55 protein-coding genes (2 of these 55 only partly in view) are annotated in these 55309 nt (G+C 63.0%); 26 read left to right on the top strand and 29 right to left on the bottom strand.

Annotated features, from left to right (window positions below; genetic code table 11):
• On the top strand, positions 1-1445 hold the 3' portion of the coding sequence (gene oadA, locus RR51_RS00775) for a sodium-extruding oxaloacetate decarboxylase subunit alpha (RefSeq protein ID WP_013974836.1). The gene continues 364 nt to the left of window position 1, outside the view; 1445 of the gene's 1809 nt are visible here — the last part of the coding sequence; the start codon falls outside the window, past its left edge; it ends in the stop codon at positions 1443-1445.
• Between the two features lie 179 nt (positions 1446-1624).
• Here oadA and RR51_RS00770 read toward each other — a convergent pair whose 3' ends face one another.
• Genes RR51_RS00770 through RR51_RS00760 form a run of 3 tightly spaced genes read right to left on the bottom strand, consistent with a single transcriptional unit; the run spans position 1625 to position 3392 of the window.
• A complete protein-coding gene (locus RR51_RS00770) occupies positions 1625-2296 on the bottom strand; it encodes a GNAT family N-acetyltransferase (protein ID WP_039612356.1) in 672 nt (223 codons plus the stop codon).
• Between the two features lie 8 nt (positions 2297-2304).
• Positions 2305-2751, bottom strand: coding sequence for a GNAT family N-acetyltransferase (locus RR51_RS00765; protein ID WP_039612355.1), 447 nt, complete (start codon positions 2749-2751; stop codon positions 2305-2307).
• An 11-nt stretch (positions 2752-2762) separates the two neighbouring features.
• Positions 2763-3392, bottom strand: a complete 630-nt coding sequence (locus RR51_RS00760; protein ID WP_039612354.1) for an FMN-binding negative transcriptional regulator — start codon at positions 3390-3392, stop codon at positions 2763-2765.
• A gap of 90 nt (positions 3393-3482) precedes the next feature.
• Between RR51_RS00760 and pdxR the strand changes: the two genes are divergently transcribed.
• Positions 3483-5027 carry a MocR-like pyridoxine biosynthesis transcription factor PdxR gene (gene pdxR, locus RR51_RS00755; RefSeq protein ID WP_039612353.1) on the top strand — a complete coding sequence of 515 codons (1545 nt, stop codon included), beginning with the start codon at positions 3483-3485 and terminating at the stop codon, positions 5025-5027.
• A 30-nt stretch (positions 5028-5057) separates the two neighbouring features.
• On the opposite strand, the gene RR51_RS00750 is transcribed toward pdxR, so the two are convergent.
• The 4 genes from RR51_RS00750 to aspA all read right to left on the bottom strand — a co-directional run bounded on the left by RR51_RS00750 (position 5058) and on the right by aspA (position 10037).
• Positions 5058-6161, bottom strand: coding sequence for a polyamine ABC transporter substrate-binding protein (locus tag RR51_RS00750; RefSeq protein ID WP_039612352.1), 1104 nt, complete (start codon positions 6159-6161; stop codon positions 5058-5060).
• The gene (locus RR51_RS00745) at positions 6161-7204 is read right to left on the bottom strand and encodes a histone deacetylase family protein (protein WP_039612351.1); all 1044 of its coding nucleotides are present in this window, start codon (positions 7202-7204) and stop codon (positions 6161-6163) included. Before RR51_RS00745 ends, RR51_RS00750 begins: the two co-directional genes overlap by 1 nt.
• Positions 7205-7435: 231 nt before the next feature.
• Positions 7436-8428 (bottom strand): AraC family transcriptional regulator, encoded by a 993-nt coding sequence (locus RR51_RS00740; RefSeq protein WP_013974830.1) that lies wholly within the window; start codon positions 8426-8428, stop codon positions 7436-7438.
• 184 nt (positions 8429-8612) lie between these two features.
• Positions 8613-10037: an aspartate ammonia-lyase gene (gene aspA, locus RR51_RS00735; RefSeq protein ID WP_003260072.1), complete on the bottom strand. Its 1425-nt coding sequence runs from the start codon at positions 10035-10037 to the stop codon at positions 8613-8615.
• Between the two features lie 182 nt (positions 10038-10219).
• On the opposite strand from aspA, the gene RR51_RS00730 reads away from it, so the two are divergent.
• The gene (locus RR51_RS00730) at positions 10220-11137 is read left to right on the top strand and encodes a LysR substrate-binding domain-containing protein (RefSeq protein WP_013974829.1); all 918 of its coding nucleotides are present in this window, start codon (positions 10220-10222) and stop codon (positions 11135-11137) included.
• On the opposite strand, the gene RR51_RS00725 is transcribed toward RR51_RS00730, so the two are convergent.
• Positions 11129-11755, bottom strand: a complete 627-nt coding sequence (locus RR51_RS00725) for a hypothetical protein (protein ID WP_039612350.1) — start codon at positions 11753-11755, stop codon at positions 11129-11131. The genes RR51_RS00730 and RR51_RS00725 overlap by 9 nt on opposite strands.
• 270 nt (positions 11756-12025) lie before the next feature.
• Between RR51_RS00725 and purE the strand changes: the two genes are divergently transcribed.
• The 4 genes from purE to RR51_RS00705 all read left to right on the top strand — a co-directional run bounded on the left by purE (position 12026) and on the right by RR51_RS00705 (position 14534).
• Positions 12026-12517: a 5-(carboxyamino)imidazole ribonucleotide mutase gene (gene purE, locus RR51_RS00720; protein ID WP_003253304.1), complete on the top strand. Its 492-nt coding sequence runs from the start codon at positions 12026-12028 to the stop codon at positions 12515-12517.
• 10 nt (positions 12518-12527) lie between these two features.
• On the top strand, positions 12528-13610 hold the full coding sequence (locus RR51_RS00715; RefSeq protein ID WP_013974827.1) for a 5-(carboxyamino)imidazole ribonucleotide synthase: 1083 nt from the start codon (positions 12528-12530) through the stop codon (positions 13608-13610).
• Between the two features lie 96 nt (positions 13611-13706).
• Complete coding sequence (locus RR51_RS00710) at positions 13707-13952, top strand: GlsB/YeaQ/YmgE family stress response membrane protein (protein WP_039612349.1); 246 nt, start codon at positions 13707-13709, stop codon at positions 13950-13952.
• 48 nt (positions 13953-14000) lie between these two features.
• Entirely contained in the window at positions 14001-14534 is a 534-nt protein-coding gene (locus tag RR51_RS00705; RefSeq protein ID WP_371033897.1) for a DUF3299 domain-containing protein, read from the top strand.
• Between the two features lie 62 nt (positions 14535-14596).
• Here the strand turns inward: RR51_RS00705 and RR51_RS00700 are convergent, their stop codons facing one another.
• Entirely contained in the window at positions 14597-15493 is an 897-nt protein-coding gene (locus tag RR51_RS00700; RefSeq protein ID WP_039612348.1) for a D-hexose-6-phosphate mutarotase, read from the bottom strand.
• A gap of 71 nt (positions 15494-15564) precedes the next feature.
• A complete protein-coding gene (locus RR51_RS00695; protein ID WP_003253317.1) occupies positions 15565-15963 on the bottom strand; it encodes an acyl-CoA thioesterase in 399 nt (132 codons plus the stop codon).
• A gap of 361 nt (positions 15964-16324) precedes the next feature.
• On the opposite strand from RR51_RS00695, the gene RR51_RS00690 reads away from it, so the two are divergent.
• The 8 genes from RR51_RS00690 (at position 16325) to RR51_RS00655 (ending at position 26896) form a co-directional block, all read left to right on the top strand.
• Positions 16325-17614 carry an MFS transporter gene (locus RR51_RS00690; protein ID WP_003258167.1) on the top strand — a complete coding sequence of 430 codons (1290 nt, stop codon included), beginning with the start codon at positions 16325-16327 and terminating at the stop codon, positions 17612-17614.
• Between the two features lie 224 nt (positions 17615-17838).
• Entirely contained in the window at positions 17839-18837 is a 999-nt protein-coding gene (locus RR51_RS00685) for a phosphate ABC transporter substrate-binding protein PstS (protein WP_003258169.1), read from the top strand.
• A 139-nt stretch (positions 18838-18976) separates the two neighbouring features.
• Positions 18977-21265 (top strand): ABC transporter permease subunit, encoded by a 2289-nt coding sequence (locus RR51_RS00680; protein ID WP_039612347.1) that lies wholly within the window; start codon positions 18977-18979, stop codon positions 21263-21265.
• Between the two features lie 71 nt (positions 21266-21336).
• Complete coding sequence (pstA, locus tag RR51_RS00675; RefSeq protein WP_170977512.1) at positions 21337-22953, top strand: phosphate ABC transporter permease PstA; 1617 nt, start codon at positions 21337-21339, stop codon at positions 22951-22953.
• A 72-nt stretch (positions 22954-23025) separates the two neighbouring features.
• Positions 23026-23859, top strand: a complete 834-nt coding sequence (gene pstB, locus RR51_RS00670) for a phosphate ABC transporter ATP-binding protein PstB (protein ID WP_003258171.1) — start codon at positions 23026-23028, stop codon at positions 23857-23859.
• A gap of 63 nt (positions 23860-23922) precedes the next feature.
• Positions 23923-24693, top strand: coding sequence for a phosphate signaling complex protein PhoU (phoU, locus tag RR51_RS00665; RefSeq protein ID WP_013974818.1), 771 nt, complete (start codon positions 23923-23925; stop codon positions 24691-24693).
• 164 nt (positions 24694-24857) lie between these two features.
• On the top strand, positions 24858-25760 hold the full coding sequence (locus tag RR51_RS00660; RefSeq protein WP_039612345.1) for a response regulator: 903 nt from the start codon (positions 24858-24860) through the stop codon (positions 25758-25760).
• A 239-nt stretch (positions 25761-25999) separates the two neighbouring features.
• Positions 26000-26896 carry a M23 family metallopeptidase gene (locus tag RR51_RS00655; RefSeq protein ID WP_013974816.1) on the top strand — a complete coding sequence of 299 codons (897 nt, stop codon included), beginning with the start codon at positions 26000-26002 and terminating at the stop codon, positions 26894-26896.
• A 33-nt stretch (positions 26897-26929) separates the two neighbouring features.
• Here the strand turns inward: RR51_RS00655 and RR51_RS00650 are convergent, their stop codons facing one another.
• The 3 genes from RR51_RS00650 to phoB form a co-directional block, all read right to left on the bottom strand.
• A complete protein-coding gene (locus RR51_RS00650) occupies positions 26930-28270 on the bottom strand; it encodes a hemolysin family protein (protein WP_013974815.1) in 1341 nt (446 codons plus the stop codon).
• Between the two features lie 173 nt (positions 28271-28443).
• Positions 28444-29751, bottom strand: a complete 1308-nt coding sequence (phoR, locus tag RR51_RS00645; protein ID WP_023661986.1) for a phosphate regulon sensor histidine kinase PhoR — start codon at positions 29749-29751, stop codon at positions 28444-28446.
• Between the two features lie 48 nt (positions 29752-29799).
• Positions 29800-30489 (bottom strand): phosphate regulon transcriptional regulator PhoB, encoded by a 690-nt coding sequence (phoB, locus tag RR51_RS00640; RefSeq protein ID WP_003253341.1) that lies wholly within the window; start codon positions 30487-30489, stop codon positions 29800-29802.
• Between the two features lie 172 nt (positions 30490-30661).
• On the opposite strand from phoB, the gene RR51_RS00635 reads away from it, so the two are divergent.
• Positions 30662-31033 carry a COG4315 family predicted lipoprotein gene (locus RR51_RS00635; protein ID WP_039612344.1) on the top strand — a complete coding sequence of 124 codons (372 nt, stop codon included), beginning with the start codon at positions 30662-30664 and terminating at the stop codon, positions 31031-31033.
• A gap of 120 nt (positions 31034-31153) precedes the next feature.
• On the opposite strand, the gene ubiA is transcribed toward RR51_RS00635, so the two are convergent.
• Both ubiA and RR51_RS00625 read right to left on the bottom strand, forming a co-directional pair.
• On the bottom strand, positions 31154-32044 hold the full coding sequence (ubiA, locus tag RR51_RS00630) for a 4-hydroxybenzoate octaprenyltransferase (RefSeq protein ID WP_013974811.1): 891 nt from the start codon (positions 32042-32044) through the stop codon (positions 31154-31156).
• Positions 32044-32601, bottom strand: a complete 558-nt coding sequence (locus RR51_RS00625; protein ID WP_015272344.1) for a chorismate--pyruvate lyase family protein — start codon at positions 32599-32601, stop codon at positions 32044-32046. Before RR51_RS00625 ends, ubiA begins: the two co-directional genes overlap by 1 nt.
• A gap of 227 nt (positions 32602-32828) precedes the next feature.
• Between RR51_RS00625 and RR51_RS00620 the strand changes: the two genes are divergently transcribed.
• The 4 genes from RR51_RS00620 (at position 32829) to RR51_RS00605 (ending at position 35170) form a co-directional block, all read left to right on the top strand.
• Positions 32829-32996, top strand: coding sequence for a rubredoxin (locus tag RR51_RS00620; protein WP_003253349.1), 168 nt, complete (start codon positions 32829-32831; stop codon positions 32994-32996).
• Between the two features lie 16 nt (positions 32997-33012).
• A complete protein-coding gene (locus RR51_RS00615; protein WP_039612343.1) occupies positions 33013-34161 on the top strand; it encodes an NAD(P)/FAD-dependent oxidoreductase in 1149 nt (382 codons plus the stop codon).
• 186 nt (positions 34162-34347) lie between these two features.
• On the top strand, positions 34348-34647 hold the full coding sequence (locus RR51_RS00610; RefSeq protein ID WP_003258182.1) for an HU family DNA-binding protein: 300 nt from the start codon (positions 34348-34350) through the stop codon (positions 34645-34647).
• 148 nt (positions 34648-34795) lie between these two features.
• Positions 34796-35170 carry a helicase gene (locus tag RR51_RS00605; protein ID WP_003258183.1) on the top strand — a complete coding sequence of 125 codons (375 nt, stop codon included), beginning with the start codon at positions 34796-34798 and terminating at the stop codon, positions 35168-35170.
• Between the two features lie 126 nt (positions 35171-35296).
• Here the strand turns inward: RR51_RS00605 and RR51_RS00600 are convergent, their stop codons facing one another.
• The 6 genes from RR51_RS00600 to exbB all read right to left on the bottom strand — a co-directional run bounded on the left by RR51_RS00600 (position 35297) and on the right by exbB (position 42016).
• Positions 35297-36700, bottom strand: coding sequence for an aminoacyl-tRNA deacylase and HDOD domain-containing protein (locus tag RR51_RS00600; RefSeq protein ID WP_039612342.1), 1404 nt, complete (start codon positions 36698-36700; stop codon positions 35297-35299).
• A 78-nt stretch (positions 36701-36778) separates the two neighbouring features.
• Positions 36779-38857 carry an ATP-dependent DNA helicase RecG gene (recG, locus tag RR51_RS00595; protein ID WP_039612341.1) on the bottom strand — a complete coding sequence of 693 codons (2079 nt, stop codon included), beginning with the start codon at positions 38855-38857 and terminating at the stop codon, positions 36779-36781.
• A 3-nt stretch (positions 38858-38860) separates the two neighbouring features.
• Positions 38861-39787, bottom strand: coding sequence for a hydrogen peroxide-inducible genes activator (locus RR51_RS00590; RefSeq protein WP_013974805.1), 927 nt, complete (start codon positions 39785-39787; stop codon positions 38861-38863).
• Positions 39788-39881: 94 nt separating this feature from the next.
• Entirely contained in the window at positions 39882-40613 is a 732-nt protein-coding gene (locus tag RR51_RS00585) for an energy transducer TonB (RefSeq protein WP_015272339.1), read from the bottom strand.
• Entirely contained in the window at positions 40610-41038 is a 429-nt protein-coding gene (exbD, locus tag RR51_RS00580) for a TonB system transport protein ExbD (RefSeq protein ID WP_013974803.1), read from the bottom strand. Before exbD ends, RR51_RS00585 begins: the two co-directional genes overlap by 4 nt.
• Before the next feature lie 3 nt (positions 41039-41041).
• On the bottom strand, positions 41042-42016 hold the full coding sequence (exbB, locus tag RR51_RS00575) for a tonB-system energizer ExbB (protein ID WP_013974802.1): 975 nt from the start codon (positions 42014-42016) through the stop codon (positions 41042-41044).
• A gap of 190 nt (positions 42017-42206) precedes the next feature.
• Between exbB and RR51_RS00570 the strand changes: the two genes are divergently transcribed.
• Positions 42207-43064 carry an SDR family oxidoreductase gene (locus RR51_RS00570; RefSeq protein WP_023663581.1) on the top strand — a complete coding sequence of 286 codons (858 nt, stop codon included), beginning with the start codon at positions 42207-42209 and terminating at the stop codon, positions 43062-43064.
• Between the two features lie 130 nt (positions 43065-43194).
• On the opposite strand, the gene RR51_RS00565 is transcribed toward RR51_RS00570, so the two are convergent.
• The 5 genes from RR51_RS00565 to RR51_RS00545 form a co-directional block, all read right to left on the bottom strand.
• Positions 43195-43920, bottom strand: coding sequence for a hypothetical protein (locus RR51_RS00565; RefSeq protein WP_039612340.1), 726 nt, complete (start codon positions 43918-43920; stop codon positions 43195-43197).
• A 59-nt stretch (positions 43921-43979) separates the two neighbouring features.
• Positions 43980-44360 (bottom strand): RidA family protein, encoded by a 381-nt coding sequence (locus RR51_RS00560; protein ID WP_009684531.1) that lies wholly within the window; start codon positions 44358-44360, stop codon positions 43980-43982.
• A 23-nt stretch (positions 44361-44383) separates the two neighbouring features.
• On the bottom strand, positions 44384-46492 hold the full coding sequence (spoT, locus tag RR51_RS00555) for a bifunctional GTP diphosphokinase/guanosine-3',5'-bis pyrophosphate 3'-pyrophosphohydrolase (RefSeq protein WP_013974799.1): 2109 nt from the start codon (positions 46490-46492) through the stop codon (positions 44384-44386).
• A gap of 59 nt (positions 46493-46551) precedes the next feature.
• A complete protein-coding gene (gene rpoZ / locus RR51_RS00550) occupies positions 46552-46815 on the bottom strand; it encodes a DNA-directed RNA polymerase subunit omega (protein ID WP_003253383.1) in 264 nt (87 codons plus the stop codon).
• Between the two features lie 261 nt (positions 46816-47076).
• Positions 47077-47949: a LysR family transcriptional regulator gene (locus RR51_RS00545; RefSeq protein ID WP_013974798.1), complete on the bottom strand. Its 873-nt coding sequence runs from the start codon at positions 47947-47949 to the stop codon at positions 47077-47079.
• A 207-nt stretch (positions 47950-48156) separates the two neighbouring features.
• On the opposite strand from RR51_RS00545, the gene RR51_RS00540 reads away from it, so the two are divergent.
• The 3 genes from RR51_RS00540 to RR51_RS00530 all read left to right on the top strand — a co-directional run bounded on the left by RR51_RS00540 (position 48157) and on the right by RR51_RS00530 (position 51972).
• Complete coding sequence (locus RR51_RS00540; protein WP_015272334.1) at positions 48157-49539, top strand: glutamine synthetase family protein; 1383 nt, start codon at positions 48157-48159, stop codon at positions 49537-49539.
• Positions 49540-49543: 4 nt separating this feature from the next.
• A complete protein-coding gene (locus tag RR51_RS00535) occupies positions 49544-50317 on the top strand; it encodes a gamma-glutamyl-gamma-aminobutyrate hydrolase family protein (RefSeq protein WP_015272333.1) in 774 nt (257 codons plus the stop codon).
• Positions 50318-50430: 113 nt separating this feature from the next.
• On the top strand, positions 50431-51972 hold the full coding sequence (locus tag RR51_RS00530) for an APC family permease (RefSeq protein WP_039612339.1): 1542 nt from the start codon (positions 50431-50433) through the stop codon (positions 51970-51972).
• A gap of 124 nt (positions 51973-52096) precedes the next feature.
• Here RR51_RS00530 and gmk read toward each other — a convergent pair whose 3' ends face one another.
• The gene (gene gmk, locus RR51_RS00525; protein WP_039612338.1) at positions 52097-52717 is read right to left on the bottom strand and encodes a guanylate kinase; all 621 of its coding nucleotides are present in this window, start codon (positions 52715-52717) and stop codon (positions 52097-52099) included.
• 13 nt (positions 52718-52730) lie between these two features.
• The gene (locus RR51_RS00520) at positions 52731-53594 is read right to left on the bottom strand and encodes a YicC/YloC family endoribonuclease (RefSeq protein WP_039612337.1); all 864 of its coding nucleotides are present in this window, start codon (positions 53592-53594) and stop codon (positions 52731-52733) included.
• Between the two features lie 228 nt (positions 53595-53822).
• Between RR51_RS00520 and rph the strand changes: the two genes are divergently transcribed.
• Entirely contained in the window at positions 53823-54545 is a 723-nt protein-coding gene (rph, locus tag RR51_RS00515) for a ribonuclease PH (protein ID WP_039612336.1), read from the top strand.
• Positions 54546-54568: 23 nt separating this feature from the next.
• A complete protein-coding gene (locus RR51_RS00510) occupies positions 54569-54937 on the top strand; it encodes a DUF4870 domain-containing protein (RefSeq protein WP_003258195.1) in 369 nt (122 codons plus the stop codon).
• Between the two features lie 115 nt (positions 54938-55052).
• On the opposite strand, the gene RR51_RS00505 is transcribed toward RR51_RS00510, so the two are convergent.
• Positions 55053-55309, bottom strand: the 3' end of a protein-coding gene (locus tag RR51_RS00505) for an exodeoxyribonuclease III (protein WP_003253401.1). It continues 523 nt past the right edge of the window; only the last 257 of its 780 coding nucleotides appear in the window; its start codon lies beyond the right edge, outside the window — the gene reads right to left on this strand; its stop codon occupies positions 55053-55055.

The following is a 55309-nucleotide window of genomic DNA, read 5'->3' as shown; positions in this document are numbered from 1 at the left end:
ACGTGCGTAACCTGCGCGTGGCCATTGAAGCGGTCAAGGCTGCCGGCAAGCATGCTCAGGGCACCATCGCCTACACCACCAGCCCGGTGCACACCATCGAAGCCTTCGTGAACCAGGCCAAGCAGATGGAAGCCATGGGTTGCGACTCGATCGCGATCAAGGACATGGCCGGCCTGCTGACCCCGTTCGCCACCGGCGAACTGGTCAAGGCGCTGAAAGCCGAGCAGTCGCTGCCGGTGTTCATCCACTCCCACGACACTGCCGGCCTGGCCGCAATGTGCCAGCTGAAGGCTGTGGAAAACGGCGCCGATCACATCGACACCGCCATCTCCAGCTTCGCTTGGGGCACTAGCCACCCGGGTACCGAGTCGATGGTTGCCGCGCTCAAGGGCAGCGAATTCGATACTGGCCTGGACTTGGAACTGCTGCAGGAAATCGGCCTGTACTTCTATGCCGTGCGCAAGAAGTACCACCAGTTCGAAAGCGAGTTCACCGCCGTGGACACCCGCGTACAGGTCAACCAGGTACCGGGCGGCATGATTTCCAACCTGGCCAACCAGCTCAAGGAACAGGGCGCCCTCAACCGCATGAACGAAGTGCTGGCTGAGATCCCGCGCGTGCGTGAAGACCTTGGCTTCCCACCGCTGGTGACCCCGACCTCGCAGATCGTCGGTACCCAGGCGTTCTTCAACGTGCTGGCCGGCGAGCGCTACAAGACCATCACCAACGAGGTGAAGCTGTACCTGCAAGGCGGTTACGGCAAGGCTCCGGGCGTGGTCAACGAGCAGCTGCGCCGTCAGGCGATCGGCAGTGAAGAAGTGATCGACGTGCGCCCGGCCGACCTGCTGAAGCCGGAAATGGCCAAGCTGCGTGCCGATATCGGCGCCCTGGCCCGTTGCGAAGAAGACGTGCTGACTTTCGCCATGTTCCCTGACATTGGCCGCAAGTTCCTCGAAGAACGCGAAGCCGGCACCCTGACCCCTGAAGTCCTGCTGCCAATTCCTGAAGCGGGCGCAGTGGCGTCCCATAGCGGTGAAGGCGTACCGACCGAGTTCGTCATCGACGTGCACGGCGAAACCTACCGCGTCGACATCACCGGTGTGGGCGTGAAGGCCGAAGGCAAGCGCCACTTCTACCTGTCGATCGACGGCATGCCGGAAGAAGTGGTGTTCGAGCCGCTCAACGAATTCGTCGGCGGCGGCAGCAGCAAGCGCAAGCAGGCCAGTGCCCCGGGCCACGTCAGCACCACCATGCCAGGCAACATCGTCGATGTGCTGGTCAAGGAAGGCGACATGGTCAAGACCGGCCAGGCCGTGCTGATCACCGAAGCCATGAAGATGGAGACCGAAGTGCAGGCGGGTATCGCTGGCAAGGTCGTGGCCATCCACGTGGCCAAGGGCGACCGTGTGACTCCGGGCGAGATCCTGATCGAGATCGAGGGCTGAGATAAGCCCTCATCTACAGGCGGTTTACCTCTGGGGAGCGGATGCTCCCCTTTTTTTTGCGTTGAATCTGCCGGCCTCTTCGCAGCACAAGGCTGCTCCTACAGGCCCCGCAAGCCTGAGGTCAGTACCTGTGGGAGCGGGTTTACCCGCGAAGAAGGCCGGCTGATCCAACACAACTCTCAACCGTTACGGCATGCCTCAAGTGTTTCTACCTGACCTCCAGGTTGTTGGTTGGTATCGCTCAACCAACGCTCGAACCCAGCAGCCACCGCTGGCCACTCATCATCGGTAATCGAATACCACGCCGTATCCCGATTGTGGTCCTTCACCACCAGGTGCTTGCGGAACACTCCTTCATAGACAAAGCCAAACCGCTCCGCCGCGCGCTTGGAGCGGGCGTTGGCGTTGTTGCACTTCCACTCCAGCCGGCGGTTGCCCAGCTCGAAGCCCAGCTTGCCCAGCAGGTACACCGCCTCGGTGCCCTTGGGTGTACGCTGCATGGCGGCGCCGAAGGCGATGTGGCCAATTTCGATGCGACCGTGGTCGGGCACGATCGACATCAGGCTGAGGATGCCCTGGGCCTGGCCGCTGGTGCGGTCGATGACGGTGTAGAACAGCGGGTCGCGGCCGGCGGCGTTGCCTTCCAGCCAACGGTCGAAGGCGGCACGCTCGGCAAATGGGCCATAGGGCAAGTAGTCCCACAGTACCGGATCGGCAGCCGGGCCTTGCAACACCTCCCAGAGGTCGTCGCCATGTCGCGCCGGGTCAAGCTTTTCGAGGCGGATGAAACGGCCGTCGATAGGGTCGGCCTGTGGGACTGCGGCGGGTTTCCAGTTCAATGCGTCGGTCATGTTCGGCCTTAGAACTCTTTGCGGAATTGGATGAAGCCCGAGCGCTCGGCAACCTGTTGGTACAGGCTGATGGCGGTGGCGTTGGTCTCATGGGTCACCCAGTACACCTTGATGCAGTTGTCGGTCTTGGCTTGGGCGTAGACGTGCTCGATCAGCTGGCGGCCGATGCCCAGGCCGCGCTGCCCGCTGTCCACGTACAGGTCCTGCAGGTAGCAGGCGTTGCCAATGCTCCAGTTGGAACGATGGTAGATGAAGTTGACCATGCCCACCGCCTTGCCATCGACCCAGGCCAAGGCTGAATGGGTCGGTTCGTTTGGGTCGAGCAGGCGTTGCCAGGTGCTGAGGCTGACCTCATCGGCCAATTCGGATTCATAGAAGTGCAAGTAGGCCTGCCACAGGGCGAGCCAGGCAGCATGGTCTTGGGTGGTGACAGGACGCAGGGTGACGCTGGACATGGGCTATTCCTTCAGAGTTGGCGCATATGCGCCGCGAGTTGGTTATCCAGGTAATCGGGGCTGGCGCTAAGGCCTTCACGCACGCCGGCAATGTCTTGCTCAGAGCGGTTCTGGCTTAGCTTGCGCGCGCCTTGCAGGCGGGTGATGGGCAAGCGAACACCGACGATGGCGCGGAGCATGCCATCGAGGTAATCACGCGGGGTGTCGGTGACTTTCCACGGTTCGCCGCGGCCTTGTTCGTGGCGCTCGGTCAGTCGGCTGACAATGGCCAGCAAGGGTTCGGCTTCGTGGATCACTTCGGCTGGGCCATAGGCGTGCACGGCCAGGTAGTTCCAGGTTGGCACCACCTTGGGGTTGTCGGCTTTGCTCGGGTAGTAACCGGGGCTGACATAGGCATCGGCGCCGGGGAACACCAGCAGGGCTTCGCCACCTTGCCTCAGGTCGTGCCATTGGGGGTTGGCCCGCGCCAGGTGGGCATAGACGGTGCCGAATTCGCCTTCGGCAATATCGACCAGCACTGGCAGGTGCGTGGCCAGCAGGCCTTGTTCGCCCTGGCTGACCAGGATGGCCAGACGGGTGTCGAGCATGTGCTGGTGCAGGCGCCCGAGGTCGTGTTCCTGATGGGGTTTGCTGTTGTACATGCTCGGTTTCCTTGTGCGATGGCTCCATCCTAGGCAGGCTATTGGTTCATAGTAAGAGCCATTAACAGCTGTTTTTATAGGTCCAATGCCATGAACGAGCGCCCCCTCGTGTTGCCTTTCGACCCTGCCGGGATCGACCTCGATCGCCGCCGCGGGCTCAGCCAGCAGCTGTACCAGGCGCTACGTGCGCGGGTGCTGGACGGGCGCCTGAGCAGTGGCACACGGCTACCGGCCACTCGTGATCTGGCCGCCATGCTGGCGCTGTCACGCAACAGTGTGGTGCGGGCCTATGACCAGCTATATGCCGAGGGCTACATCGAAAGCCGGGTAGGCGACGGCACCTATGTGAGCCAGTTACCGAAGCTCTCAAGTGCAAAACTATCCACAAAAGTATCCACAGGGTTATCCCGTGTGTTATCAACAGACTTATCCACAAATCCCTCGAAAAATACTGAGGATTTATCCAGCAAGCGCCGTTCCAGCGAGCCTTTGCAGCGCCTGAAAAGTAACCATCTGCCGCCCCCAAGAAGCGGTGCACCGCGTGCTTTTCGCGTCGGTATTCCGGCGTTCGACCTGTTCCCCTTCGACGTCTGGGCCAAGCTGCAGGCGGGTTTCTGGCGCAACCCGGCTCCGGCGCAGTTGGGTTATGGTGACCCGGCAGGCGAGCCGCTGCTGCGCGAACTGATCGCGGCCTACCTACGTCGCTCGCGTGGACTGAGTTGTACCGCTGAACAAATTGTGATCACCAGTGGTGCGCAGCAGGCTATCAGCCTTTGTGCACAGTTGCTGCTGCAGCCCGGCGACGGTGTGGCTGTGGAAAACCCGGGTTACCGCGCAGCCGGGCATGCCTTTGCGCTGGCCGGTGGCAGGCTGTGTGGCGTGCCGGTGGACGAGGACGGCATGGACTGTCGCCGGCTCGGGCAACTGACGGATTGCCGGCTGGCCTATGTCACGCCAGCCCACCAGTACCCGACCGGGGTGACCATGAGCCTGGCGCGACGCCTGGAACTGCTGGCCTGGGCCGAGCGCAGCGAAGGCTGGATCATCGAAGACGACTACGACGGCGAGTACCGGTACAGCGGTGCGCCCTTGGCCCCGCTGGCGGCGCTCGACCGGCACGGGCGGGTGCTGTACGTCGGTACCTTCGGCAAGATTGCCTTTCCGGCGTTGCGCCTGGGCTATCTGGTACTGCCACCACAACTGGCGCAGCCGTTCAGCCAGGGCAGGGCGCTGGCGGTGCGGCATTCGGAGGTCAGTAGCCAGTGCGTGATGGCCGAGTTCATGGCCCGGGGGCACTTCCAGCGGCATATTCGGCGCATGCGCAAGGCGGCGTTGAGCCGGCGCAATGTGCTGAAGGCTGGCTGGCCCGTGGATATTCCGGGTTTGAGCGGCATGCCGGAGGTGGCGGCCGGGCTGCATGTGAAGGTGGATGTGGATAACTTTGCGCGGGAGCAGGAGTTGGTGGCCAAGGCTGAAGCGGTGGGGGTTGAGGTGACGCCGCTTAGCAATTTCTGGCTGGCTGACAGCGAGGTGCCTGTGGATAAAAGGGCAGGGCTGGTGCTGGGTTTTGCAGCGGTGCCGGAGGGGGAGATTGCCGAGGCGTTGATGCGCTTGCGCAAGGCCTGGAGAAAGTGAATGGGGCCGCCTAGCGGCCCCGGCTCTAAATCAGGTACCAGACTTGATCCGTGTCCAGGCCCTGGTCCGAGCTCGCTCGGCATCCCGCGCCAAGGGCTTGAGGGTATACAGCTTGGCCATCGCCTCCGCTGTAGGATACAGGTTGGGGTTGTTGCGAATCGCCGGGTCGACCTTGTCGGTCGCATCCTTGTTCGGGTTCGGGTACCCGACAAAGTCGCTGATAGGCGCAATCACCTCAGGCCGCAGTAAGTAGTTGATGAACGCGTGGGCATCTTCCGGGTTGGTCGCATTCTTCGGAATCGCCAGCATATCAAACCAGATCGGTGCACCTTCCTTGGGCAGGCGCATGTCCACCACCACGCCATTCTTCGCCTCGCGGGCGCGGTTGGCTGCCTGAGAGAAGCTACCGCTGTAGCCCACTGCAACGCAGATATCGCCGTTGGCGATGTCAGCCATGTACTTCGAGGAATGGAAGTAGGTGATGTGCGGGCGAATCTTCAGCATCAGCGCTTCGGCTTTCTTGTAATCAGCCGGTTTGTCGCTGTTCGGTGGCAGGCCCAGGTACTGCAGGGCCAGCGGCATGATCTCCGACGGCGAGTCGAGCAGGGCCACGCCGCATTGCTTGAGCTTGGAAATGTTCTCTTCCTTGAAGATCAGGTCCCAACTGTCCACCGGGGCGTTGTCGCCGAGCGCAGCCTTGACCTTGGCCGGGTTGAAGCCGATCAGCACTGTGCCGTACATGTAGGGTACGGCAAATTTGTTGCCGGGGTCGTTGGCTTCGATCAGCTTCATCAGCGCCGGGTCCAGGTGCTGCCAGTTCGGCAGCTTGCTGCGGTCCAGCGGCTGGAACACACCCGCTTCGATCTGCTTGGCGAGGAACACGTTGGATGGCACTACCACGTCATATCCGGAGTTGCCGGTCAGCAGTTTCGCTTCCAGCGCCTCGTTGGTGTCGAAGATGTCGTAGATCAGCTTCACTCCGCTGTCTTTCTGGAACTCGGTGAGAGTTTGCGGAGTGATGTAGTCGAACCAGTTGAACACCCGCAGGGTGCGCTGTTCGGCCTGGGCCTGCAGGGCACCGGTGAACAGGGTAGCGGCGATGAACGGGGCGAGCAGACGCTTGAGTCGAACCATTATCGGGCTCCTGGCTGGGCCTGCTGGAAGCCTTCCAGCACATTGACCGCGTTGATACCGATTTCTTCCACAGCGTAGCCGCCTTCCATCACGAAAAGGGTCGGCTTGCCGAGCTGGGCGATGCGCTTGCCCATTTCCAGGTAGTCCGGGCTGTCCAGCTTGAACTGCGAGATCGGGTCGTCTTTGAAGGTATCCACACCCAGCGAGATCACCAGCACTTCAGCGTCATAGGCGGCGATGCGCTGGCAGGCGTCCTCCAGGGCGGCGTTCCAGGCGGCCCAGTCGCTGCCAGCCGGCAGTGGGTAGTTGATGTTGCAGCCTTCGCCGGCACCCTCGCCGGTTTCATCGGCATAGCCGAGGAAGAACGGGAACTCGTCGCGCGGGTCGCCATGGATCGAGGCGAAGAACACATCGTTGCGGCTGTAGAAGATGTCCTGGGTGCCGTTGCCGTGGTGATAGTCGACATCGAGGATTGCGACCTTGCGCCGGCCCTGGTCAAGGAAGGCCTGGGCGGCGATGGCGGCGTTGTTCAGGTAGCAATAGCCGCCCATGACTTCGCCAGCCGCATGGTGCCCTGGCGGGCGGCACAGGGCGAAGGCGGAATGGGCGCCTTGCTGGATCGCCGCCTGGGCGGTGAGGGCGACCTGGGCGGCGCTGTAGGCAGCCTGCCAGGTCCCGGCGGTGATCGGTGCGCCGGCGTCGAAGCTGTAGTAGCCCAGCTCACCGTGCAGGCCGGTGGGTTTTATCTGGCGCAGGGAGCGTGCGGGCCAGGTGAATGGCAGCAGGTCGCCTTCCTGGCCCAGTGCGGCCCAGCGCGCCCAGGCACCTTCGAAGAAATCCAGGTAGTCGGCACTGTGGATGCGCAGCAACGGTGCGCGCCCGAAGTCGGTGGGGCCCTGGATGTCGCCAAGGTTGCGCTTTTTGACCTGGTCGAGCACATGGTCGGCGCGTGACGGCATTTCGAAACAGGGCATCAGCTTGCCGTCGATCAGCTCGCAGCGGCCATGGTGCAGGCGGTGGTCATCGGAATAGATCGTCAGCATTGTTGTTCTCCATTGGATACTGGCGTGGGCCCATTTTCATGGGCGAGCCACCTGGGGAGAACGACGCATACGGCCAAAAGGGGATCGATGTGGCCAAGCTCATTGGCAGAATTTGTTGGTGGCCTGTACTGGCCCTTTCGCGGGTGAACCCGCTCCCACAGGTACAGTGTTGCACCTGAGTGGGTGCAATCCCTGTGGGAGCGGGTTCACCCGCGAAAGGGCCGGTACAGGTCAACCGCGGAAGTGACTGGGCGCGACGCCACTCCAACGCTGGAAGGCATGCCGAAAACTGGCGGTCTCGCTGAACCCCAGGGACTCGGCAATCCGGTAGATCGGCATCTGCGCATCAGCCAGCAACTGTTTGGCCCGCTCGAACCTCAGTTCATCCAGCAGCTGTTGATAACTGCTGCCCAACGCCTGCAAATGTCGGCGCAGGGTGCGCGATGAGCAGTTCATCTGACGTGCGAGCCCTTCCAGCCCGGGCGCTGCATCCAGTTGCTGCGCCAGCAGTTGGCGAATCCGCCCCAGCCAGGCCTGGCGGCCGGTGAATTCCAGGTTCAGGCGCCGGCAGCGTTCGCTCATGGCCTTGTGGGTAATCGGGTCGGCCAGCGGCAGTGGCGTGTCCAGCCAGCGCCGTTCGAAGGCAAAGGCATTGTCCTCGGCGTCGAAACCTACCGGGCACTGGAATGCCCCGGTATAGAGAGCATGGTAACCGGGCCGTGGGTGTTCGAAACGAGCACCCAGCAGAGGCAGCGGGCGGCCGAGCAGGTCGTCGCAGATGACCTTCAGCGACACCAGGCAGAACTCGGCATTGAAGGCGGTCAGCGCCGGGCTGTCGTGGTAATCGCTGGCGCTGAACCAGACACGCTGGCCGTCATCGAGCAAACGCAGCTTGAAGATTGTTCCCAGCAGTGCCGGATACTGCAGTGCCAAGCGCAAGGCGTCACCCAAAGTGGCACTGGAGAGTAGGGCGTAACCGAGCATGCCGTAGCACGACACATGCATGCGCTGGCCCAGCTCCAGGCCTATATCTTCGCGTCGGGCAACGGCGTTGGCGCACACCTGCAGTTCCTGCTGGGTGGTGATACGCGCATCGGCATGGCCCAGGTCTGCCGGGCCGATGCCGCTGCCGGCCAGCAGCGCCGACGCCTCGCAGCCGTCTGCCTGGAAGACGTTGAGGATCAGCGAAACCGCGTTGAGGGTGGTCAGGTGGCTGTGCAGCATGCTGGGTAATCCCGTTGGCCTGGGACGCATTATGGAGCAAGTTGTGTGCCGATGTTCGGGGGGCCGCAAAGCAGCCCCAAAATCCTTCAGGCAAAAAAAAAGGCCCGAAGCATAGGCTCGGGCCTTTGAAAGGTTGAGAGGTGTCTAGTCCCTCGACCTGGTGAGACTGTTTACAGCAGCCTGGTTACGCCTTCAGCGGAACCAGACGGGGAGCGATCATGTTTTCCGGACGCAGGATGTCGTCGAGCATCGCGTCGTCCAGCAGCTTCTCTTCGCGCACCAGTTCCAGTACGCCGCGGCCGGTTTCCAGGGCAACGCGGGCGATACGGGTGGCGTTTTCGTAGCCGATGTACGGGTTCAGGGCGGTGACCAGGCCGATCGAGTGCTCGACCAGTTCACGGCAGCGCTGTTCGTTGGCGGTGATGCCGACGATGCAGTGCTCGCGCAGCATGTCCATGGCACGTTGCAGCAGGCGGATCGAGTCGAAGATCTTGTAGGCGATCAGCGGCTCCATCACGTTCAGCTGCAGCTGGCCACCTTCGGCGGCGACGGTCAGGGCCAGGTCGTTGCCCATGATGGCGAAGGCCACCTGGTTGACGGCTTCCGGGATAACCGGGTTGACCTTGCCTGGCATGATCGAGCTGCCTGGCTGACGCGCTGGCAGGTTGATTTCGTTGATGCCGGTGCGTGGGCCGCTGGACAGCAGGCGCAGGTCGTTGCAAATCTTCGACAGCTTGACTGCAGTACGCTTGAGCATGCCGGAGAACAGTACGAAGGCGCCCATGTCGGAGGTGGCTTCGATCAGGTCGGCCGCCGGTACCAGCGGTTGGCCGCTGATGGCAGCCAGGCGCTGTACGGCCAGGGCCTGGTAGCCAGGGTCGGCGTTGATGCCGGTACCGATGGCGGTACCGCCCAGGTTGATTTCGGTCAGCAGTTCCGGGGCCAGCGAGCGCAGGCGCTGCAGGTCTTCGGTCATGGTGGTGGCGAAGGCACGGAATTCCTGGCCCAGGGTCATCGGTACGGCGTCCTGCAGCTGGGTACGGCCCATCTTCAGTACGTGGTCGAACTCTTTACCCTTGGCAGCGAAGGCCTGGATCAGGCTGTCGAGGCTGGCCAGCAGCGCGTCGTGGCCCAGCAGCAGGCCCAGGCGGATAGCCGTCGGGTAGGCGTCGTTGGTCGACTGCGCCATGTTCACGTCGTTGTTCGGGTGCAGGTACTGGTACTCACCCTTCTGGTGGCCCATGGCCTCCAGCGCAACGTTGGCGATCACTTCGTTGGCGTTCATGTTGGTAGAAGTACCAGCACCGCCCTGGATCATGTCCACTACGAACTGGTCGTGGTAATCGCCTTTGATCAGGCGGGCGCAGGCTGCGGTGATTGCAGCGTGCTTGGCATCGCTCAGGTGGCCCAGCTCACGGTTGGCGTCAGCAGCAGCCTGCTTGACCATGGCCAGGGCCACGACCAGCTTCGGATAGTGCGACAGCGGAACACCGGAGAGGTGGAAGTTGTTGGCAGCGCGCAGGGTCTGGATGCCGTAGTAGGCATCTGCAGGAACTTCAAGGGTACCCAACAAATCTTTTTCGACGCGGAACGATGCAGCGGAGGACATGATGTATATCATCTCGATTTTGACCCGGCACATGCCGGAATGGCGCCAATCCTAGGCCTGAAGGTGATTTTGCGGCCAATGCTGTTGCACGCTAACCTATGCACAAACGGCATAGTGTTTCATGTGACGCCAATTGATATTCGAGCGTGTTCCATTTTGGTGCACGCCAGGAGATGTGCTTCGTGAACCTTGAAAGCAAATGGCTGGAAGACTTCAGCGCGCTGGCTGCGACCCGCAGTTTTTCCCAGGCGGCAGAGCGGCGTTTCGTTACCCAACCTGCCTTCAGCCGGCGTATACGCAGTCTGGAAGCAGCTTTGGGCCTGCAATTGGTGAATCGTTCCCGCACGCCGATCGAACTGACCGAGGCCGGGCAGCTGTTTCTCGTCACCGCGCGTACTGTTGTCGACCAATTGAGCGAAATTCTCCGCCATTTGCATCACCTGGAGGGCGGGCAAGGTGAAGTGGTACAGGTGGCCGCTGCACACTCGCTGGCGTCGGGCTTTTTCCCGCGTTGGGTGGCCCAGTTGCGCAACGATGGTTTGAACATCGCCACCCGCCTGGTTGCGACCAACGTCGGAGATGCCGTGCATGCATTGCGTGAAGGTGGCTGCGACCTGATGCTGGCCTTCTATGACCCGGATGCCGCCTTGCAGATGGATGCCGAAATCTTCCCGTCGCTGCACATGGGCACCACTGAAATGTTGCCGGTGTGCGCCGTGGATGCCGACGGCAAGCCGTTGTTCGACCTGGAAGGCGAGGGCAGTGTGCCGCTGCTGGCGTATACCGCCGGCGCTTTCCTCGGTCGGTCGGTCAATTTGCTGCTGCGCCAGCGAAACCTGCGCTATACCACCGTCTACGAAACCGCCATGGCCGACAGCCTCAAGAGCATGGCGTTGGAGGGCATGGGCATCGCCTGGGTGCCGCGCCTGTCGATGCGTGGCGAACTGGAGCGGGGCGAACTGGCGATCTGCGGCGGCAGCCAGTGGCATGTGCCACTGGAAATTCGTCTGTACCGCTGCGCACTGGTGCGCAAGGCCAACGTCCGCTTGTTGTGGCGCAAGCTTGAGTCGTCAGGCGCACAAGGTGAGGCTTCAGTTTGAGTTGTATTTCAAGTAGTCCGCGATATTCGCGCGATTCTTGTCGCTGTAGCGGTAGCAATTGGATCGGGCCGGTACACGGGGGTGGGTGTACGTTTCACACACCCAGCCATTGAATTTCAGTTCGGCATCTTCGTGCGTGGCGCCTAGCAAATGACCGATTTCATGGGCTGGAGCACCGTATGCACCTGCCGACGCAATAGCCGTGTTTTGCTTCTGATAGGCAAGGCCTGCGTTGTAGTTCAGGCCGCTGTGATCATAGCTGTTGCGCGTCAGCAGCAGTTGTTTATCCATAAAGGAAAAGGATGGGTGGCGCTGTTGTTCATGCAGTTGCCGGGCGAAGGCCTCGAGTAGTTGAGCGGACGGCATTCCTGCATAAGCAATATCGGTAATGTGTTCTACCTCGCGTTGAAATATGACCTCGATGGACTGTTGGCTGAAACTGCGCATCTCGTCCAGCCAATGCTGAAAGAAGTCCTTGTTCAATTGCTCATTGCTCATGTCGGCAAGGTCGTCGTGAACATAGACGGTGACGGTAAGCGAGCGGGCAGCAGAAGCAGCTGGCAGTTGCAAGCTGAGTACCAGGCCACACGAAAGCGCGAAGAGGCGTGAAACACTCATATGTACGTACCTGAATTTTCGAGATCGGGGATACAAGCGTCTGGTATTCGTCAACCCAGAGGCGGCAGGAAAAAGTTGTCCTGCGAGACAGCTTGCCCTTTGATCCGACATGTGCTTGCGGGGGTGGGCGCAGAGCCTTGAAATACGCTACAATCCCGCGCCTTCGGCCGACCTGGTCGATTTAGAATCCGTATGACAAGCCACGCCGGCCCACCTGCGTGGCTTGTTGCTTTTAGCGCGCCAGAAGGCGCTTGCAGGAGAGGCTCGACGATGAGTGCACTGGTTGGCGTGATCATGGGCTCCAAGTCCGATTGGTCCACCCTTAGCCACACCGCCGATATGCTGGAAAAACTCGGCATTCCCTACGAGGTGAAGGTGGTTTCCGCCCACCGTACCCCGGATCTGCTGTTCCAGTATGCCGAGGAGGCTGAGGGTCGTGGCATCGAGGTGATCATCGCCGGTGCCGGTGGCGCTGCCCACCTGCCAGGCATGTGCGCCGCCAAGACCCACCTGCCGGTGCTGGGTGTGCCCGTGCAATCGTCGATGCTGTCGGGTGTCGATTCGCTGCTGTCGATCGTGCAGATGCCAGCCGGCGTGCCGGTTGCCACCCTGGCCATCGGTCGTGCCGGTGCGGTCAACGCGGCGCTGCTGTCGGCCAGCATCCTCGGCGCCAAGTACCCGCAGTACCACGCGGCGCTCAAGCAGTTCCGCACGGAACAGACCGACACCGTGCTGGACAACCCAGACCCGCGCCAGGCTTGAGGCTCAACCCATGAAGATCGGTGTAATCGGTGGCGGCCAGCTGGGCCGCATGCTGGCCCTGGCGGGTACCCCGCTGGGCATGAACTTCGCTTTCCTCGACCCGGCGCCGGACGCCTGCGCCGCGCCGCTGGGCGAGCACCTGCGTGCCGACTACGGCGACCAGGACCACCTGCGTCAGCTGGCCGACGAAGTCGACCTGGTCACCTTCGAGTTCGAAAGCGTCCCGGCCGAGACCGTGGCCTTCCTCTCGCAGTTCGTGCCGGTGTACCCCAGCGCCGAAGCGCTGCGCATCGCCCGTGACCGCCTGTTCGAAAAGAGCATGTTCCGTGACCTGGGTATCCCTACCCCGGCCTTCGCCGACATCCTCTCGCAGGCCGACCTGGACGCCGCGGTGGCCAGCATCGGCCTGCCGGCCGTGCTGAAAACCCGCACCCTGGGTTACGACGGCAAGGGCCAGAAGGTGCTGCGCACGCCTGAGGACGTGGTCGGTACCTTTGCCGAGCTGGGCAGTGTCCCTTGCCTGCTGGAAGGCTTCGTGCCGTTCACCGGTGAAGTATCTCTGGTAGCCGTGCGTGCCCGTGATGGTGAAACCCGCTTCTACCCGCTGGTGCACAACACCCACGAAAGCGGCATCCTGCGCCTGTCGGTCGCCAGCCAGGCGCATCCGCTGCAGGCCCTGGCCGAAGACTACGTCGGCCGTGTGCTACAAAAGCTGGATTACGTAGGCGTCATGGCCTTCGAGTTCTTCGAAGTGGACGGTGGCCTGAAGGCCAACGAAATTGCCCCGCGCGTGCACAACTCAGGGCACTGGACCATCGAAGGCGCCGAATGCAGCCAGTTCGAGAACCACCTGCGCGCCGTCGCCGGCCTGCCGCTGGGCTCGACCGCCAAGGTCGGCGAGAGCGCGATGCTCAACTTCATCGGTGAAGTGCCGGCGGTGGAAAAGGTAGTTGCCATCGGTGACTGCCACCTGCATCACTATGGCAAGGCGTTCAAGGCCGGTCGCAAGGTTGGCCACGCCACCCTGCGCTGCCACGACATGGCCACCCTCGAGCGCAAGATTGCCGAAGTAGAAGCCCTGATCGGCAACTGATCGAACTTCTACCAGCGGCTTGCCCTCTGAAATGGCAACGAGCCAAAGCGCTGTCTAGGCTTTGGCTTGTTCCATCTTCACTGCAGAGGGATTGCCATGGGTATCATTGGAACCATCTTCATCGGCCTTGTCGTCGGCCTGCTGGCCCGCTTCATCAAGCCGGGGGACGACAGCATGGGCTGGATCATGACCATCCTGCTGGGGATTGCCGGCTCCCTGCTGGCCACCTACGGCGGCCAGGCACTGGGCATCTATCAGGCCGGGCAGGCTGCGGGATTCCTTGGCGCGCTGGTCGGTGCCGTGATCCTTCTGGTGATTTACGGATTCATCAAGAAGCGCTGATTAGTGGTTAGAATGCCCGGCAATTCATTGGAGTTGCCGAGCATTTTCATGCGTGCCTTTTTCCTCGCCCCACTGTTGCTGGCCAGCGCCCTGGCCCATGCCGAACTGCCTGAAACCGACTGGCTGGAGCTGATGCCCGAGTCGGACCAGCAGGCCCTCGAGCAAATGCCCGAGATCGATCACAACTCGCCGGAAGCCATGGGTACCTTTACCGACAAGGGCGGCCTGAAGCAGAGCAAGGGCCTGCCGGCGGTGATGTACTCGACCAAGACGGTGGCGGCCATGAATGGCAAGGATATTCGCCTTGGGGGCTATCCGGTGCCGCTGGAGAGCGATGCCAAGGGCAACAGCACGCTGTTCTTCCTGGTGCCGTACCCAGGCGCGTGCATCCATGTGCCGCCGCCACCGCCGAACCAGCTGGTGCTGGTGCGCTACCCGAAGGGTCTGAAGATCGATGATATCTACACACCGCTGTGGGTCAGCGGCAAGCTGAAGGTGGAGAAGGTCAGCAATGACCTGGCCGATGCGGCCTATGCGCTGGATGCCGGGAAGGTGAGGGTGGTGGAGGACGCAGACCTCTGATCGCCTGCACTGGCCTCTTCGCGGGCAAGCCCGCGAAGAGGCCCGCATAGGCACTGCAAGACTCAGATCATTTCACAGCCAATCCTGACCCCCAGCGAGCTGCTGCCCCCAGGCTTCAATTCCACCAGGTCATCCCACACATTCGCCGTCTCGATGCACAGCATCCGCTGCCACCCATCGTCGGCCATGTCTGGCAGTTCCCTGGCCCGTTCAGTCCAAGGGTTCCAGATCACCGCCGAGCGAGACCCACTGCTGGTCAAGGTAATGCGCCGCTCCCAATGCGGGTCGACGATGCTAAGAGTTTGCGGGGTCGCCAGGTAGATCCGGTCAGTCTCCCCGGCAAACCCTAGTGGCCCCTTCTGCTGGCGCTGCTCCCAGTCAGCCAGGGTCTCGATATAGCTCAGCCCTTCCACCCCTTCGACCCGCGCCTGGCGCACATCACTGACGGCAAAGTAGCTGTGCAGTGCCTGGCTGATGGTGACGGGGGTATTTCCCATGTTCCGGCTGGTCAGGTTCAGCCGCAGGTCCTCGCCCAGCTCCACTACCAGCTTCAGCTCGACGTCATGAGGCCAGCCAGGCAGGTCACCCTGCGCTTCCGGCAGTTCGAATTCGATGCGCAGGCCTTCGCCCGCCTCCTCGATACCCAGCAATTGCCAGTCGCGCGCGCGCGCCAGGCCGTGGGCGGGTGCCTGTTCGCCGTGGTACATGGCCTGCACGGCCTGGGGGTTGCGCTGCAGGTTGCCGAACCACGGCCAGCACACCGGCACACCGGCGCGTACCGACTTGCCCTTACGGAAGATGGCCTGGTCGCTCAGCCACAGCAGCGGTGGCTGGCCAACGCGCTGGTAGCTGAGGATCTGCGCGCCCTGCTGGGCGATCAGTAGTTCGGCGTGGTCACTGCTGATACGCCAGCAGTTGAGTTCGCCATGTTGCTCGGTTACGACCTGGAAGGTAGCCATTGCATTCATCTCATTGATTGCCAGTGGGCCTTGGACCCGGGCACATGCAATGAGTTTACCGCCGGCGTGGCTCAGCGACGAGGTACGGAGCGGGTGCGGCCACTGCCGTCGATAGCGACGAAGACGAAGACTGCTTCGGTGACCTTGCGCCATTCGCTGGACAGCGGGTCGTCGCTCCACACTTCGACCATCATCTGGATCGAGCTGCGGCCGATTTCCAGGGTCTGGGTATAGAACGATAGCTGCGCGCCGACGGCGACCGGGACCAGAAAGGCCATGCGGTCGATGGCCACGGTGGCCACGCGGCCGCCGGCGACACGGCTGGCCATGGCGGTGCCGGCCAGGTCCATCTGGGCGACAAGCCAGCCGCCGAAGATGTCGCCAAACCCGTTGGTTTCGCGCGGGAGTGCGGTGATCTGCAAGGCCAGGTCGCCTTGCGGGATTGGATCTTCTTGTTCGAGCTCAATCATGCGATGGGGCCTCTGACCCGTGACGCTTTTCGTTGGTGTGGCGCAAAGGCCGGGTAAACGATTCAGCTTGAAACATGCTACGCCGATTTCGTTTCACTGGGCGGCCGTAGGGAAACTCTGCGAAACCGCCTGACAGTAATGACCGGCGTTTTCGCACAACATCCCACGTTAGGAGCAACCTTTTCCTACGAAGTGCCAGTATATAGAGCATAACGGCCAGCGACGACCGCGCATTCATGAATATGTATAGGGATTTTGTATCGCTTTCGGCGCAGCTCAGCAATTTGCTATCTTCGCCTGTCTCCCAATCCAGAAGCCGCATGCCAAGCGGCCTGCATGCCCACAAAGAGAACAATGAGCGATGACTTCCGTGCCGAGCAGTATCGAGCAGCCTTCGCGGCCGCTGACCCGCAGTGACTACAAGACCCTCTCACTGTCCGCCCTGGGCGGCGCGCTGGAGTTCTACGACTTCATCATTTTCGTGTTCTTCGCCACAGTGGTCGGCAAGCTGTTCTTCCCGGCTGACATGCCCGAATGGCTGCGCCTGATGCAAACCTTTGGCATTTTCGCCGCCGGCTACCTGGCGCGGCCGCTGGGCGGCATCATCATGGCCCACTTCGGTGACCTGCTCGGGCGCAAGAAGATGTTCACCCTGAGCATCTTCATGATGGCCCTGCCGACGCTGATCATGGGCCTGCTGCCCACTTATGCACAGATCGGCATGTGGGCGCCGATCCTGTTGCTGCTGATGCGCGTGATCCAGGGCGCGGCCATCGGTGGCGAGGTACCGGGCGCCTGGGTATTCGTGTCCGAGCACGTGCCAGAGCGCAACACCGGCTACGCCTGCGGCACCCTCACCGCAGGGCTGACCGCGGGTATCCTGCTTGGCTCGCTGGTGGCGACCCTGATCAACAGCGTCTACAGCGCACAGGAAGTGGCCGATTACGCCTGGCGTATCCCGTTCCTGCTCGGCGGTGTATTCGGCCTGTTCTCGGTGTACCTGCGCCGTTGGCTGCACGAAACCCCGGTGTTCGCCGAGATGCAGCAGCGCAAGGCGCTGGCCGAGGAGCTGCCGTTGCGCGCGGTGCTGCGTGACCATCGCGGCGCGATCATCCTGTCGATGCTGCTGACCTGGATGCTGTCAGCCGCCATCGTGGTGCTCATCCTGATGACTCCGGCGCTGCTGCAGAGCATCTACCACATCAGCCCCACCGACTCGCTCAAGGCCAACAGCCTGGCCATCGTGCTGCTCAGCTTCGGCTGCATCGGCGCTGGCAGCCTGGCCGATCGCTTCGGCGCGGGCCGGGTGTTCGTGATCGGCAGCCTGCTGCTGCTGGCGACCTCCTGGACCTTCTACCACAGCCTGCCGACCCGGCCCGAACTGCTGTTCCCACTGTATGCAGTGACCGGCCTGTGCGTGGGCGTGATTGGCGCGGTGCCTTATGTGATGGTCAAGGCGTTCCCGGCGGTGGTGCGCTTCAGCGGGCTGTCGTTCTCGTACAACGTGGCCTACGCGATCTTTGGCGGGCTGACGCCGATGGTGGTGACTGCGCTGTTGAAAGTGAGCCCGATGGCGCCGGCCTACTATGTGGCGGGGCTGTGTGCCGTTGGTCTGGTTGTTGGCCTGTACCTCCTGGCCAACAAGCGTTAAGGCTGCTGGCCTCTTCGCGGCTAAAGCCGCTCCTACAGAAATCGCACCGGCTTCAAGGCAATGCCGCACCTGTGGGAGCGGCTTTAGCCGCGAAGAGGCCAGACCTGCTTTTGATGATGGCCTTTCATCCAATTGTCATATTCAAGTCATATCGTATTCATGCGGCCTGCAGATACTTGGGCCCGTTCCATCCAACACCCCAATATTCCTGCTAGGAGCAAGGCATGAAACTGAAGCGTTTGATGGCGGCCCTCACCTTTGCCGCCGCTGGCGTTGCAACCGCCAACGCGGTAGCCGCTGTCGATCCTGCGATCCCGACCTACACCAAGACCACCGGTGTTTCGGGCAACCTCTCCAGCGTCGGTTCGGACACCCTCGCCAACCTGATGACTCTGTGGGCCGAGGCCTACAAGAAGGAATATCCGAACGTAAACATCCAGATCCAGGCTGCCGGCTCCTCCACCGCGCCACCCGCGCTGACCGAAGGCACCGCCAACCTCGGCCCGATGAGCCGCAAGATGAAGGACGTCGAGCTGCAGGCCTTCGAGCAGAAGTACGGCTACAAACCGACCGCCATCCCGGTCGCCGTAGACGCCCTGGCTGTGTTCGTGCACAAGGACAACCCGATCAAAGGCCTGACCATGGCCCAGGTCGACGCCATCTTCTCTTCCACCCGCCTGTGCGGTGGCAAAGCCGACGTCAAGACCTGGGGTGACCTGGGCGTGACCGGCGACCTGGCCAACAAGCCCGTGCAGCTGTTCGGCCGTAACTCGGTATCGGGCACCTACGGCTACTTCAAGGAAGAAGCCCTGTGCAAAGGCGACTTCAAGCCTAACGTCAACGAACAGCCTGGCTCGGCTTCGGTCGTGCAGTCGATCAGCTCCTCGCTGAACGGCATCGGCTACTCGGGCATCGGCTACAAGACCGCCAGCGTCAAGACCGTGGCCCTGGCCAAGAAGGAAGGCGGTGAGTTCATTGAGGACAACGAAGCCAACGCTCTGAACGGCACCTACCCGCTGTCGCGCTTCCTGTACGTCTATGTCAACAAGGCGCCGAACAAGCCTCTGGCCCCGCTTGAAGCCGAATTCGTCAAGCTGGTGCTGTCGCAAGCTGGCCAGCAGGTCGTGGTTAAGGATGGCTACATTCCGCTGCCGGCCAAAGTCGTCGACAAGACCTTGGCTGACCTGGGCCTGTCCCACGCCGGTAACGTCGCAAAGAAGTAAGTAACTGAGGGGGAGGCCGGCGCTGATGCCCGGCCTCTTCCACGAAATTTCAGTCCGAAGCCAGGTTTCCTGTGCGGCGGGCTTTCGTGCGTCACCACTTTGTAATGTTTTTGTCACACGGGACCGCTAGGGTGTGCGCATGAATGATCTGGCCAATTCCAACATGACCCAAAACTCCCAGCCCGTGCGGATTGATTTCAATACGCCGGAGTTGCAACGCAAGCGCCGCATGCGCGCGCTAAAGGACCGCCTGACCCGCTGGTATGTACTGGTGGGCGGGCTTGCCGTATTGGCGGCTATCACCCTGATCTTCTTCTATCTGGCCTATGTGGTGCTGCCGCTGTTCCAGGGCGCCGAGCTGACCAGCAAGAAAGCCCTGGAGCCGACCTGGCTGCAACAGGATGCCGGCAAGCCGCTGATGATCGCGCTTGAAGAGCAGAACCTGGTGGGCATGCGTGTTTCGGACAAGGGCCAGGCACTGTTCTTCGATACCAAGACCGGTAACGAGCTCAAGCGTGTCGACCTGCCACTGCCGGCAGGCACCCAGGTCACTTCGATCAGTGCCGACCAGCCGGGCAGCCCGCTGGTGGTGCTGGGCTTGTCCAATGGCCAGGCGCTGGTGTTTCACCACACCTACAAGATCACCTACCCGGACAACAAGAAAACCATCGACCCCGGCATCGACTACCCGTACGGCGAGCAGCCGTTCGTGCTCGACGAGCAGGGGCGTGGGTTGGATCATGTCAGCGTAAACGTCAATGGCGACACCCTGCTGCTGGCCGGTTCCACCGGCGCGCACCTGCAGGTGGTCGAGTTGACCCGCACTGAAAACATGATGACCGAAGAGGTCACCACCGAGCAGAACCGCATCGAACTGCCGCAGATGACCGAAACGGTGAAGAACATCTTCATCGACCCGCGTCAGCAGTGGCTGTACGTGATCAACGGCCGCGCCACCGCGGACGTGTTCAACCTGCGCGACAAGAGCCTCAACGGCCGCTACAAGCTGTCTGAAAGCGCCGACACCGAAATTACCGCCACCGCCCAGCTGGTCGGCGGCATCTCGCTGATCATCGGCGATTCCAAGGGCGGCCTGGCCCAGTGGTTCATGGCACGTGACCCGGATGGCGAATCGCGCTTCAAGCTGATCCGCACCTTCCAGATGGGCAAGGCCGCGGTCGTGCAGATCGACGCCGAAGAGCGCCGCAAGGGCTTCGTCGCCCTCGACGCCGCAGGCGAGCTGGGCGTGTTCCACAGCACCGCGCACCGTACCCTGCTGGTCGAACCGGCCGCCGAAGGCCCTGGCATCCTGGCCCTGTCGCCACGTGCCAACCGCATCATCATCGAAGAAGGCGGCAAGCTGCTGCCACTTAGCCTGCGCAACCCGCACCCGGAAATTTCCTTCAGCGCGCTGTGGGGCAAGGTGTGGTACGAGAACTACGACGAGCCGAAATACGTCTGGCAATCGACCGCATCGAACACCGACTTCGAGCCCAAGCTAAGCCTGTCGCCGCTGACCTTCGGTACCCTCAAGGCTGCGTTCTACGCCATGATCCTGGCGGCCCCGCTGGCGATTGCCGCGGCCATCTACACCGCCTACTTCATGGCCCCGGGCATGCGCCGCAAGGTCAAGCCGGTGATCGAACTGATGGAAGCGATGCCGACGGTGATCCTCGGCTTCTTCGCCGGCCTGTTCCTGGCCCCGTACCTGGAAGGCCACCTGCCGGGCGTGTTCAGCCTGTTCCTGCTGATGCCGCTCGGTATCCTGCTGGCCGGCTTCGCCTGGACCCGCCTGCCCGAGTCGATCCGCCTGCGTATCCCGGATGGCTGGGAAGCGGCGATCCTGATCCCGGTCATCCTGTTCACCGGCTGGTTCGCCCTGACCATGAGCCCGCACCTCGAGAGCTGGTTCTTTGGCGGTGACATGCGCCTGTGGATCACCAACGACCTGGGGATAACCTACGACCAGCGCAATGCCCTGGTCGTGGGTATCGCCATGGGCTTCGCGGTCATCCCGAACATCTACTCCATCGCCGAAGACGCCGTGTTCAGCGTGCCGCGCAGCCTGACCCTGGGCTCCCTGGCCCTGGGAGCGACGCCATGGCAGACCCTGACTCGCGTGGTCATCCTCACCGCCAGCCCAGGTATCTTCTCGGCGCTGATGATCGGCATGGGCCGTGCGGTGGGCGAGACCATGATCGTGCTGATGGCCACCGGCAACACCCCGGTGATGGAGCTGAACCTGTTCGAGGGCATGCGCACCCTGGCCGCCAACGTGGCCGTGGAAATGCCGGAATCGGAAGTCGGCGGCAGCCACTACCGCGTGCTGTTCCTGGCCGCGTTGGTGCTGCTGATGTTCACCTTCATCATGAACACCTTGGCTGAGCTGATTCGCCAGCGTCTGCGCAAGAAATACTCGTCGCTTTGATAGAAAGGTAGCGATCCGTGAAAAAGGATTCCCTCAAAGGCTGGTTCAAGAGCGGCGCCCCAGGCGTCTGGATGAGCGGCGGCGCGGTGGCCATGGCAGTGATCATGACCGTTGGCCTGCTGGCGGTGATTGCCGTACGCGGCCTGGGCCACTTCTGGCCGGCCGATCTTGTCCAGGCTACCTACAAGGTGCCGGGCCAGGCCGACCATGTCGTCATTGGCGAAGTGGTGCAAAAGGAAGAAGTACCCCGTGCCCGTCTGAAGGGCGCCGGCCTGCCAGTGCCTGACCAAGGCCCGGAGTTCATGACCCGTGAGCTGATCAAGGTGGGCAACCGCGACCTCAACGGCAGCGACTTCACTTGGGTGGTCGGCGACTGGCTGGTCGACGAAAGGCACCCGACCGACCTGGTCGCCCTGGAGCGCCGCGAGTGGGGCAACTTCTACGGCTACCTGGTCAGCGTCAAGGAAGAAGGCCGCGTGGTCGCCGAAGGCGCTGCGGCCTGGGCCGAGCTGCAGGCCCGCCTCAAGCGTGCCAACCAGCTCAACAGCGAACTGCAAAGCCTCGAAAAGAAAGACATCGGTGCCATCAACCATGGCCTCGAGCGCCTGCGTCTGCAAGCGCGCAAGCTGGAGCTGGACGGCAAGCTGGACGCCGCCGCCCAGGCCGACATGGACGCCGAGCGCGCCGAGCTGAACAGTCGCTACAAGGCCATCGAAGACCGCCTGACCGGTCTGCACCAGGCCTTCGCCCGCGACAGCCTGGTGGCCCGTGATGGCAACGGCCGTGAAGTGGAAATCAACCTCAGCAAGGTGGTGCACGCCATCCAGCCTAACGCCATGTCGGGGTTCACCAAGCTGGGCACCTACTTCACCAAGGTCTGGGAGTTCCTCAGCGATGACCCGCGTGAAGCCAACACCGAGGGCGGTATCTTCCCGGCCATCTTCGGTACTGTGATGATGACCCTGATCATGGCCGTGATCGTCACCCCGTTCGGTGTGCTGGCTGCCGTGTACCTGCGCGAATACGCCAGACAGGGCCCGGTGACCCGCTTGATCCGCATCGCGGTGAACAACCTGGCTGGTGTACCCGCGATCGTCTACGGCGTGTTCGGCCTGGGCTTCTTCGTCTACGTGCTGGGTGGCTCGATCGACCGCCTGTTCTTCCCCGAAGCACTGCCGGCGCCAACCCTGGGTACCCCAGGCCTGTTGTGGGCATCGCTGACCCTGGCGCTGCTGGCCGTGCCGGTGGTGATCGTGGCCACCGAGGAAGGCCTGGCGCGTATCCCGCGCACAGTGCGCGAAGGCTCGCTGGCCCTGGGCGCTACCAAGGCCGAGACCCTGTGGAAGATCGTCCTGCCGATGGCCAGCCCGGCGATGATGACCGGCATGATCCTCGCCGTGGCCCGCGCCGCCGGTGAAGTGGCGCCGCTGATGCTGGTGGGTGTGGTAAAGCTGGCTCCATCCCTGCCGGTGGACGGGAACTACCCGTACCTGCACCTGGACCAGAAAATCATGCACCTGGGCTTCCATATCTATGACGTCGGCTTCCAGAGCCCCAACGTAGAAGCCGCGCGGCCGCTGGTATACGCCACGGCGTTGCTGCTGGTGCTGGTGATCGCGGCCCTCAACCTCTCGGCCGTGTGGATCCGTAACCACCTGCGCGAGAAGTACAAGGCACTCGACAGCTGATCCTGATTGCAAGCGTGCCGCCCGTGAAACGGGCGGCCCTTAGAAACGAATTGTTAGCGTATGGAGTTGACCATGCAGCAAGAATCCCATACCCACGGCATCGACATGTCTGCCCTGGGCCGCGACAAGCAGAGCCTGCGCCTGGCCGAAGAAACCGTAGCCATCGAAGTGCCGGGCCTGAGCCTGTTCTACGGTGACAAACAAGCGCTGTTCGATGTGCAGATGAACATTCCCAAGCAGCGCGTGACCGCCTTTATCGGCCCGTCCGGCTGCGGCAAGTCGACCCTGCTGCGCACCTTCAACCGCATGAACGATCTGGTTGATGGTTGCCGCGTGGAAGGCGCCATCAACCTGTATGGCAATAACATCTACCGCAAGGGCGAAGACGTGGCCGAGCTGCGCCGTCGTGTGGGCATGGTGTTCCAGAAACCCAACCCGTTCCCAAAGACCATCTACGAAAACGTGGTGTACGGCCTGCGCATCCAGGGCATCAACAAGAAGCGCGTGCTGGACGAAGCGGTCGAATGGGCGCTGAAGGGCGCGGCACTGTGGGACGAGGTGAAGGACCGCCTGCACGATTCGGCACTGGGCCTGTCCGGTGGTCAGCAGCAGCGTCTGGTCATCGCCCGCACCATCGCCGTGGAGCCGGAAGTGCTGCTGCTCGACGAACCGTGCTCGGCACTGGACCCGATCTCGACCCTGAAAGTCGAGGAACTGATCTACGAATTGAAATCCAAGTACACCATCGTCATCGTGACCCACAACATGCAGCAGGCGGCCCGTGTTTCGGACTACACCGCGTTCATGTACATGGGCAAGCTGGTCGAATTCGGGGATACCGACACCCTGTTCACCAACCCGGCGAAGAAACAGACCGAAGACTACATCACCGGTCGCTACGGCTAAGCCTGGCCAGCCAGGGCACGACATGAACTACTTGAAGCTTGCAGCTTCTTCGCGGAGCGAACGATGATCAACAAAGAAAGCCTTACGCATCACATTTCCCAGCAGTTCAACGCCGAGCTCGAAGAGGTGCGTAGCCACCTGCTGGCCATGGGCGGCCTGGTCGAAAAACAGGTCAACGACGCAGTCACTGCGCTGATCGAAGCCGACTCGGGCCTGGCCCAGCAAGTGCGCGAAGTCGACGAGCAGATCAACCAGATGGAGCGCAACATCGACGAGGAGTGCCTGCGCATCCTCGCCCGTCGTCAGCCGGCGGCCTCCGACCTGCGTCTGATCATCAGCATCTCCAAGTCGGTGATCGACCTGGAGCGCATCGGTGACGAGTCGACCAAGATCGCCCGCCGCGCCATCCAGCTGTGCGAGGAAGGCGAGTCACCGCGCGGCTATGTCGAGGTGCGCCACATCGGCGACCAGGTACGCAACATGGTCCGCGACGCGCTGGATGCCTTTGCCCGCTTTGACGCCGACCTGGCGCTATCGGTGGCCCAGTACGACAAGACCATCGACCGCGAATACAAGACCGCCCTGCGTGAGCTGGTGACCTACATGATGGAAGACCCGCGCTCGATCTCGCGGGTACTGAGCGTGATCTGGGTCCTGCGTTCGCTGGAGCGTATCGGCGACCATGCGCGCAATATCTCCGAGCTGGTGATCTATCTGGTGCGCGGCACCGACGTGCGTCACATGGGCCTCAAGCGCATGACGGCAGAAGTGCAAGGCACTGCTGTTTCCGACGGCGAAAACGCTAATGTTCCGGCTGAACCTGACGATAAGTAAGGTTGCTCCCGAGCATCGACGCCCGGCCTTGGCCGGGCGTTTTCGTTTGCGGTCGAGGAGCCGGCAGGCACCCGCGAACGATGTGAAGAAGTCCCGGCGTGACCAGGTTGTAGCAAGTGGCCATTATTCGGCGGTAGGCTAGTCGGGATTCAGAAGGAGTATCGATGAGTAAAGTGAATGTGCTGGTCGTGGATGACGCCCCGTTTATCCGTGATCTGGTCCGCAAATGCCTGCGCAATGCCTTTCCGGGCATGACCATCGACGACGCCGTCAACGGTCGCAAGGCAATGGCCATGCTGGGCAAGGAAGCGTTCGACCTGGTTCTGTGCGACTGGGAAATGCCGGAAATGTCCGGCCTGGAACTGCTCACCTGGTGCCGCCAGCAGCCTGAGTTGAAGAACCTGCAATTCATCATGGTGACCAGCCGTGGCGACAAGGAAAACGTCATCCAGGCGATTCAGGCGGGCGTTTCCGATTTTGTCGGCAAGCCGTTCACCAACGAGCAGTTGCTGACCAAGGTGAAAAAGGCCCTGACCAAGGTCGGCAAGCTCGACAGCCTGATGTCCAGCGGCCCGGCACGGGTCAACTCGGCGTTCGCCAATGACTCGCTGAATGCGCTGACAGCCGGCAAGCCTGAAGCGGTGAAGGTCGCGGCGCCAGCTCCGGCACCTGCAACCGCACCCGCCAGGCCAGTGGCCAATGCCCCCCGGCCCGCCACTCCCGCGCCGACCGGTCGTGGCCAGGGCCAGTTGCGCCTGGCCGGCGGCATGCAGCCGTGCGTGATCAAGGCGCTGAGCCTGAAGGAGGCGCTGCTGGTGGTGCGCCGTGGCGAAGCGCTTCCCCAAGTACTGGAAGGCGCAGTGTTGGACCTGGAACAGGGCGAGAGCGCCGAAGTTGCGCGCCTGAACGGCTACCTGCATGCCGTCGCGGCACTTGAGCCCAAGCCCGACAGCGATTGGTTGCAACTGACCTTCAAGTTCGTCGATCAGGATGCCCAGAAGCTCGACTACCTGTCGCGGCTGATTGCCCGCGGGACGGCGCAGAAGCATTTCACCCCGGGCGCCTGACCGCAGCCTCACACCGCACTTTTTGTAGGAGCAGCCTTGTGCTGCGAATGGGCTGCAAAGCAGCCCCCAGGTATCAATGCCGCCGCAAGCATTGCCGGGGCTGCTCCGCAGCCCATTCGCAGCACAAGGCTGCTCCTACAAAACGCTGCGCAACCCCGGGCCATCCGACCAACTGTCATACCCGTCGCAAAACCCCCTGCTAGGCTTCGACAAACCATAACTGTCAAAAAGCCACTATCATGCCCGCCCGCCTGCTGCTGTTCTGTGCATTGCTCATGGCCTCGGCGTCGAGCCTGGGCATGACCATTTACGAGATCACCGATGATGGCCGTGTGACCTCCTATTCCGACCGGCCCGGCCCCGGTGCCAAAACCTTTGTGCGGCGCGTACCTATGGTCGAGGTGCCCGAAGGCCAGGTTCTGCTGAACGCGATAACCTTCAACGGCGGCGTGAGCTTTTCGGCCCGCAACCAGCTACACGTGCCAGTGGAGGTGGAGTTGCGCCTGGACAACCTGGTGAACGCACAAGGTGGCAATGCCCCGCGTACCGTGCGCCGCGTACTGCCGCCGCGCACCACGCAAATGCTCAGCGTGCTCAGGGGGCGCCCCGGGATGCTGCTGAACTACCGCTCGACCCTGCTACAGGCCATGGGCGACCCGGGCAAGCGGCCCCAGGGCTTCCGCTATGCATTCCCCTGGATTGGCGGGCCGTTCCGCGTGACTCAGGGCCCCAATGGCCGGGTCAGTCATTTTGGGCCCAAGGGGCGTTACGCCATGGACATCGCCATGCCCGAAGGCACCACCATCATCGCGGCGCGGGAAGGGGTGGTGGTGAAGACGGAGAACAGCCAGAGCGGGCGCGGCCCCAACCCCTCGGGCAATTTCGTCAGGATCCTGCACCCGGATGGCACCATGGGCGTCTACCTGCACCTGATGCGCGGTTCGGTGGTGGTGGCAGAGGGGCAACGGGTGCGGCAGGGGCAGATGCTGGCCAAGTCGGGCAATACCGGCAACAGCACCGGGCCGCACCTGCATTTCGTGGTACAGCGCAATGTGGGGTTGGCGCTGGAATCGATACCTTATCGGTTCGACAGGCCGATCGGAGGGTTGCCTGACTTCACTGCGGGTAACCCTTGAGATTTTTGGGGCTGCTTTGCAGCCCCCTGGCCCTCAATCCAGCTTGAGCACCTTGGCCAGCACGATCTTCGGCCCTTTCATCTTCTTGATGATGATGCGCAGCCCTTCGACCTCCAGCACTTCCTCTTCTTCAGGCACGCGCTTGAGCGTCTCGTAGACCAGACCGGCGAGGGTTTCCGCCTCGATATGGTCAAGGTCGACGCCCAGCAGGCGCTCGACCTTGAACAGCGGCGTGTCGCCACGCACCAGCAGCTTGCCCGGCTGGTAGGCGAGGATGCCGCGCTCGGTCTTGCGGTGCTCGTCCTGGATATCGCCCACTAGCACTTCCAGCACGTCTTCCATGGTCAGGTAGCCAATCACCTTGCCATCGGCTTCCTCCACCAGCACGAAGTGCGCGCCGCCCTTGCGGAACTGCTCCAGTAACTGCGCCAGCGGCATGTGCCGCGACACGCGCTCCAGCGGCCTGGCCAGGTCGTCGAGGTCGATGGTTTCGGGCAAGTGCTCGAGTTCGGCCAGTTCCAGCAGCAGGTCCTTGATATGCAGCAGGCCGGTGAACTCCTCACGCTCGGCGTCATACACCGGGTAGCGGCTGAACTTGTGGCGGCGTACCAGCGCCAGGATCTGCTTCAACGGCGCATGGGCGTCGATGCTGACCATGTCCTCGCGCGAGTTGGCCCAGTCGACCACCTCCAGCTCGCCCATTTCCACGGCAGAGGCCAGCACGCGCATGCCCTGGTCGCTCGGGTCCTGGCCACGGCTGGAGTGCAGGATCAGCTTGAGTTCTTCACGGCTGTAGTGGTGCTCGTGATGCGGGCCGGGCTCGCCCTGGCCAGCAATGCGCAGGATGGTGTTGGCGCTGGCATTGAGCAGGTAGATGGCCGGGTACATCACCCAGTAGAACAGGTACAGCGGCACGGCGGTCCACAGCGACAGCAGCTCTGGCTTGCGGATGGCCCAGGACTTGGGCGCCAGCTCACCGACCACGATGTGCAGGTACGAAATGACGAAGAAGGCGACGAAGAACGAGATCGCCTTGATCAGCTCGGGCGTGTCCACGCCAAGGTATGCCAGCAGCGGCTCGAGCAGGTGGGCGAACGCCGGTTCACCGACCCAGCCCAGGCCCAGCGAGGCGAGGGTGATCCCCAGCTGGCAGGCCGACAGGTAGGCGTCGAGCTGGTTGTGTACTTTGCGCAGGATGCTGCCACGCCAGCCATGCAACTCGGCGATGGACTCGACGCGGGTAGCGCGCAGCTTGACCATGGCGAACTCGGCGGCAACGAAGAAGCCGTTGAGCAGCACCAGGAGCAAGGCAAAGATGATCATGCCGAAATCGGCGAATAACGAGGTGAGGCTGATACCAGGGGAAGGGTCCATGATGGAGTTTTTACGGGGTCCGTCTTCGAGATAGAGAGAAAAAAAGTGCCAGCTCTTGCTGGCACAGGGGGTCCAATGTAGCGGCTGGTGCGGTAAAAGCAAAGGGTGGCGGACTTATTGCGGTCCCTGTGGGAGCGGGCGTGCCCGCGAAGGGCTGCGCAGCAGCCCCGATCTCAAGCCTTGCCGTTGGCCAATTGGGCTGGTGCGAAGTGACAGGTAAACGTACTGCCATGCCCCGGCACGCTGCTGATCTCCAGTTTGCCGCGGTGGCGCATCAGCACATGCTTGACGATCGCCAGCCCCAGCCCGGTGCCCCCGGTATTCGACGCACGGCTGGAGTCGACCCGGTAGAAGCGCTCGGTCAGACGTGGCAAGTGCTTGGCATCGATGCCCACCCCCGAGTCCTGCACCGACAGGTGTGCGCCCTGGGCATCGGCCCACCAGCGAATCCGGATGCTGCCTTCGTCCTGGGTGTACTTGACCGCGTTGAACACCAGATTGGAAAAGGCACTGCGCAGCTCTGACTCGCTGCCCTTCAACTGTACACCGGGCGCGGCTTCAAGGGTGATGCGCTGTTTGCGGGGCCCGGACAGAGCCTGGGCGTCGTTCTTGATCGCGCAGAGCAAGGCATCGACCGCCACCGGGTGGTTGTCCGACGGATAGTCGGTGGCCTCAAGCTTGGCCAGCAGCAACAGGTCGTTGAGCAGTGTCTGCATGCGTGAGCCTTGCTGGCTCATCTGTTGCAGGGCTCGGCTCCAGCGCGGGTTCACGTCCTCGACGTTGTCCAGCAGGGTTTCCAGGTAGCCGGTGATGACCGTCAGCGGCGTGCGCAGCTCGTGGGACACGTTGGCGACGAAGTCCTTGCGCATCTGCTCCAGCTGGTGGATGCGGGTAACGTCGCGCACCAGCATCAGGTGCTCGTTGTTGCCGTAGCGGGTGATGTGCAACTGCACGCGCATGCGGTCGTTGATCGGCGAAGGGATTTCCAGCGGCTCGAGGTAGTTTCCCGCCTCGAAGTACTCCTTGAAGCGCGGGTGGCGCACCAGGTTGGTCACCTGCTGGCCGCCGTCCTGTGGGGTCTTGAAGCCCAGCAGGGTCTCGGCGGCGCGGTTCCACCATTCCAGGTTGCCATCGCTGTCGAGCATGATCACTGCGTCTCGCAGTGCGGCAGTAGACTCCTGCACCCTGTCGATCACCGCCTGCAGGCGGCCGCGTACACGCTGGTCGCGGCGTTGCAGGTGGTAGATGCTGTCGAACACCTCGCCCCACAGCCCGTAGCCATCGGGCGGTGCTTCGTCGGGTTGGTGGTTGCGCAGCCAGTCATGCAGGCGCAGCAGTTGCTTGAGGGTCCAGCCCAGGTAGAGCGCCAGGCCGATGGCCAGGCTCCAGCCATAGTAGCCACTGACCAGCCCACCGATCAGGCAGACGGTAATCAGCAGCAGCAGGTGGCGAATCAGGGTCGCGTGCCAGTTCTGGTTCAATTGACGGTCCTTGTACAACGACGTGCAGCTTGGCGCCTTTCAGCTCGATCAGCTCTTGGTCGAGAAGCGGTAGCCGGTGCCCCGGACGGTTTGTACCAGATTTTCGTAGGCTTCACCCAGCGCCTTGCGCAGGCGGCGGATGTGTACGTCGACGGTGCGTTCCTCGACATAGACGTTACCGCCCCATACCTGGTCCAGCAGTTGGCCACGGGTGTAGGCGCGCTCCTGGTGGGTCATGAAGAACTGCAGCAGACGGTATTCGGTAGGGCCCATCTCGGCTGGCTTGCCGTCGATGGTCACGCGGTGGCTGATCGGGTCGAGCAGCAGGCCACCGACTTCGATCGGTGCCTCGCTGTCGCTCGGGCCGGTGCGGCGCAGCACGGCTTTCAGGCGGGCGACCAGCTCGCGTGGTGAGAACGGCTTGGTGATGTAGTCGTCGGCACCCACTTCCAGGCCTTGGATCTTGTTGTCCTCTTCACCCTTGGCGGTGAGCATGATGATCGGGATGTCGCCGGTCAGCTCGTCGCGCTTGAGGCGGCGGGCCAACTCGATGCCGGAGGTGCCCGGCAGCATCCAGTCGAGCAGTATCAGGTCCGGTTTGCGGTCGACGATGATCGCGTGGGCCTGTTGGGAGTTTTCCGCTTCCAGGCAGTCATAGCCGGCCATTTCCAGGGCAACGGCGATCATCTCGCGAATTGGTGCTTCGTCGTCGACGATCAGAATGTTCCTGCCAACCATGCTCAAAACCTCTCCTGGATACGGTGTCTTGGCCCGCATTAGATAACGGAATTATTGCAGCTGTGTGACAGGGTGTTGGCCGTTCTGGCGACATTCCATGACTGAACTAGGCTTGAAAGGGCCGTAGTTGTGGCAACCAGAACTCAATCCCCCCGAAACAATGGTGAATCCAATGACACGACAAACGCTGAGCTGGATGGCCCTTTTCACTGCGCTGGCGCTCCCGGGGGTGGCCTTGGCCGACCATGCGATGGAGAAGGGCGGGATGTTGGTCGATCATGCCGGCATGACCCTGTACACCTTCGACAAGGATGCGGGCGGCAAGTCGATGTGCAATGGCGAATGCGCCAAAAACTGGCCGCCGCTGATGGTCCAGGCCAATGACGAACCGGCCAAGGACAAGTGGACAGTAGTGATGCGCGATGACGGCAGCAAGCAGTGGGCCTATGACGGCAAGCCGCTGTACACCTTCATCAAGGACAAAAAGGCCGGCGACATGACCGGTGACGGCATGAAGGACGTCTGGCACGTTGCCAAGCCTTGAGATTGCCGGGGCCGCTTTGCGGTCCATCGCCGGCAAGCCAGCTCTCACAGGTTATGCGCAAGCTGTGAAGGCAGCGCTGCACCTGTGGGAGCTGGCTTGCCGGCGATAGGGCCCTCAGCTTCAACGCAGTGCGTAATCCAGTACTACCCCGATAAACACCAGCATCCCCGCCCAGTGATTGTGTAGAAACGCCTTGAAGCACGACTCCCGGTCCAGCTTGCGCGTCGACCAGTACTCCCAGGCAAAGCACGCCGCCGCGCCCAGTAGCCCCAGGTGGAACCAGCCACCCAGCTCGAAGCGGCTGCCGGCCAGCAACAGGCAGCCCAGCGACAGCAGCTGCAAGGTCAGGATGATGGTGCGGTCGGCATCGCCGAACAGGATGGCGGTCGACTTCACGCCAATCTTCAGGTCGTCATCACGGTCGACCATGGCGTAGTAGGTGTCGTAGCCCACCGTCCACAGCAGGTTGGCGATGTACAGCAGCCAGGCGCTGGCCGGCAGCTCGCCACCCGCTGCGGTGAAGGCCATGGGAATGCCCCAGGAATACGCCGCCCCCAGCACCACCTGCGGGTAATAGGTGTAGCGCTTCATGAACGGGTAGCAGAACGCCAGAGCTACCGCACCGAACGACAGCCACACCGTGCGGCTGTTGGTGCACAGCACCAGCAGGAAGCTCACTCCGACCAGGATGGCGAACAGCGCCAATGCTTCGCGCGGGCGGACCCGGCCGCTGGCCAGGGGGCGGTCGGCGGTGCGTTTGACGTGGCCGTCCACCTTGCGGTCGGCAAAGTCGTTGATGCAGCAACCTGCGGCGCGCATCAGCACCACACCGAGGCCAAAGATCAGCACGTTGGCCAGGGTTGGTGAACCATTGCCAGCAATCCACACCGCCGACAAGGTCGGCCACAGCAGCAGGTAGATACCAATCGGCCGGTCCATGCGGCTGAGCTGGACAAAGTCCCAGGCCCGCGGGTGCAGGCGGTTGAGCGACTTCAGCAGTTGCATGTACATCAGCGGTTTTCCTCCTTGGCCGCTTGCCACAATGCCGGCAGGAACACCTCTGCCACCAGCAGGTCCAGGCCGCCACGTTCGAAGCGCGACCGGCGGCCCCACAGCGCAGTATGGGCGGCTTCGCTCGGCAGCCAGGCCTGTGGATAACTGCACACCTCGATGGGGTGGCGGATGAATGCCTGATCGCAGAACAGCAACTCGCCCAGCGAACGGCTGCCCAAGGTTTCCAGGTCCAGCCCGCCGCGCTCCAGGGCGCTGCGGCTGGCGACGCTGCGGGCGAACACCCAGGGTTGGCCATGGCCGCGCAGGTACACCTCGCGCACCCAGCCTTCGGCACCGGCGGCGATGCCCAGTGCCTGGCATTCGTCATCGCGCAGCGGTTGCCAGCCCTCGAATAGCGGCGTGACGGAGAAGTGATCGTTGGACAGGCGGGTCAGGCGACGGGTCAGCGAGCCCTCGTCGAACAGCCAGTCAAGGGTGGGCTGGTCGATGTCGGTCGCCAGCCGTGAATACGGCAGCCACGCGACAGCGGCTGCTTGCGGGGATTCGTACGACACGTCGGTCTGCTTGTTACAACCAGAGAGGCGGCGAGCTTAGCATGATTGCCCGGACTGCTTGCATACTGCTGACAGGGCCGCTACAAAGCCCCACGAATTGAGCGCAGGCTTCGTCGCGGGTAAACCCGTTCCCACAGGCTACGCGGTCGCTGTAGGAGCGGGTTCACCCGCGAAGAGGCCATCAGCAGCAACACAAAGCTCCAGCTTGAACCGAGGAAAAAGACCTGATGAAGAAGTGGCAATGTATTGTCTGTGGCCTGATCTACGACGAAGCCGAAGGCTGGCCAGACGACGGCATCGCCCCCGGCACACGCTGGGAAGACGTGCCTGAAGATTGGCTATGCCCCGACTGCGGCGTGGGCAAGAGCGACTTTGAAATGATCTCCATCGGCTAATCGAGGAAAGCACGACATGACGTCCCCTGTGGTAATCATCGGTACCGGCCTTGCGGGCTACAACCTGGCCCGTGAATTTCGCAAGCTCGATGCGCAGACGCCGCTGCTGCTGATCACCGCCGATGACGGTCGTTCCTACTCCAAGCCCATGCTGTCCACCGGCTTTGCCAAGCAGAAGGACGCCGACGGCCTGAGCATGGCCGAGCCGGGCGCCATGGCCGAGCAACTGAATGCCGAGATTCGCACCCATACCCGCATCAGCGGCATCGACCCGGGTCACAAGCGTTTGTGGATAGGTGAAGAGGCGGTGGAGTACCGCGATCTGGTGCTGGCCTGGGGGGCGCAGACGGTGCAGGTGCCGATCGAAGGTGATGGCGGCGATCGAGTGTTCCCGATCAACGACCTGGAAGACTACGCGCGCTTCCGTGCCGCCGCCGTCGGCAAACAGCGTGTCTTGATCCTCGGTGCCGGCCTGATCGGCTGCGAATTCGCCAACGACATGAGCCTGGGCGGCTTCCAGGTCGATGTGGTGGCGCCGTGCGAGCAAGTCATGCCGACCCTGCTGCACCCGGCTGCTGCCACTGCCGTGCAGGCCGGGCTGGAAGGCCTGGGCGTGCGCTTTCACCTCGGCCCGGTACTGACCCGCCTGCAGCAGGTGGCGCAGGGCCTGGAGGCGCACTTGTCCGACGGCAGCGTGATCGCCTGCGACCTGGTGGTTTCAGCCATCGGCCTGCGCCCGCGCACCGACCTGGCTGCCGCTGCTGGCCTGCAGACCAACCGCGGCGTTTGCGTGGACCGCCAGTTGCGCACGTCCCACTCCAACATCTTTGCCCTTGGCGACTGTGCCGAAGTCGATGGCATCAACCTGCTTTATGTGATGCCGCTGATGAGCTGTGCCCGGGCCCTGGCGCAAACCCTGGCCGGCAAGCCGACAACGGTCGCCTACGGGCCGATGCCGATCACCGTGAAAACCCCGGCCTGCCCGCTGGTGGTCTCGCCGCCGCCCCAGGGCCACGAAGGCACCTGGCAGGTAGAGGGGCAGGGCAGTGACCTCAAGGTGCTCTGCCTTGATGCAGAGGGCAAGCTGCTGGGCTACGCCCTCACCGGGGCGGCCGTGATGGAAAAGCTGGCCCTGAATCGCCAGCTGCCGGCCCTGATGGCGTAAATAGCTGGCGTTCTGTCGGATTTATCCTGTTGTTGCTTGCACAATGGCCGCCCAGATACTGGCGCGGCCCCTGTGCACGTGCCATCCTCACTTCCGTCTGCCGCAGATTAGAGCCTGCGGTGCCTTGAGCGCTGCTCCCAGGGCAGCACGGCATAACAACAAGAATTCCGTCAAAGAGGCTTCACTATGCGCAAACCAGAACTCGCCGCCGTCATCGCCGAAAAGGCCGATCTGACCAAGGAAAAGGCCAATCAGGTTTTGAACGCGATTCTCGACAGCATCACGGGTGCCCTGGACAAGGACACCGTGACCCTGGTCGGTTTCGGCACCTTCGAAAAACGTCATCGCGGTGCGCGTACCGGCAAGAACCCGCAAACCGGTGAACCGGTCAAGATCAAGGCCAGCAATACCGTGGCTTTCAAACCAGGCAAGAATTTGCGCGACAGCGTCAACGCCCCCGTCAAGTCGGCCAAGAAAGGCAAGTGATCGCTCCCTGACAACCCCAGTGTCAGCCAAGCGGGCGCCTCAGGGCGCCCGTTGTGCTTTCTGCAGGCAAAATGTTTCGAACTTGCATAAATAGTTCTGGAAAAGGATAGACTGCGCGCCTTAGTCACTTTTAATTCGAGGCGCGTTGATGAAGTTCCGCTTTCTTCTCTGGGCCATGGGGCTTTTGATGGCCAGGGCCAGCCGCAACAACCCGGCGTTCCAGCAGCAGCTCAAGGGCAAGGACCTGGTGTTCCAGATGCAGACCCTGGACGGCAAGGTCGCCCGGCACTTCATAGTCAACAACGAACGCATCAGCAGCAAGGGCGGTGCGCACCCGCAGCCAGCGTTCGCCATCGCCTTCAAGGACGCTGCCTATGGTTTCACCACCATGCAGGCAGGTAACAAGCAATTGGCGTTCATGCAGGGGATTCAGGACAAGCACATCCAGATCAAGGGCAACCCGGCGCTGGTGATGTGGTTCCAGGGGTTGATGAAGTACCTGAAGCCGAAGAAGAAGGGCTGAAACTCAATAGGCCTGCTGACTCATACCCTGTGGGAGCGGGTTTACCCGCGAACACCGGCAACGCCGGTGCCATGCACCGCGTCGCGATCTTCGCGGGTAAACCCGCTCCCACAGGGGCCAATCATGTCAGTGAGGTGCGTGGAACTGCGAAGCCAGCTCACGCAGCAGGCTCTCTGCTTCGAGCACCTTGTTCACCACATCCTCGGCCTTGTCCCGGGTAATCCCCAGCCGTTCCAGCAATTCGTCTGGAATCTCCTGCTGTGGCCCCGAGCCAATCCCTCGCGAGCGCAGCAGGCGGGTGGCCAGGCACACCAAGTTGGGGAACGCCGAAAACTCGCCTTCATAGGCCGGGTCGTGCTGGAAGCGCAGTGCGGCGGACAGTTCTTCCGGCATGTCCCACAGCTTCATCAACCAGGCACCGATCTGCTCGCGGCTGATGCCCAGCAGGTGTTGTTCCACATAGGTGTGGCACAGGTGCGGGTTGACCTCCAGGTGGCGGCAGATCAGTGAGAAGTGCGGCGGGAATACGTGCGCCAACAGCAAATAGCCAAAGTTGTGCAGCAGCCCGGCCAGGTAGGTCAGGCCGGCCTCGGGGCGCTCGGCCCGTGGCATGGCGCGGGTCAGGCCTTCGATGATCGCGGCGGTGTAGATCGACTGCTGCCAGTACGGCGTGGCCTGCTGGGGGTGGTCTTTCGGCAGGCTCAGGGTCTTGCCCAGCGCCAGGCCCAGGGCCAGGTTGATCACCAGGTCGAAGCCCAGCACACGCACGATGGCGTCTTCCACCGAGCGGATCTTGCCAGGTGAGGCGTAGTAGGGCGATGCCGCCCAGCTCACCACCTGTGCCGCCAGCGCCGGGTCGGTTTCGACCACGCCGGTGATATCGTCGATGCTGGCGTTGGGGTCTACCCGTAGCTTGATGATCTTTTGCGCGGTGTCGGCCAGCGGCGGGATTTCGATGGTTTCTTCCAGGCGCTTCTGGATGCGCCGGGCAGTGAAGGCCTGGACGGCGTTGGTGATTTCCCGGGTGTCATCATCGGGGCGGTCGAGGTTGGGGCTGATTGCCTCGACTTCCTGGCCGAAGCTGCTGGCGCTGGCCTTGGCCAGCATGCGCTTGAAGTGCGCGCGTTCGATTTCCAGCAGCAGGCCGGCTTCGCCAGACTGGATAAACACGGTTTCAGCGTCTAGCAGGCTCTTTTCGTACTGGCACGGCGAGCTGGTCAGCGCCGGGATGCCCGGCAGGGCCTTGAGCTGGTGCTTGTCCAGCATCTGCTTCAGGCGAGGCACCGACACCGCAGTGAGCTTGCGCCCGGTCAGTTCGGCCAGGCGGTTGAGGTCCAGCAGCTGGCTCTGCGGGAACAGCACCATCAGGGCGCCGACCTCGTCGTCGAGCAGCACGGCCTGTACCCGCGACGCTGCCGGCAGGTGCGGATGTTCGACCACCTCGCGGTAGGCCACGCCGAGTTTGTCGAGCAGCAGCCGGATGACCGAGGGAGCGTGTGGGGTTGCGGTGTCCAGGGCAACTTCAGTCATGGTCCGTATCCACTGATTCCTTTAAACGCGAAGTATAACCAGCCTCTGGGCAAATCTGGATCCATTATGGGACCAGCGTCACACTTGGCCATATTGCTGGCCATGACGCAGCCAGCGATCGAGCAGCGGGCTGACGTGCTCCGGCCAGCGTGCGATCAGGGCCTGGGCGGCGTCGCGCACGGCCGGCAGCAGGTCGGCGTCACGCATCAGGTCGGCGACCTTGAACTGCAAAAGGCCTGTCTGGCGGGTGCCGAGCATCTCGCCCGGGCCACGCAGCTCCAGGTCCTTTTCGGCGATGATGAAGCCGTCGTTGGTTTCCCGCATGATCCCTAGCCGCTCGCGGCCGATCTGCGACAGTGGCGGGTGGTACAGCAGCACGCAATGGCTGACGGCGCTGCCCCGGCCAACCCGGCCACGCAACTGGTGCAGCTGTGCCAGGCCCAGGCGCTCTGGGTTCTCGATGATCATCAGGCTGGCGTTGGGCACGTCCACGCCCACCTCGATGACCGTGGTGGCGACCAGCAACTGCAGGTTGCCGGCCTTGAACTCGGCCATGATCTCGGCCTTTTCCGCCGGCTTCATGCGCCCGTGGATCAGCCCTACCCGCAGCTCGCCCAGGGCACTGCCCAGCTCCTCGTAGGTGCTTTCGGCGGCCTGGCAGGTAAGCTCTTCGGATTCTTCGATCAGTGTGCACACCCAGTAGGCCTGGCGCCCTTCGGCGCAGGCGGCGCGCACCCGCTCGACCACTTCGAAGCGGCGGCTATCGGCCACCAGCACGGTGTTCACCGGGGTGCGTCCGGGTGGCAGTTCGTCGAGCACCGAGGTGTCCAGATCGGCATAGGCGCTCATGGCCAGGGTGCGCGGAATGGGCGTGGCGGTCATGATCAGCTGGTGCGGGCACAATTCCCCGGCCACGCCCTTCTTGCGCAGGGCCAGGCGTTGCTGCACGCCAAAACGGTGCTGTTCATCGATGATCGCCAGGGCCAGGTGCTTGAACTTCACCTCTTCCTGGAACAGCGCATGGGTGCCGACCACCATTGGCGCGCCATTGGCGATCTGCTCCAGGGCGGCTGCCCGGGCTTTGCCCTTTAGCTTGCCGGCCAGCCACGCGACTTCGATGCCCAGCGGTTCGAGCCAGCGTTTGAAGGTGATGTAGTGCTGTTCGGCGAGGATTTCGGTGGGCGCCATCAAGGCCACCTGGTAGCCGGCCTCCAGGGCCTGTAGCGCGGCCAGGGCGGCGACCACGGTCTTGCCGGCACCCACATCGCCCTGCACCAGGCGCATCATTGGCTCATGCTGGCTGAGGTCGTAGGCAATTTCGTTGGCCACCCGCTGCTGCGCGCCGGTCGGCTGGAAGCCCAGGTTGGCCAGGTACTGCGCCTGCAGGCGCTGGGCCTTGGGCAGCACCGGCGCGCGCAGGCTGCGCAGGCTTTCGCGCAGGCGTTGCTGCGACAGCTGGTGGGTCAGCAGTTCTTCGAAGGCCAGGCGGTGCTGGGCCCAGTGCTGGCCTTCGGCAAGCTCGTCGAGGTCGGCGTCGGCCGGCGGGTTGTGCAGGTAGCGGATGGCATCGTCCAGCGGCGCCAGCTGGTAGTCCCGGGCCAGTTCGTCGGGCAGCCAGTCCGGCAGGCTGCGCGGGCCCAGCAGGCCCAGGCTCTGCTGACAAAGCAGCCGCAGGCGTTGCTGGGTAAGGCCTTCGGTGGACGGATAGATCGGCGTCAGGGTCTGCTCGACCGGTGGCGGCGGTTCGTCGCCGTTCAGCGCCCGGTATTCCGGGTGGTAGATTTCCAGGCCCGAAGCGCCGGGGCGTGCTTCGCCGTAGCAGCGCAGGTGGGTGCCACGCTTGAGGCCTTCCTTCTGCGCGTTGCTGAAGTGGTAGAAGCGCAGGCTCAACACACCGCTGCCGTCACCCAGGCGCACCACCAGGCTGCGGCGCTTGCCCATGGTCACGTCGGCGCCGCTGACCACGCCCTCGATCACCGCGTCCTGGCCAGGGCGCAGTTGACCGATCGGCACCACGCGGGTGCGGTCCTGGTAGCGCAGGGGGAGGTGGAACAGCACGTCCTGCAGGTTCTCCAGGCCGACCTTGGCGAGCTTCTCCGCCATGGCCTCGCCAACCCCCTTGAGTACCGTCACCGGGACCTTCGACAGCTCACTCATGACTCAGGCCGGTTGTTCCGCAGGGGCTTTGGCGACCGAGCACAGGCGGATCGAGTCGGCGAGGATCTCGATGGCCTTCGGCCGCGGGAAGCTGGCGCGCCAGGCGATGGCTACGGTGCGGAATGGTGCCGGTGCGGTCAGTGGGCGAACCTCGATGACACCGGGGGCGTAGTGGTGGCTGTGCACCGCCGACAGCGGCAGGATCGACACGCCAAGGCCTGAGGCCACCATGTGACGGATGGTTTCCAGCGAGCTGGACTCCACCGTGGTGTGCTTGGAGCCTTCACCGCCCTTGTTCAGCGTTGGACAAGCCTCCAGTACCTGGTCGCGGAAGCAGTGGCCTTCACCGAGCAGCAACAGGCTCTTGTCGTTGAGCATGGCGGTGTCGATGGTCTTTTTCGCTGTCCACGGGTGGTCAGCCGGCATCAGGGCGCAGAACGGCTCATCGTACAGCGGCAGGGTCAGCACGTCGGCTTCGTTGAACGGCAGGGCGATGATCACCGCGTCCAGTTCGCCGTTGCGCAGCTTTTCGCGCAGTACGTGGGTGAAGTTCTCTTCGATGTAGAGCGGCATCTGCGGTGCCACGCGGTGCAGCTGCGGAATCAGGTGCGGGAACAGGTACGGGCCGACGGTATAGATGGCACCGACCTTGAGCGGGGCGGTCAGCTGGTTCTTGCCGGCCTGGGCCAGCTCGCGAATGCCCTGGGCCTGCTCCAGTACCTTTTGCGCCTGGGCGACGATGCTTTCGCCGACCGGGGTCAGGCGGACCGCGCTCTTGCTGCGCTCGAAGATCAAGACGCCAAGCTCATCCTCGAGCTTCTTCACACCGACCGACAGGGTCGGCTGGCTCACGTGGCAGCGTTCGGCGGCATGGCCGAAATGCTGTTCCTGGGCGAGTGTGACGATGTAGCGTAATTCTGTGAGGGTCATAACGTGCGTCCATGAAGTTGCGAGCCCAGCATAGCGGCTGCAATCGATAGACGCACGTTATCAGACTTGCCGATTTGTGACAGAAACAAAAGTCTCAGCGGCGGTCCAGCGAGTAGACGAACGGGGCCACGACTTCGATCGTGCCATTGTTCAGCAACTCGGGTGGCGGCTTGGGTACCGTGCCGGCCCGACGGATCATTTCCAGGGTCGCCCGGTCCAGAGCGGCACTACCCGAACCTCCGGCCATGGAGTACGACACCACCTTGCCTTCGGCGTCGACCACGAAACGTAAGCGGTTTATGCCCTGCAGCCCGCGACGGCGCGCGTCTTCCGGGTAACGCTTGTACTTGGCCAGGTGACGCAGCAGGTCGCTCTGCCAGGTAGGCAGGGCTTTGCTGTTGGACGCAATGCTCGGTGCCGGTGCCGCGGACTTCTGCGGTGGCGTGTTGCTGGGCGGTGCGTCTACCGTTTGTTCGGTCGGCGGTGCTTCCTTCGGCGGCTCAGGCTTTTTCTCGGGCTTGGGCGGCTGTGGCTTGGCCTTTGGCTTGGGCGGCTTGGGAATGGCGATCTTGGGCTTGGGTGCCTCGGCCAGCTTCGGCAGTGGCGGTTCCTCGACCGGTGCCGGTGGCTGCGGCGCCGCTTTCGGGGGCGGTGGTGGCGCAGGCTCCGGCAACGGCGCCAGCTCGACCATCATGGCTGCCGGTGGCAGTTCGATGGCCTGGGGCACCGACCAGTTGAGCGTCAGCAGCACGGCGACCACGTGCACGCCCAGCACGATCGCCAGGCTGCCACCGTAGCGCGCCATGTTCGAGCGCGTTCTTGTCATTTCTTGGCTGCCGTCTCTAGACCTACCAGACCGACTTTCAGGTAGCCGGCCGCGCGCATGTTGTTCATCACTTCCATCAGGTCACCGTAATCCACGCCTTTGTCAGCCTGGAAGAAGATGGTGGTTTCCTTGTCGCCCTTGGTCTTGGCATCGAGCATCGGGCCAAGCTGGTCGGGGGCAGGGACCTGATCGTCACCGACGTACAGCTTCTGGTCGGCCTTGACGCTGACGAACACCGGTTTCTCGGGCCTCGGCGCCGGCTTGGCGGTCGAGGCCGGCAGGTCGACCTTGATGTCGACCGTGGCCAAGGGGGCTGCGACCATGAAGATGATCAGCAGCACCAGCATCACGTCGATGAACGGCGTAACGTTGATTTCGTGGTTTTCGGCGAGGTCGTCGCCACCTTCGTTGAGATGCAGGCCCATGGCTTACCCCACTTTCACCATGTGCGGGGCAACACGCTCGCTGCCCTGATGGTCCAGATCACGGCTGACCAGCAGCAGCACCTGGGCGGAGGCGTCGGACACCTGGGCCTTGTAGCCGGCGATGGAGCGGGCGAAGACGTTGTAGATGACCACGGCCGGAATTGCGGCGACCAGACCCAGGGCGGTGGCCAACAGGGCTTCGGCGATACCTGGGGCAACCACGGCCAGGTTGGTGGTTTGGGTCTTGGCGATGCCGATGAAGCTGTTCATGATGCCCCATACGGTACCGAACAGGCCGACGAATGGCGCAGTGGAGCCGATGGTGGCGAGTACGCCGGTGCCGCTGCTCATGGTGCGACCGCTGGCGTGTACCAGGCGCTCCAGGCGGAAGCTGACGCGCTCCTTGATGCCCTCTTTTTCGCGGGCGTTGGCCGACAGGCGCATCTCTTCGAGTGCGTCGTGGACCAGGGTGTGGGCCAGGGTGCCTTCCTTGTTGGAAACGTCGCTGGCTTCCTTGAGGCTGGCGGATTTCTTCAGCAGGGCGATTTCACCACGCAGGCGACGCTTGGCGCCCATCAGCTCGAAGCCTTTGGCAATCCAGATGGTCCAGGTGATGATGGAGGCAATGGCAAGGCCGATCATCACCGCCTTCACCACCACGTCGGCATTCTTGTACATGCCCCAAGGGGACAGGTCGTGGGCCATGCCCAGCGAGGTGTCTTCAACCAGAGCCTCGACGCTCGGGTCTGCAGCGACCGGGGCATCAACCGGGGTGGCGGCAACTGCACCGCCAGCCGGTGCTGCGGCTGGAGCAACTGCCGGAGCAGCCGGTGCGGTAGCGGCAGCAGGCGCAGCAGCATTGGCGGTTGGCTCATCGGCCATGGCCACCGGGGCCAGCACCAGGCTGAGTGTCAGCGCGGCGATGGCGCGCCAGGCGCGCGACGGGGTTGGCGAAGCGGAAGGTTGAGTACGTGTCATGCTGGCCGGACCTGATGAAGAATGAAGTTAACGTTCTCCAAGGCCTCGAGGTAGGCCGAGAACAATTTGGCGGCCATTATTGCAAGTAATTCTTGTTAACAAAAGTAATCTTGTTGCTTTTTTCGCCTATGGTCTAGCCATCCATCGTGTAGCGTGGTCGGGCTGATCAATTGGTCTAGGGAGTTTAGAGATGTCAGACCTTTCCGTGATGGTGGTGGGATGTGGTGATGTAGGCGGGCGTCTTGCCCGGCAGATGCTCGCGCGCGGCTGGCAGGTGAGCGGCCTGCGTCGCTCGGTCGGGCAGTTGCCTGCGGGGGTCGTGCCGGTGGCAGCGGACTTGTCCGAGCCATCGATTCCCGACACCTGGCCGCAGCGCGCGCCGGACTACCTGGTGTATTGCGTGGCGGCCAGCCAGCACGACGAAGCGGGTTACCAGGCAGCCTATGTCGACGGTTTGCGCCATGTGCTGGGTTGGCTGGCCGAGCGCGGGCAATGCCCACGACGGCTGCTGTTCGTGTCCAGCAGCAGCGTGTATGCACAGAAGGACGGCGAGTGGATCGAAGAAGGCGCGGCCACCGAGCCTGAAGGTTATTCCGGGCGGTTGATGCTGGAGGCTGAGCGGCTGGCGCTGGCCAGCGGCATCCCGGCCAGCGTGGTGCGCCTGACCGGCATCTATGGCCCCGGCCGCGAGTGGCTGCTCAGTCAGGTGCGCCAGGGCTATCGCGTGGCCGAGGAGCCACCGCTGTATGGCAACCGCATCCATGCCGAGGATGCTGCCAGCCTGTTGGCGTTCCTGTTGCAGGCCGATGCCGACGGCAAGGTGCTCGACGACTGCTACATCGGCGTCGACGACGACCCGGCGCCGCTGGCCGATGTGGTGGCCTGGCTGCGGGCGTACATGGGGGTAACCGAGTGGTCGGATGAGCAGCGGGTGCGGCGGACCGGCAGCAAGCGCTGCAGTAATGCCCGGGCGCGGGCATTGGGCTGGGCGCCGGTGTATCCGAGTTACAGGGAAGGCTATGCCGCAATCCTGAAAGGCGTGCGCTGAGTCTACCGGCCTCTTCGCGGGTAAACCCGCTCCCACAGGCACATCACCAGGCTTGAAACCAGCGGTGCACCTGTGGGAGCGGGTTTACCCGCGAAGAGGCCGATGAGGTCGAACACGATTTCAGCAGGCTTCAGTCCAGCTCCAGCACCCACTGGCGCTTGCCGGCCGCCAACACTGGCATTTCATCCGGCTGCGCGCGGTTCACTGCCTGGAAGATCTCCAGCTTGTCGCCATCGCGCTTGAGGATGAACGGCGCGCCACGCTGGTTGCGCTCCAGCCACAGGCTGTCATTGCTGCCACCCATGGTCGCGCAGTCACCCGCCAGGCACAGGGCGAAACGGTCTGGCCCTGGCAGGCCGGTGACGTTGCCGGTGTCGCCGAAGCGCACGCTGGCACCTTTGCCCTGGCCTTCGACGATCTTCCAGTTGCCGCCCAGATAGGCCTGGTACAGGGCCTTCTCGAAGCTGCCGCCCAATGGCGCATCGCCGGCCTGCTTGGTGCGCACGAAGGTTTGCTCAGCGCCGGACCGATCGGTTGTTTTCAGTTCATCGCCATCAAGCGCCAGTTGTTCGACGAGGCTGCCCTGGAAATTGGCCTGCATCTGCTTTTCGTTGATGGTCATTTGGCCGTCAACGGCTTCGTAGCCGTTACTGAAGCTGGCCTGCTGAGTGGCAACATCGAGTTTCCACTCTAGCACCGGCCCATGCTCATTCAGTGCCTGGCGCAAGCTGCCTCCTTTGACCGCAGCGGTGATGGCGTCCTGGTTGATCCAGGTGCCGTTGAAATCTTCGGGTTTGTGGCTGGCGCAGCCGCCCAGAAGCAGGGCTGCCAGCGCGAGGGGCAGTGCTTGACGCATGAGGGGATAACCTTGCAAAGGAGGGAAGGTGACGGGCGGGGTGCCCGTCACCGAGGGCATCATTCGATGACCAGAATGGCGTCCATTTCGACCTGGGCGCCTTTCGGCAGCGCGGCAACACCGATGGCGGCGCGGGCCGGGTAAGGCTGCTCGAAGTAGCGGCCCATCACCTCGTTGACCTTGGCGAAGTGGCTCAGGTCGGTGAGGAAGATGTTCAGCTTGACGATGTCCTTGAACGAACCGCCAGCGGCTTCAGCCACGGCCTTGAGGTTCTCGAACACCTGTACGGTCTGGGCTTCGAAGCCTTCGACCAGCTCCATGGTCTTCGGGTCCAGCGGGATCTGGCCCGACATGTACACGGTGTTGCCGGCCTTGATCGCCTGCGAGTAGGTGCCGATGGCGGCAGGGGCCTTGTCGCTGTTGATGACGGTCTTGCTCATGATGACTCCTTGCGGTTGGCGGACTACGTACGCATGCGGGTGATGCGGACCACACCGGTCAGGGTACGCAGCTTCTTGATCACACGCGCCAGGTGCACGCGGTCGTGCACGCTGACCACCAGTTGGACCACGCTGATACGGCCGTCGCGTTCGTCCATGCTGATCTTCTCGATGTTGCCGTCGGCGGCGTTGACACTGCTGGCCAGCAGGGCAATCAGGCCGCGCTGGTGCTCCAGTTCGACACGCAACTCGACATTGAACTCACCGGTGATGTCCTTGGCCCAGGAGAGTTGTACGCACTTTTCCGGGTTGTGGCGGATTTCACTGATGTTGCGGCAGTTTTCCAGGTGCACGACCATGCCCTTGCCGGCTGACAGGTGGCCGACGATCGGGTCGCCCGGGATCGGTGTGCAGCACTTGGCGTAGCTCAGCACCAGCCCTTCGGTACCACGAATCGCCAGCGGACCTTCCGGTGCCGGCAGCTGCTCGCCTTCGGCCGACAGCAGGCGGCGCGCGACCACGTAGGCCATGCGGTTGCCCAGGCCGATGTCTTCGAGCAGGTCTTCGATCAGCTCCAGGCGGTACTCGGCGAGAATGGCCTGGATGCGCTCCTGGGGGATCATTTCCAGGCTGCTGTCGAAGCCGGTGAGCACCTTGTTCAGCAGGCGTTCGCCCAGGCTGATGGACTCGGAGCGACGCTGCTGCTTGAGCGCGTGGCGGATGTGCGTGCGCGCCTTGCCGGTAACCACGAAGTTGAGCCAGGCCGGGTTCGGCCGCGCGCCCGGGGCGCTGACGATTTCCACCGTCGAGCCGCTTTGCAGCGGTTCGGACAGCGGCGCCAGGCGGCGGTTGATGCGGCAGGCGATGCAGCTGTTGCCGACGTCGGTGTGCACCGCGTAGGCGAAGTCGACGGCCGTGGAGCCTTTGGGCAGTTCCATGATGCGGCCTTTGGGCGTGAAAACGTAGACCTCGTCCGGGAACAGGTCGATCTTCACGCTCTCGATGAATTCCAGCGAGTTGCCGGCACGTTGCTGCAGCTCGAGGATGCCCTTGACCCACTGGCGGGCGCGGGCGTGGCTGCCCTTGGGTTGCTCGTCGTCGTTGGACTTGTACAGCCAGTGCGCGGCAATGCCGTTGTTGGCCATCTCTTCCATCTCGCGGGTGCGGATCTGGATTTCGATGGGCACGCCGTGCATGCCAAACAGCGTGGTGTGCAACGACTGGTAGCCGTTGGCCTTGGGGATCGCGATGTAATCCTTGAAGCGACCGGGCAGCGGCTTGTACAGGTTGTGCACCGCACCGAGTACGCGGTAGCAGGTATCGACCTTGTCCACGACGATGCGGAAGGCGTACACGTCCATGATCTCGTTGAAGGCGCGGCGCTTGCCACGCATCTTCTTGTAGATGCCATAGAGGTGTTTCTGCCGGCCGCTGACCTCGCCCTCGATGCCGTCGGCGGCCAGGCAGTTGGCCAGCGAATGCTCGATCTTGGCGACGATCTCCTTGCGGTTGCCGCGTGCGCTTTTTACCGCGCGGTGGATCAGCGACGAACGCATCGGGTGCATGGCCTTGAAGCCGAGGTCCTCGAACTCAACGCGCACGGTGTGCATGCCCAGGCGGTTGGCAATGGGGGCGTAGATCTCGAGGGTTTCCTTGGCGATGCGCCGGCGTTTTTCGCCGGACAGCACTTCCAGGGTGCGCATGTTGTGCAGGCGGTCGGCCAGCTTGACCAGGATCACGCGGATATCGCGGGCCATGGCCATGGCCATCTTCTGGAAGTTTTCGGCTTGCGCCTCGGCCTTGGTCTCGAAGTTCATCTGGGTCAGCTTGCTGACCCCATCGACCAGTTCGGCCACGGTCTCGCCAAACTGCTGGCTGAGGGCTTCCTTGGCGATGCCGGTATCTTCGATCACGTCGTGCAGCATGGCCGCCATCAGGCTCTGATGGTCCATGTGCATGTCCGCGAGGATGCTGGCCACGGCCAGCGGGTGGGTCACGTAGGGCTCGCCACTGCGGCGGCGCTGCCCATCGTGGGCCTGTTCGGCGTAGAAATAGGCACGCCGGACCAGGTTGACCTGTTCGGGGCCAAGGTAGGTCGACAGCCGTTCGGCCAAGGCTTCTATACCCGGCATGGGTTCACCTCCTGCCGAGGAAGGGGGCCTTGCGCCGTGCGACGTCGACCTGGCATCAATCAGACAGCCTCGTTGTTCTCGTCCTCGAACGCGGCGAACACCGGATCCTCGGTGACGATCTCTTCAGCGGCGATGAACTCGTTGGTGACGATGCCTTCGGCGATTTCACGCAGGGCAACAACGGTCGGCTTGTCGTTTTCCCACGCAACGCGTGGCTCTTTGCCGCCGGTCGCCAGCTGGCGAGCGCGCTTGGTCGAGAGCATGACCAGCTCAAAGCGGTTATCCACGTGTTCCAGGCAGTCTTCAACAGTTACGCGGGCCATGGTCTTCCTCAGTAGCAATTGCGGTGGGCGTGCAGCCCGATAATGGGCAGGCGGACTCGATAGTTTAAAAAATCACCAGCCAATAGGGAAGCGCTGTTTTGTCGGGTGGTTACCTTCAAGCCCTGTGTTGCCTTCTTCGCGGCTGAAGCCGCTCCCACAGGGACCGCATTGTCCTCAGGTTCATCACCGCACCCTGTGGGAGCGGCTTCAGCCGCGAAAGGGCCGGAACAGACACCCTATCGCTTGAGCCTGACGATAACCTCAGAGCATCGCGTCACGCAACCGCGGGGTCAGCTCCTCGAACAAGGTCTGCACCGAGCGCAACGCCCGGCAGTCCGGCCGGGTCAGCAGCCACAGCTGGGTGTCGCAACCCGGCAGCGGCCCGCTCAGCGCATCCACCCCGGGCAGAGCATGCACCATGTAGTCCGGCAGCGCTGCCACGCCGAGCCCGGCCGTGACCAGTTGAGCGATGGTCGACATGCCGCTGCACTGGTAGCGCGGGCTCAACCCCGGGTGCTGCTGGTTGCGCCAGACCACCGTAGGGTGGTCCTGCATCGAGTCGTCGGGGGCGATCCACGGCACGCTGGCAGGCGACTCGGCCAGACGTTCGCGCCACTGCGGCTGGCCGCAGACCACGTAGGAGGTGGACCCCAGGTTGCGGCCCACCAGGTGCTCCGGTGGCGTGTTGGTCAGGCGCAGGGCAATGTCGGCATCGCGCCGGCTGAGGTTGGCGAAGGTGTTGGAAGTGCCCATCTCCAGCGACAAGGCCGGGTAGTTGGGCATGAACTCGGCCAGCGCCGGCAGCAGCAGGCTGTGCATCACCGCTTCGGTACAGGTCAGGCGTACGGTGCCGCTGACCACCTGCTCGCCACTGGTCATGGCGATGCGCGCCGCCTCCAGCGCCTGCTCGGCGCGTTCGGCCTGCTCGGCCAGGGCCTGGGCGGTGTCGGTCGGCAGGTAGCCTTTGCGGCTCTTGACGAACAAGGCTGTGCCCAGCGCCGATTCCAGCCGGCGGATCGAGCGGAAGACCGTCGAAACATCGACCTTGAGCAACTCGGCAGCCTTGGCCAGCGAGCGGCCACGTTCCAGGGCCAGGACCAGGGAGAGGTCGGCATGGGTAATCTGATATTGCATTGGTGCACGCTCTGCTTGCCGAATTGCCAATGTCTGTTGCGTTTTGGCCATTTTATAGTGAAACGGCCCCCGGGAATCAATGCGCCCGGTCGGGTAACCAATCCCCACGATGGGAAAGTGAAAAGAACAACAGCTGCAACCATCGTCGCCCGTGAGGCGCCAGCCGTATCCCCCACATCGCCGCAGCAAATCAAAGGATGTACAGCCATGACGTCGGTAACCCCGTGCGCCAGTTCTTCCAGCGAGATGAATGACTTCCTCCAGGCCCATCCGGACACGCAGTACGTCGACCTGCTGATCTCCGACATGAACGGCGTGGTACGTGGCAAGCGCATCGAGCGGGCCAGCCTGCACAAGGTGTACGAGAAGGGCATCAACCTGCCGGCATCGCTGTTCGCCCTGGACATCAACGGGTCCACCGTCGAGAGCACCGGCCTTGGCCTGGACATCGGCGATGCCGACCGCATCTGCTTCCCGATCCCCGGCACGCTGTCGGACGAGCCGTGGCAGAAGCGCCCCACCGCCCAGCTGCTGATGACCATGCACGAACTGGATGGCCAGCCGTTCTTCGCCGACCCGCGCGAAGTACTGCGCCAGGTGGTGAGCAAGTTCGATGACCTGGGCCTGGATATCTGCGCCGCGTTCGAGCTGGAGTTCTACCTGATCGACCAGGACAACCTCAACGGTCGCCCGCAGCCGCCGCGCTCGCCGATTTCCGGCAAGCGCCCGCAGTCGACCCAGGTGTACCTCATCGACGACCTCGATGAATATGCCGACTGCCTGCAGGACATGCTCGAAGCGGCCAAGGAGCAAGGCCTGCCCGCCGACGCCATCGTCAAGGAAAGCGCCCCGGCACAGTTCGAGGTCAACCTGCACCACGTGGCTGACCCGCTGAAGGCCTGCGACTACGCGATCCTGCTCAAGCGCCTGATCAAGAACGTTGCCTATGACCATGAGATGGACACCACCTTCATGGCCAAGCCCTACCCGGGCCAGGCAGGCAATGGCCTGCACGTGCACATTTCGTTGCTGGACAAGAAAACCGGCAAGAACATCTTCGCCAGTGACGACCCGCTGCAAAGCGACGCGCTGCGCCATGCCATCGGTGGTGTGCTGGAGACCATGCCGGCGTCGATGGCCTTCCTCTGCCCGAACATCAACTCCTACCGCCGCTTCGGCGCGCAGTTCTACGTGCCCAATGCGCCAAGCTGGGGCCTGGACAACCGCACCGTGGCCGTGCGCGTGCCCACCGACAGCAGCGATAACGTGCGCCTCGAGCACCGCGTGGCCGGTGCCGACGCCAACCCCTACCTGATGCTCGCGGCGATCCTCGCCGGTGTTCACCACGGCCTGACCAACCAGGTCGAGCCGCAGGCGCCGATCGAAGGCAATTCCTACGAACAGCTGGAGCAGAGCCTGCCGAACAACCTGCGCGATGCCCTGCGCGCGCTGGACGACAGCGAAGTCCTCAACCAATACATCAGCCCGGATTACATCGATATCTTCGTGGCCTGCAAGGAAAGCGAACTGGCCGAGTTCGAAGTGTCGATTTCCGATCTCGAGTACAACTGGTACCTGCACACGGTGTAAGCCCATGAGCGCAAATGCGGTCCCCTTGATCGGTGTCAGCGCCTGCCGCCAGCAGGTGGGGAAGAACTCGTCGCATACGGTAGGCGACAAGTATGTCGAGGCAGCCGGCTTTGCCGGCTTGCCGCTGATCTTGCCGGCCCGTGACGGGGGCAGCGACACGCAGGCGCTGCTGGCCCGTCTGCACGGCATTGTTTTTACCGGCTCACCTTCAAATATCGAACCGCATCATTACAATGGCGCCCCCAGCGCGGCGGGTACCCGGCACGATCTGGCACGCGATCGCCTGACCCTGCCACTGTTGCAGGCGGCCATTGCCGCCGGTGTGCCGGTGTTCTGTATTTGCCGTGGCTACCAGGAATTGAACGTGGCCCTGGGCGGCAGCCTGCACCAGCGCGTGCAGGAACTGCCCGGATACCTGGACCACCGTGAACCAGAGGACGCACCTCTGGAGGTGCAATACGGCCCTCGTCACCTTGTCGGCATCGAGCCTGGCGGGTTGTTCGAGCGCCTGGGCCTGGCGGCGCAGTTCGAGGTCAACTCGCTGCACAGCCAGGGCATCGACCGTCTGGCCCCAGGCCTGCGCGTCGAGGCACGGGCCCCGGATGGCCTGATCGAAGCGGTGTCCATGCCTGCTGCGCCGGGCTTTGTGCTCGGCGTGCAATGGCACCCGGAGTGGCGATTTACCGAAAACCCGGTCTCGTTACGTCTGTTCCAGGCGTTTCGCGAGGCCTGTTTTGCTTATGCAACACGGGAGGGCGCACGGCAGGAGGCACTCTGACGTCACCCGAAGGTCTCGGATGACTTGTTCCCGGCAGCAAGCTTTCAATGAGTGAAAGCGGGCCTTGTACGCAAGGCCTGTGAAAACAATTCCAAAATTTACGGCAAATACTCATGAGCAATTACACAGAAGCCGGCCGCCCACCCGATGTGGCGGCCGACGCGGGCAACACCCAGCGCAGCAAGGGGCTGGCCACCGGCCGGCTGGGCTTGCTGGCCAGCGTGGTGCTGGGCATTTCCACCATCGCCCCGGTCTACACCCTGACCGGCGCCCTTGGCCCGACCGTGCGTGAAGTGGGCGCGCACCTGCCAGCGGTATTCATCGTCGGCTTCCTGCCGATGCTGTTGGTAGCCTTGGGCTATCGCGAACTGAACTCGGCGGAGCCGGACAGCGGTACTTCGTTTACCTGGTCGGCGCGCGCCTTCGGTCCGATGATCGGCTGGATCGGTGGCTGGGGTCTGGTGGTCGCCACCACCATCGTGTTGTCGAACCTGGCAGGGGTGGCGGTCGACTTCTTCTACCTGTTCCTTGGTCAGATCACCGGCAAGCATGAACTGGCGGCATTGGCCGACAACCTGCTCATCAACATGACCACCTGTTGCGTGTTCATCGCCCTGGCGGTGTGGATCTGCTGCCGCGGCATGACCACCACCATGACGGTGCAATACGGCCTGGTGGCCCTGCAGTTGCTGGTGCTGATCGGCTTTGCCTTTGCCGCTTTCGGCGAAACCACGGCGCCGCCACCGCTGGAATTCGATTTCGCCTGGTTCAACCCGTTCGGCGTCGAATCGTTCTCGGCCTTTGCCGCCGGGCTGTCGCTGTCGATCTTCATCTTCTGGGGCTGGGACGTGTGCCTGACTGTCAGCGAGGAGTCGGTCGGCAGTGACGAGGTGCCGGGCAAGGCGGCCACCTGGACCGTGCTGCTGATCCTCGGCCTGTACCTGTTCACCGCCATTGCCACCCTGCAGTTTGCTGGTATCAGCGAACAGGGCCTGGGCCTGAACAACCCGCGCATCCAGGAAAACGTCTTCGCTCACCTGGCCGGCCCGGTCATGGGGCCGCTGGCGATCCTGATGTCCATTGCCGTGCTGGCCAGTACCGCGGCGTCGCTGCAGTCGACCTTCGTGTCGCCGGCGCGCACACTGTTGGCCATGGGTTACTACGGTGCGGTGCCGCAGAAGTTCGCCAGCGTCTGCCCACGTTCGCAGACCCCGCGTTACGCCACCATCTGCGCCGGCGTGGCCGCGGGCCTGTTCTACGTGACCATGCGCACCCTGAGCGAGAACGTGTTGGCGGATACCATCACTGCACTGGGCATGATGATCTGCTTCTACTATTCGCTGACGGCCTTCGCCTGTGTCTGGTACTTCCGCGACAGCCTGTTCGACAGCCTGCGCCACTTCCTGATGCGCGGCTTGTGCCCGCTGGTGGGTGGGGTGATCTTGTCGGTTATCTTCGTGCGTACCGCCATCGACAGCGCCTCGCCGGACTTCGGCAGCGGCTCGCATGTGGGCGGGCTGGGGCTGGTGTTCGTGATCGCCGCGATCATCTCGGTGCTGGGGATCGTGCTGATGATGCTGTCGCGGCTGCGCGCGCCGGCGTATTTCCTGGGGGCTACCCTGCGTCAGCAGGCTACCTTGCCATTGCAGGAATAAGGCTGGGGGCGCTTTGCGCCCCTTTCACGACACAAGGCCGCTCCTACATCGATGGCGTACATTGCGCCATTGTAGGAGCAGCCTTGTGCTGCGAATGGGCTGCAAAGCAGCCCCATGCGGTCTTTCAGGAGAGCAGTTCTTTCAGAAGCCCGCTGTTGCGCTGTTGCTGCTTTTTCAGCAGCAGGCGGTTCGAGCGGAACACTGCCTTCAAGTCCTCCAGCGCCTCGTCGAAGTCATCGTTGATGATCACGTAGTCATACTCGTCGTAGTGCACCATCTCGCTGACCGCTTCCTTCATGCGCCCGGCGATGATTTCTTCGCTGTCCTGCCCGCGGCCGTCCAGGCGCTCGCGCAGCGCCTGCTGGCTTGGTGGCAGGATGAACACCGACAAAGCCTGCGGCATCAGCTTGCGTACCTGCTGGGCGCCTTGCCAGTCGATTTCCAGGATCAGGTCGTAACCCTGGTTCAGGGTCTGCTGCATGGCGCTGCGCGAGGTGCCGTAGAAGTTGCCGAACACCTCGGCATGCTCCAGGAAGTCGCCTTGTTCGATCAGAGCCTTGAATTCCTCGTGGACGACGAAGTGGTAGTTCACCCCGTGCTGCTCACCCGGGCGCATGGCGCGGGTGGTGTGCGAGACCGAGACGCGGATTTGCGAGTCGTCCTGGGTCAGGGCAGTGACCAGGCTGGTCTTGCCGGCGCCCGAAGGGGCCGAAACGATGTAGAGAGTGCCGCTGCTGTGCTTCATGGTCGGGGTGGCCTTACTCGATGTTCTGTACTTGTTCACGCATCTGTTCGATCAATACCTTCAGGTTGACCGCCGCTTGCGTGCTGCGTGGGTCGAAGGCTTTGGAGCCGAGGGTGTTGGCCTCGCGGTTGAGTTCCTGCATCAGGAAGTCGAGGCGCCGCCCGGCAGCACCGCCACCCTTGAGCACGCGGCGCACTTCGGTGACGTGGGTGCTGAGGCGGTCGAGCTCCTCGGCCACGTCGCTCTTCTGGGCCAGTAGCACCATCTCCTGCTCCAGACGTTGCGGGTCGAGTTCGGCCTGCATATCGCCGAAGCGGTCGAGGATCTTCTGCCGCTGTGCTGCCAGCATCTGCGGCACCAGGGCGCGCAGGGTGGTGACTTCGCTGGCCATGTTGTCCAGGCGTTCGTTGATCAGCCGGGCCAGTTCCTGGCCTTCACGCTGACGCCCGGCCTTGAGCTCGGCCAGCGCCTCATCGAACAACGCCATGGCTTCGGTATTCAGTGCCTGCGGATCGTTGGCGTCGGCCACCAACACGCCTGGCCAGGACAGCACCTCCAGCGGGTTCAGTGGTGCCGGCTGCTTGATCAGGCCGGCCACTTCCTCGGCGGCGGCAACCAGCTGCGCGGCGCGCTCGCGGTCCACCTTCAGCGGTTTGCCGTTGCTGTCTTCGTTGAGGCGCAAGGTGCATTCTACCTTGCCCCGCGACAGGCCTTGGCGCAGTCCTTCACGCACGGCGCCTTCGAGGTCGCGCAGGGCCTCGGGCAGGCGCAGGTGCGGCTCCAGGTAACGGTGGTTGACCGAACGCAGCTCCCAGACCAGGGTGCCTTGGCTGCCGGCGCGCTCGACACGAGCAAAAGCGGTCATGCTGTGCACCATGGGGAGTACCTCGCGTATATGAATGAACGGTGGGAGCCTCTCGGCTGCAAGGCGCAGGATTGTAGCGCAGTGGGGCCTCGGCGCCCAATCCACCCATGTTACCGACGGGTGGCCTGGCCAGTAGGAAAAGGCGACGGGCTGTGCCGGGCGCGACAATAGGCATGTCTTCCCCGGGCCATGGGCTCTATAATGCTCGGCAGATTCAAAGTCCCAGTACAGGTATCCCAGATGAAACGTCCAAGTGGTCGCGCCGCCGATCAGCTCCGCTCGATCCGCATTACCCGCAACTACACCAAGCACGCCGAAGGGTCGGTACTGGTCGAGTTCGGTGACACCAAGGTCATCTGCACGGTCAGCGTGGAAAACGGTGTGCCGCGCTTTCTCAAAGGCCAGGGCCAAGGCTGGCTGACTGCCGAGTACGGCATGCTGCCGCGCTCCACCGGCGAGCGTAACCAGCGTGAAGCCAGCCGTGGCAAGCAGGGTGGCCGCACCCTGGAAATCCAGCGTCTGATCGGCCGTTCGCTGCGCGCCGCGCTGGACATGAGCAAGCTCGGTGATATCACCCTGTACATCGACTGCGACGTGATCCAGGCCGATGGTGGCACCCGTACCGCGTCCATCACCGGTGCCATGGTCGCTCTGTGCGATGCCCTGGCAGTGATCAAGAAGCGCGGTGGTCTGAAAGCCGGCAACCCGCTCAAGCACATGATCGCCGCAGTGTCGGTGGGCATGTATCAGGGCGAAGCGGTGCTCGACCTGGACTACCTGGAAGACTCCGCCGCCGAAACCGACCTGAACGTGGTCATGACCAGCGCCGGTGGTTTCATCGAAGTGCAGGGTACTGCCGAAGGTGCGCCGTTCCAGCCTGAAGACTTCAACGCCATGCTCGCCCTGGCGCAGAAGGGCATGAGCGAGATCTTCGAACTGCAGCAGGCGGCACTGGCCGACTGAACCCAGCCAGGGAGGTGCGGGGCATGAGCGAATCGAACCTGTCGATCACCCCGCCCAATGCCGAAATCCGGCAGTGGGCGATGTTCTGCCACCTCTCCGCGCTGCTGGGCCTGGTGGTGCCGCTCGGTCACTTGCTGGGCCCGCTGGTGCTTTGGCACCTCAAGCGCGAGCAAGACCCTTTCATCGACGCCCAAGGCAAAGAGGCGCTGAATTTTCAGATCAGCGTAACCATTGCCGGGTTCATCTGCTTCCTGCTGATGTTCGTGTTCATCGGGCTGGTGCTGTTCGCCATGCTGATGGTCGCGGTGATGATCCTGATCATCATTGCGGCTGTGCGGGCGAATGAGGGCAAGCCGTATCGCTATCCGATGATCTGGCGGCCGATCAAATAATGCTGGGGCTGCTTTGCAGCCCTATCGCGACACAAGGCCGCTCCTACAAGGGATATGCATTCCCCTGTAGGAGCGGCCTTGTGTCGCGATAGGGCCGCAAAGCGGCCCCATGCCTTCAGATGGTCAACGTCCAGTCATAGTCGACAATCAGCGGCGCATGCTGGGAGAAGCGCGGCTGACGCGGCAGGCGGGCATTGCGCACGAAGCGGCGCAGGCCCGGGGTGAGGATCTGGTAGTCGAACCGGTAGCCCAGATTGAGCATCTCGGCCTGCTCGTTGTCCGGCCACCAGCTGTACTGGTCGCCTTCACGGCTGACTTCGCGCAGGGCGTCGACGTAACCCATCTCGCCGGTGATCGCATCCATCCAGGCAC

The organism is Pseudomonas sp. C5pp (genome assembly GCF_000814065.1).
In the GTDB taxonomy this organism is placed as follows: domain Bacteria; phylum Pseudomonadota; class Gammaproteobacteria; order Pseudomonadales; family Pseudomonadaceae; genus Aquipseudomonas; species Aquipseudomonas asiatica.
The sequence above is the reverse complement of the archived record's forward strand: the minus strand, read 5'-3'. Positions and strand labels throughout refer to the sequence as shown.

Coding starts and splice junctions, on each gene's coding strand:
- RR51_RS00770 (WP_039612356.1), bottom strand. CDS start 2,296: ATGACCGACGCATTGAACTGGAAACCCGCCGCAGTCCCACAGGCCGAC.
- RR51_RS00765 (WP_039612355.1), bottom strand. CDS start 2,751: ATGTCCAGCGTCACCCTGCGTCCTGTCACCACCCAAGACCATGCTGCC.
- RR51_RS00760 (WP_039612354.1), bottom strand. CDS start 3,392: ATGTACAACAGCAAACCCCATCAGGAACACGACCTCGGGCGCCTGCAC.
- pdxR (WP_039612353.1), top strand. CDS start 3,483: ATGAACGAGCGCCCCCTCGTGTTGCCTTTCGACCCTGCCGGGATCGAC.
- RR51_RS00750 (WP_039612352.1), bottom strand. CDS start 6,161: ATGGTTCGACTCAAGCGTCTGCTCGCCCCGTTCATCGCCGCTACCCTG.
- RR51_RS00745 (WP_039612351.1), bottom strand. CDS start 7,204: ATGCTGACGATCTATTCCGATGACCACCGCCTGCACCATGGCCGCTGC.
- RR51_RS00740 (WP_013974830.1), bottom strand. CDS start 8,428: ATGCTGCACAGCCACCTGACCACCCTCAACGCGGTTTCGCTGATCCTC.
- aspA (WP_003260072.1), bottom strand. CDS start 10,037: ATGTCCTCCGCTGCATCGTTCCGCGTCGAAAAAGATTTGTTGGGTACC.
- RR51_RS00725 (WP_039612350.1), bottom strand. CDS start 11,755: ATGAGTGTTTCACGCCTCTTCGCGCTTTCGTGTGGCCTGGTACTCAGC.
- purE (WP_003253304.1), top strand. CDS start 12,026: ATGAGTGCACTGGTTGGCGTGATCATGGGCTCCAAGTCCGATTGGTCC.
- RR51_RS00715 (WP_013974827.1), top strand. CDS start 12,528: ATGAAGATCGGTGTAATCGGTGGCGGCCAGCTGGGCCGCATGCTGGCC.
- RR51_RS00710 (WP_039612349.1), top strand. CDS start 13,707: ATGGGTATCATTGGAACCATCTTCATCGGCCTTGTCGTCGGCCTGCTG.
- RR51_RS00705 (WP_371033897.1), top strand. CDS start 14,001: ATGCGTGCCTTTTTCCTCGCCCCACTGTTGCTGGCCAGCGCCCTGGCC.
- RR51_RS00700 (WP_039612348.1), bottom strand. CDS start 15,493: ATGGCTACCTTCCAGGTCGTAACCGAGCAACATGGCGAACTCAACTGC.
- RR51_RS00695 (WP_003253317.1), bottom strand. CDS start 15,963: ATGATTGAGCTCGAACAAGAAGATCCAATCCCGCAAGGCGACCTGGCC.
- RR51_RS00690 (WP_003258167.1), top strand. CDS start 16,325: ATGACTTCCGTGCCGAGCAGTATCGAGCAGCCTTCGCGGCCGCTGACC.
- RR51_RS00685 (WP_003258169.1), top strand. CDS start 17,839: ATGAAACTGAAGCGTTTGATGGCGGCCCTCACCTTTGCCGCCGCTGGC.
- RR51_RS00680 (WP_039612347.1), top strand. CDS start 18,977: ATGAATGATCTGGCCAATTCCAACATGACCCAAAACTCCCAGCCCGTG.
- pstA (WP_170977512.1), top strand. CDS start 21,337: ATGAGCGGCGGCGCGGTGGCCATGGCAGTGATCATGACCGTTGGCCTG.
- pstB (WP_003258171.1), top strand. CDS start 23,026: ATGCAGCAAGAATCCCATACCCACGGCATCGACATGTCTGCCCTGGGC.
- phoU (WP_013974818.1), top strand. CDS start 23,923: ATGATCAACAAAGAAAGCCTTACGCATCACATTTCCCAGCAGTTCAAC.
- RR51_RS00660 (WP_039612345.1), top strand. CDS start 24,858: ATGAGTAAAGTGAATGTGCTGGTCGTGGATGACGCCCCGTTTATCCGT.
- RR51_RS00655 (WP_013974816.1), top strand. CDS start 26,000: ATGCCCGCCCGCCTGCTGCTGTTCTGTGCATTGCTCATGGCCTCGGCG.
- RR51_RS00650 (WP_013974815.1), bottom strand. CDS start 28,270: ATGGACCCTTCCCCTGGTATCAGCCTCACCTCGTTATTCGCCGATTTC.
- phoB (WP_003253341.1), bottom strand. CDS start 30,489: ATGGTTGGCAGGAACATTCTGATCGTCGACGACGAAGCACCAATTCGC.
- RR51_RS00635 (WP_039612344.1), top strand. CDS start 30,662: ATGACACGACAAACGCTGAGCTGGATGGCCCTTTTCACTGCGCTGGCG.
- ubiA (WP_013974811.1), bottom strand. CDS start 32,044: ATGTACATGCAACTGCTGAAGTCGCTCAACCGCCTGCACCCGCGGGCC.
- RR51_RS00620 (WP_003253349.1), top strand. CDS start 32,829: ATGAAGAAGTGGCAATGTATTGTCTGTGGCCTGATCTACGACGAAGCC.
- RR51_RS00615 (WP_039612343.1), top strand. CDS start 33,013: ATGACGTCCCCTGTGGTAATCATCGGTACCGGCCTTGCGGGCTACAAC.
- RR51_RS00610 (WP_003258182.1), top strand. CDS start 34,348: ATGCGCAAACCAGAACTCGCCGCCGTCATCGCCGAAAAGGCCGATCTG.
- RR51_RS00605 (WP_003258183.1), top strand. CDS start 34,796: ATGAAGTTCCGCTTTCTTCTCTGGGCCATGGGGCTTTTGATGGCCAGG.
- RR51_RS00600 (WP_039612342.1), bottom strand. CDS start 36,700: ATGACTGAAGTTGCCCTGGACACCGCAACCCCACACGCTCCCTCGGTC.
- recG (WP_039612341.1), bottom strand. CDS start 38,857: ATGAGTGAGCTGTCGAAGGTCCCGGTGACGGTACTCAAGGGGGTTGGC.
- RR51_RS00590 (WP_013974805.1), bottom strand. CDS start 39,787: ATGACCCTCACAGAATTACGCTACATCGTCACACTCGCCCAGGAACAG.
- RR51_RS00585 (WP_015272339.1), bottom strand. CDS start 40,613: ATGACAAGAACGCGCTCGAACATGGCGCGCTACGGTGGCAGCCTGGCG.
- exbD (WP_013974803.1), bottom strand. CDS start 41,038: ATGGGCCTGCATCTCAACGAAGGTGGCGACGACCTCGCCGAAAACCAC.
- exbB (WP_013974802.1), bottom strand. CDS start 42,016: ATGACACGTACTCAACCTTCCGCTTCGCCAACCCCGTCGCGCGCCTGG.
- RR51_RS00570 (WP_023663581.1), top strand. CDS start 42,207: ATGTCAGACCTTTCCGTGATGGTGGTGGGATGTGGTGATGTAGGCGGG.
- RR51_RS00565 (WP_039612340.1), bottom strand. CDS start 43,920: ATGCGTCAAGCACTGCCCCTCGCGCTGGCAGCCCTGCTTCTGGGCGGC.
- RR51_RS00560 (WP_009684531.1), bottom strand. CDS start 44,360: ATGAGCAAGACCGTCATCAACAGCGACAAGGCCCCTGCCGCCATCGGC.
- spoT (WP_013974799.1), bottom strand. CDS start 46,492: ATGCCGGGTATAGAAGCCTTGGCCGAACGGCTGTCGACCTACCTTGGC.
- rpoZ (WP_003253383.1), bottom strand. CDS start 46,815: ATGGCCCGCGTAACTGTTGAAGACTGCCTGGAACACGTGGATAACCGC.
- RR51_RS00545 (WP_013974798.1), bottom strand. CDS start 47,949: ATGCAATATCAGATTACCCATGCCGACCTCTCCCTGGTCCTGGCCCTG.
- RR51_RS00540 (WP_015272334.1), top strand. CDS start 48,157: ATGACGTCGGTAACCCCGTGCGCCAGTTCTTCCAGCGAGATGAATGAC.
- RR51_RS00535 (WP_015272333.1), top strand. CDS start 49,544: ATGAGCGCAAATGCGGTCCCCTTGATCGGTGTCAGCGCCTGCCGCCAG.
- RR51_RS00530 (WP_039612339.1), top strand. CDS start 50,431: ATGAGCAATTACACAGAAGCCGGCCGCCCACCCGATGTGGCGGCCGAC.
- gmk (WP_039612338.1), bottom strand. CDS start 52,717: ATGAAGCACAGCAGCGGCACTCTCTACATCGTTTCGGCCCCTTCGGGC.
- RR51_RS00520 (WP_039612337.1), bottom strand. CDS start 53,594: ATGGTGCACAGCATGACCGCTTTTGCTCGTGTCGAGCGCGCCGGCAGC.
- rph (WP_039612336.1), top strand. CDS start 53,823: ATGAAACGTCCAAGTGGTCGCGCCGCCGATCAGCTCCGCTCGATCCGC.
- RR51_RS00510 (WP_003258195.1), top strand. CDS start 54,569: ATGAGCGAATCGAACCTGTCGATCACCCCGCCCAATGCCGAAATCCGG.